Here is a 57,187-nt window from a genome sequence, read left to right as displayed (position 1 = left end):
TCGCGGTTGCCTTCCTCGTCTGATGGGCGCCATGCGGCTCGTGTTCGGTGGGGCTGCCAGCCATGTCTGTCTCCAATATTGATATTTGATCGCGGTGGGATTGCGCCCTGCTCGTCAGCGAAAACGCTTCGCTTGGATCGCGCCGGCTTCACCGCTTCAGCCGGCGCATTCGATCGGTAATATTGAATGTGCATCCCGACATCGACCGGCATGACTTGCTTCGCTTACGACGCGACACGAGCCTTAAATCGGCATTGGTCCGCAGAGCGATCAGGGATGCAAGGAAGTTACGCTGTCGATGGATGCACGACAACGGCAGCCAGCATAATATGAGCGCTATTCGCGCAACACGCGCGATTTTCGTTCTGAAATGGGGTTTCTACGGAGCGGGACCACGAGCGGCAGGGACCGGAGCGTGGGCGGCCGGCCAGCATCGTGGCGTCGCTCCACGCGTCGGTAAATGGCTGCCGGGGCGCCAAATCCGCTCCTACCGGATTCCAATCACCATGGAATCCGGGCCGGCGAGAGGCTCGACGCGTGTCTGTGAGAAGCCGACTTCCTTCATCCAGGCACAACACTGCGCGCCCGTATAGTCGAAACCGCCGGGGGTCTCGATAAGCATGTTCAGGCTCATCAGAAGACCGAATGCATTCTGCCTGCGATCATCGTCGATCACGGCGTCGTAGACGATCAGACACCCCCCGGGAGGCAGCGCCGCGTAACACTTCGCCAGCAGTTCGAGTTTCTCTTCGAGATTCCAGTCATGGAGGATGTGTCCCATCACAAGCACGTCTGCTTCCGGGCAGGGGTCCTTGAAAAAGTTGCCCGCATGGAACCGCACCCGTTCCTGCAAGCCGTGCAACGTCACGTACTCGTTGAATACCGGGCCCACTTCCGGTAGATCGAAGCCACCACCGAGCAGGTGAGCATGAGCGAGCGCGATCTGCACAGGTAGCGCGCCTTGTGCCGTGCCAATGTCGATGAAAGTGCCGTAATTCTTCCAGGGGAATTTCTGCGCAATCGCCTTGGCCGCCCCAAGACTGACTCCGGTCATTGCTCGCAGAAAGCGCCGCAGGCCTGCTTCATCGTGATAGATCGCGTCAAACAGGTTGCCGCCGTGTTTCGCCTCGTTCTGTGGCCGCCCGGTGCGAAGCGCTTCTGTCAGTGAGCCCCAGAACGGATACAGCCGGGAGTTGGCCATTTCCAGTAGTCCGCCCACGTAACCGGGCTTGGTCGTGTCCAGAAAGAGCCCGGCCTCCGGCGTATTGCGGTATATCCCGGCTTCGCGTTCCAGCAGATTCAATGCAACCAGCGCGTCGAGAAAATCGAGGGCCGATCTCGGATGCAATCCGAGCGCCTCAATGAGTTCCGCCGCATCGCTCGGACCGCTCGCGAGGCGCGTGAACACACCGAGTTCGACCGCGGACAGCAACGTCTTCGACGCCCAGAATCCCATGCCCAGTTGCAGAAGTCGCTCAGGAGTGGGTTCGGGCTGATACTCGCCGTCGGCGCCAGGTCCCTGCTGATCCACGTTTGGTGTACTTGGCATCGATGCCTCCGGCGGACACGTGTGGTGAAGCGCCGGGTGCCATGGCAGGCGGCGCGACGTTCTTAAGCGTAGTAATCGTATAAAGCTAAGTCCAGCCGCTTACGTGCTGCCCAATGTCGGACATTCGGTCAGGGAACCGCTGCAAGCGGCGTGTCTCCGGCCTACACTCGTAGTGTTTGCGACCGGCGCGAATACTCAGGCGGGAGAAAATTTAAATGACTGTTGACAACGCGGAACCAGGCGAACTGATCACTGTCGGTCGTCTGACGATTCGGTACCTGATTGATGGAGCCGGCACAGGCGGGTTGGGCGTATTCGAGTTGACGGTGCCTCCTGGCTCGAGCGTTCCTCCACCCCACAGTCATACACATAATGAGGAGTGCGTGTATGTGCTGGAGGGCGTGCTTCGGTACTCTGTTGATGGCGTAGTCCGGGATCTGGCCCAAGGACAGTGGATGCATTCCCGACGCGGATCGGTCCATCAATTCAGCAATCCACACGGTGACACGGCTCGTGCCTTGATCATACTTACGCCCGACATCGGCGCCCAGTATTTCCGCGACGTCGGCGCCATAGTCAATGCGGGTGAGCCGCCCGACCGCGCGAAGCTTATCGCTGTGATGTCCGGGTACGGACTGGTCCCAGCGTCGCCTAAATGAGTTGAAAGCGATCCACTGTGGCTGAATAACTATCGGCCGACGTGCAAACGCGCATGAACCTGGCTTCGATAACATCACTCGCTCGGGCGCCGCCACCACCGAATAGCCTCCCAGCGCCGCACCGCAACGCGTGCTTCATAGATATTTGAGCACACCGCTCGCCAGCCTGCGCAGTTCGTCGAACTGCGTAACGAGTTCGAGGCACAGAATAAAGGCCAGCATCGCTGAAGGCCCCGGGTAGCGCTCGATCCATCGCAGCGCAGGAATCGCATAGCGCACGCGGATCGCATCTCGCGTCATGACATAGGTGATTCCGATTCCCAAGGCGGCGCCCACCAGCAAATCGGTTGGGTAGTGAAAACCCAGGTAGGCGCGCGGAACGCAAATGAACAGCACGGTATAGGAAACCGCCAGCACACCGATGCCCCGCCACACGAGGAAGATACCGGTGGCGACCGCCATCCATAGCATCGCGTGATCGCTTGGGAAGGAACTCCAACTTGTCAGCAGTGCGTCCTTGATAGCGCTACCTGCAAAGTGCAGATGCAGTTCGTCGCTATAGATGGGGCGCACTCTGAACGGCAACCAGTGAGTCAGCAGTCTTCCGACGAAGAGCGCCACGACGCTACTGAGAAGCGTGGCGAGAACCATTTCCCGCCGCCATTCGCGGCGCTTGTCCTGCTGAAACCACATCCACCACAGCACGGGAATGAGCACGAGGCCTTTGAAGGTGTAAAGGTCGGCGATGACTTCTATGGATTGGGTCGCGAAATGACCGAAGTGTATGTTGGACAGATATGTTTCGATAGACGAATCGAAGCTGTTCATTTTTTTGTAGGAAACTTTGGGCTGGTCGCATCGAGGGTTAGCATAGCCCATTGGGTGCGCCGCATTTTCTGGTGCTTACTTTCACTGACAACTTTTACGGCACAATTTCATTGCTAACCTTCACTCACAGCTTACTGCGCGATTGTCCTGTTCGGGCAACGCATGCCGACGAACATCGCGTCGTCTACGTCTATCGAAAAAGCGTCGGGTGGTGATGGCGGCACCTGGTGTGTATTACCGACATCTACATTTCGTTCCCCAGTCCCGTGTTGGCGCTCGCGTTCGTCGAGCCATTGGTCCACGCGCGAGCAGGTAATGCACGGTGGTGATCGGATTTGTCCGCTCAGGCAGCGGATATCGGCGGACTGGCGGGTATGCGCAACTTATCGACCCTTCACTTTAGGCCGCCGTCCGATTGGCAAAGACCGTCATCCAAACCGGACGCAATAAACCGGCGGCAAATGCGCTGAAATCGATTGCCAGCTTTCGCCGCCGTCATCGGACGTCCATAGCGAGCCGGTGGTCGACCCCATCGCGAGGCGCTTGCCGGAGTCGTCCACCGCGAGGCCGTGCCGATACACGAGGTCATACGCGGGGGCAGGCGGCAAGCCACTCGAGAAGCGATCGAACGTGCGGCCGCCGTCGCGTGTGCGCGTGACGACGAACCGTCCGTCAACCGGAATCCGGCACTCGTCTTTCACGGCAGGCACGAACCAGGCGGTGTCCGGCTCGTGCGGATGCACGGCAACCGCAAAGCCGAAGCTCGATGGCTGCGCCTCGATTCTTTGCCAGTGTGCCGCACCGTCGGTCGAGCGGAAGATTGCGCAGTGATGCTGCGTCCACAACGTGTCTGGATTTGCCGCGCATTGGACGACCCGGTGCGGGTCCTGCACGTTGGCGTCGCCGCGCCGCTCCGGCGGCATGTAGTCAGCCTCCATGCCCTCGGCGGTGACGCGCCAGGTCGCACCGCCGTTGACCGTTTGCCAAACGCCGCCGCACGATACGCCGATCGTCACATGGCGGCTGTCGCGCGGATCCACCATCACGGAATGGATGCCCGGCGCGTCATAGCCGCCTCCGAACCATTCGCGGCGCTCCGGGCGATCCCACAGCGCACGGTTGAGCACCCATGTGTCGCCGCCATCGTCGGAACGGAACAGCCCACCGGGAATCGTGCCGGCCCACAAGACGCCTGGCTCGTCTGGGCCACCGGTTTCGAGCGACCAGATTTGCTGAAGCGTCCAGGCAGGCGGCGCGCTGGGCGCGGCGGCGTTCGCATTGTCCGCGCCGGTGTCTACATTGGCGTTTGCGCTGTCGCCTGCCCGCGTTTCGCCGGCAGGCTGCGGCGGGTAGACGGGAACCGCGCACTCGTCCCAATCCGCCATGCCCGCGCGCCGACGATGCAGCTTCACGCCGAAGTGGCCGAGATTGAGCGCCGCGTAGAGCGAACCGTCGCGCGAATCAGGCAGCACCATGCTCACCGGCTCGCCGGTGAAATGCAACTCACCGAACTCCCAGACGCCTGCTCCATTGGCTCGCAGAACGAACAGACCCTTGCGGGTCGCGACAAGCAATCGATCGCTCATGTGGAGTGTCCTCCGTCGTCCAGATGTCGATCGGCGTTGGCGTTTTAGCGCTCACTCCGATCTCATGCAAAGCTCGAATCTGCGTGGCCACTTACCCGCCCGACAGCGCCTGCACGACATAAACCCGGCTCTGCTCGCCGAGTGCATCGGACAGGCGTTGTCGATCGCGCACCCGCCGACCATCCACAAACACGGCGAGATGCCGCCTTAGTGCGCCCTGATCATCAAGGATGTAGCCGCGCAGTCGAGGTTGCACGGCGAAGACGGCCTCGAGCGCTTCGCTCAGCGTGCGTGCGTCGATCTCGCGCTCGGGCGTTGCGATATGTCGCTGAATCGAAGCAGCGAAGAAGATGTGCGCCATGGCGGAGTCACGTCGCGGGGATGGCAGTGTCCGTTGATTCTGTAGTGTAGGCGATTCGCCGCTTGCTCCGGGGTATCGCGATTCAGCAGAAGATAAGCGGCATGAATCACCGCGCGTCACGACCCGAGATGTCATTTCTCGTCGATGATGGCGTGATGCGCTTGTGCATAAAGCTTCAGCGCAAGCAGACGAGGCGCCTCTGGCGCCTCGATCAGCAACAGAACGAGCAGCCGTTTCTTACGTACTGCGGCTCTTTTCGATGCTCCGGTCAGGGCAGCACGGTGATCTGTCTGCGCCGTCCACGCAGTACGATCGCGACCAGCAGGGCACCGATCACGAGACCGCTCGCCACCACCAGCAGGGCGACATCCGTGCGGCCAGTCAACTCCTTCAGATAACCGATCATGTACGGCGCCACGAATCCCGCCAGATTGCCGATCGAGTTGATCATCGCGATGCCCGCCGCGGCGGTGACGCCGGCGAGGAACGCGGTCGGCAGGCTCCAGAACAACGCGGGAATCGACAGCACGCCCATATTCGCGAGGCACAGCGCGACGATCCCAAGCACTGGTTCGTTCTGCCACACCACGCACAGTGCAAAGCCAATTGCGGCCATCGAAAATGCCGCGATCAGATGCCACTTGCGATCGTTGTGGCGGTCGGCACTGTAGCCGAATGCGAGCATGCTGACGATCGCACAAACGCCAGGGATAGCGTTCAGCACGCCGATGGTGAACGTATCGGTTGTGCCCATTTTCTGGATCAACGTGGGCATCCAGAAGCTGATCGCATAGAGCCCCATGTTGTAGACAAAGTAGATCGCGACCAGCGTCCACACCCGCGCGTTGGAGAGCAAAGCGGAAAAGCCGTGCGAGATTTTGTGGCTGTCTTCCTTCAGCATCAGGCTGCTCAGATAATCCTTTTCAGCGGCATTGAGCCAGTCCACCCGGCGAATGTCCTCGCTCATGCGGAAGAAGATATAGATGCCGAGCAGCACTGTCGGCACCCCTTCGCACAGAATCAGCCATTGCCAGCCGCGCATGCCGCCCATACCTGACATGAACTTGAGAATCGAGCCAGACAGCACGCCGCCAATCACGCCCGAAGACGCGAGCGCGATATAGAACGTGCCCCATGCGCGTCCACGGCGAGCTGCTGGATACCACTGCGCCATGTAGTAGATCGCACCGGGAATGAACCCCGCTTCGGCCAGCCCGAGCAGAAAACGCATGATGTAAAACTGCATCGGCGTGCGGATGAAGATCGTCGCGCAGGAAAGCAAACCCCAGGTGATCATGATGCGCGAAATCCAGCGGCGTGCGCCCACCTTGTGCAGGATCACATTGCTCGGCACTTCGAGCAGAAAGTAGCCGAGAAAGAATATGCCGGCGCCAAAACCATAGACGGCATCGCTGAAGTGCAGGTCGCCGGACATCTGAAGCTTGGCAAAGCCCACATTGACACGGTCCAGATACGAGAAGAAAAAGCCCAGCATCAGCACCGGAAGGATCCGCACCGAAATCTTGCGGAAGAGAAGGTTCTCATCAATGGTTGGCACGGCGGTCTCCTTGGTGGTTATGTCATCTGCTGTGCTATTGGTGTTCAGGTCACGCGATAGAACCGTTGCGCGGTGATGGCAAAGAGTTTTCGCAAGTCGCTTTCGGTTGCGTGAGGCAATGCGCCGAGCACGTCGGCGACGATCTCGGTGAAACTGGCCGACAGGTTGCCAACCGGCAGGTTGCTCGCGAACATCGAACGGTCATAGCCGAAAAGAGCGACTGCTTCGCGGATCACGCGGCGGTTGCTCGCGCTGTCCCATGTGCCGTTCGGCAAGCCCAGTTCCGATACTTTCAGATAGACATTCGGGCAGGCGGCGAGCGCTTCCATGCCCTTGCGCCAGATCGAGATGCCTTCGTCGGAACGATCGAGTGGCAGTCCGAGATGATTGGTGACGATCGGCGTGTCGGGGAAGGCGCGCGCGACTTCTGCCGCCTCGCCTAGATGCCAGTACGGCACCCGCAAGTCCCAGGAAAACCCAAACCGGTTGAGGAGCGCAAGACCTCGCAACCACGCGTCGTCCTGCATCGTACCTGGCTGCCCGCGCACGGACTCGCCCGGGCCCGACGAGATCTCGGGCTTCGAGCGCACGCCTCGCGCAAGCGGACTCTTCGCATGACCCTCGAGCACCGCCTCGCAATCGGGCTGCACGAAGAACACATGCCCGACGATTGCGCTCGGCAGGCCGGTTGCTGCATTCAGCTTCGTGAGGAATTCGGTTTCCTGAACCTGCTCGTGACGCGAGCGCTCGGCTTCGACATGCACGGTACCGATCACATCGAAACCGGCCGTCGCGGCGCGATACTGCGGAGGCAGGAAGTTATTGCACATGCGGCGGTAGTCGCCGAGAAAGAAGCTGTCGTCGTAGTCGTCGGTGAGCCACGGGAAGTGTCCGTCGGACAGATCCCAGAAATGATGATGCGCATCGAAGATCGGCAGGTAGAAGCCGAGCGCGTTGCGGGGCGGTTGGGTCATGCTTGCTCCTGTGATGGTGTCTCGGACAGAGCAGTCGGGCGATACACGCGTACCGCCGTATCGTTGAAAAACGCCTCTTGTTCCGTTCGTGTCCAGCTGGCGACGAGCTGGCGGAATCCGCCGATCAGATCGGCTAAGGAAAGGAACAGGCCGTCGACCGGGAAGTTGCTGCCGAACATGAGGCGCTCCGCTCCGAAGGAGTCGCGGAGTGCATCGAGCACCGGCTGGTTCGCTTCGACGCTCCAGCGCTTGCCGGTTTCGCACAGCCCTGACACCTTGACGGCGACATTCGGGCAGCGCGCGAGTGTTGCAAGTGCTTCGCGCCAGCCATGCAGCGTCGCCGCCGAGCGGTCGCCCGGCACGCCGGCGTGATTGACAATGAGTAGCGTGTCGGGAAAATCTCGCGCGAGTGTCGTGGCTTCAACGAGTTGTTGCCACGGCGCCTGCAGATCGAAGTGCAGGCCGTGATGCGCGAGCAACGCGTAACCGTCGCGCCAGGCGGCGTTGGACATCAACGTGCGGCCCGCCGAGTCCGGATTGCCAGGCTTGTTTCGCACGCTGCGCACGAGCGGAAAACGTGCCTGCGCGGCGAGCACCTCGGCAACATCGCCGCGGTTGAGCCAGGCTTGAGCAACCATTGCGTTAGGGCGGCCCGTCGTTTCCGCGAGTTGCTTCACGTAGCGGGTTTCGCCGACGGGATCGTCCGGCGTCCACTCCGCTTCCACATAGACGCTGCCGGTTACGTTTTGCCCCGCGCTGTCGCGCAGATAATTGGCGGGTAGATAGTCACGCTTGATCGGCGAATAGTCGCCGTAGCGATGCGGTACGAGCGTGTCACCGGTCAGCCACGGATAGAAGTTGGCCTTCAGATCCCAGAAGTGCTGGTGTGCGTCGATGATCGGCCCGTCGTAAAGCATTTTCATACCCGCTCTCCTGCGGCGTTGCGCCCGAAATCGATCAGCAGCGAGCCGATCAGATAGGTCAGCGCACAGGCCGCGAAGAACAGGATGACCATGTGATAGCCGCCGGTTACATCGACGATCATCCCAACCGCGATTGGCACGATGATCGCGCCACCCGTGCCTGCGAAATTCATCACGCCGCCCACGAGTCCGACCTGGTCGCGCGGCGCCAGCATGGCTGGAATGATCCAGTAGAGGCCGCCCCACAGATGGAAGAACACGCCGAGCGCGAGCACGGCCACTGCGAGCCGGATATCGCCAACGAACGGCAGCGTGAGCAGGCATAGCAGCGACATGCCGCCGGACAGGCCGAACAGGATCTTGAACGCCATGCCGCGCGAGAAGCGTTTCTGCAGCCAGTCGGCGGTCATGCCCGACAGAATTTCGCCTACGGCGCCCGCAAGAAAGATGACGAAGGTCGCGAAGCCCATGCTGCGAATGTCGAGACCACGGCCCACGGACAGATAATTCGGTCCCCACGTGACGAGCCCGAAGAACACCATCGCCCAGCCGATTCGGCCGATCACCATGGCCGTGATCGTGCCGCGCGAAAGCGGTGCAGCCGTCGCGCGCGGCGTTTCGCCCGCCGCCACTTTCTGCGCGCGAATGTAGTCCTGTTCAGCGGAGTCGATGCCCGGATGCTGTTCGGGCGTGTCGCGCAACAGGCGATACACGACGAAGCCAAGCGCCACCGTCAATGCGCCGACGATGATGAACGCCGTGCGCCACGATCCCGATGCGCCGATCAGCGCGCTTATGGCGAGACCGCCGATTGCAGACCCGAGCGGTGCACCGCTGTCGATCAATGTAACGCCGCGGGCACGTTCTGTCGGCGGCAGCCACGACGCGCTCAGTTTGGTCGCAGCGGGCATGTAGGGCGCCTCGAACATGCCGAGGCCGATGCGAGTGAGGAGAAGCATGAAGCCGTTCGCAGCGAAGCCCGCGAGGCACTGGAAGCCGCCCCACAATGCGGCGGAAATGCCGATCATGCGGCGCGCCCCATAGCGGTCGGCGGCCCAGCCTGCGGGAATCTGGAACGTGCTGTAAGTCCAGAAGAAGGCCGACAGGATCAACCCCTGCATCGTCGCGCTCAGATGGAATTCATGCACGATCGACGGCATACCGACGGATAGAGACATCCGGTCGATGCAATTCACCGTGTAGAGCACGAACAGGAGGAGCACCATACGCCATCGCGTGGTCGTCAGCAGTGAGCGGATCGAGTGGCGCGGGGCTGCCGCGTGAATATCGGTTTGCATGTCTCCTCCGTTTAATAGTTTGCGTCGCACTGGCGGGTCGGATCTCACTACCCGCGCGCGCCAAACGTCTGCCGCAATTCGTCGATCCGCCCACGCTCGAGTGGTTCTTACAGCGACGGATTCTGTTGCCAGGCGTCGTAGAGCGCTGATCCGTCGAGTTCGAGCGCATCGAGCGGCACGAGGCTGCCTTTCGCGATGTCCGCCTTCAGTTTCTTGTTCGCGGCCAGGTAAAACGGCGCTGCACCGTCGGCTTTGACCTGATCGATCAACAAGGCAACGGTCCCGTCGATCACATGGTGATGCCCGCCCATGCTGAGTGTGTCGCCTGCCTTGAAATCACGGGTGACGCGCGCGACCATGCGCGCGTGCGGCAGTTGCTTGCTGCTGCCGGTCGGCCGGCGCGTCAACACGGCCGAAAAGAGGCTAGTCGCGGTTTCGAGACCCATCAGGTGATAGGGGAGATAGATGCAGGCGTACTTGCCGCTTTTGCTGACGATATGGCCCTTCTGCTTGAGCAATTGCCATGTCTCGTCGTCCTTGCAGCGAACGATCACGAACACGCCGCCGCCAAAGCTCACGTCGTCGGGCCGGCGCAGGCAGTTGAACACGTCCACGACACCCGTGCGTTCAAGAATGCCGCCGTCTTCCTTTGGCACGAAGATCTCGGCGAGTTCCGAAATCCGCGCGAGGGGATAGTTGAGGGCGTCGGCGGCGGGCAGCAGGCCCGTCGAATTCGCGACCACGTTGAGTTCGCAATAGTCGGGCGTCGCGCTTTGCGGCAACATCGAAAACGCTTCGCGACGCGCGGCAAGGGTCGCGGCGACGTCGTCGCCGAGCGTCCAGCACAACTCCAGCGACGCAGCGTGCCGCTGGTCAAGATAGTCGACCGTCTTCGCGCCCGTGTCGTAGATGAAGTCGTATTCGCTCGACTTGCCCGCCGCGACCACATCGAAGCCGAGTACGCGCGCCCACGTGACCAGACCGATCAGGTTGCTCGGCTGGTCGCCGTCCGGCGTCGTATAGACAGCGTTGTGTTCGAGTGCAAGGCGGTTCAGATACGGGCCGACTACCGAATCGGTTTCTTTCGTGGCCATCGCCACGTGCACGCCGCGCCGAAGCGCTGCCTGCGCGATGCGCACGCTGACTTCCGGCTGGCCGGTCGCCTCGACGACGATATCGAGCGCCACTTCATCGAGCAGCCGATAGTCGCCAACGAGCGCAATGCGATTTGCCTCGCGTGCGGCGCGTACGTCGTCGGCGTTATTGCAGACCATAGCGGCATCGGCGGAGAATCCGAGCGACGCGAGCGTCGCCAGCGTGCCCGCAATGTCGAGATCGCAGAGCGCCGCGATTTCGAGGGCCGGCAACGCGCGGCACTGCACGAGCAGCGACCTGCCGAAGCCGCCCTTCGGCCCGACGAGCGCCATGCGGATCGTTTTGGTGGTGAGGTCGGCAAAGAGGTGTTCGTAGTTCATCGTAAGACCCTGTTCTGTATGTAAAGCGGTGAACTGGCAGCACGCAGGGGCGGCGATCAGCCGCTCACTGCGTTGAGCAGCATGATCATGGCGAGCGCGACGAGCGACTGGAACGACACAAGCAATGTCCACGTCTTGAGCGTGTCGCCAACGCTCAGGCGGAAATATTCCTTGAATAGCCAGAAGCCCGAATCGTTCAGATGCGACAGCATCAAGCCGCCCGAGCTGACCGCAAGCACCAGCAATTCGAGGTTCACGCCCGGCGCGGTGGCGGCGATTGGCGCGACGATGCCCGCGGCCGTCGCGGTGGCGACCGTCGCGGAGCCAATCGCGATGCGGATCACGGCGGCTACGGCCCAGCCGAGCACTAGCGGCGACAATGCCCACTGGCTTGCCGCATGGGCGATGGCGTCGCTCACATGTGTGGCCATCAGCATTTCCTTCAGGCCACCGCCCGCGCCGAGAATCAGGATGACGCCGGCGCCGGGCGCAACACTTTTGCCGAGCAGCGTCTGGATCTGGCCAAGTTGCAGTCCGCTACGCAAGCCCAGCGACCAGATCGCGAACAGTACGGCGATAAGCAGCGACACGATCGGGTCACCGACGGTCTCGAGCAGTTCGCGTGAGAAAGTCCCGGAAGGCACATAGTTTCGGCCGAAAGTTCGGATCATCATCAGTAACGGCGGCAGCAGCACTGTGATCAGCACAAGTCCAAATGGCGGCACGGGACGCGCGACGGAGGCCGCATGGGCCGATGCCGGGGTGAACATGCCTTCACCTGTCTTCGCGGGCAGTAGGCGCAGCGCGAATTTCGTGAAGAGCGGCCCGGACAGGATCGCCATGGGGATCGCGATGACCAGGCCATAGAAGATCGTGCGGCCGGCGTCGGCGTGCAGCGCGGCCAACGCGAGTGTCGGAGACGGATGCGGCGGCAGGAGACCGTGTGAGACATAGAGACCCGCCGCCATTGGAATGCCGACCGCGAGCAGCGGGCTACTGGTGCGATTCGCGATTGCGTAGACGAGAGGCACCAGCATCACGAAGCTGACATCGAACAGATGAGGCAGTCCGATCAGCAGGGACGCCGCGCAGATCGCGGCCGGAATCCAGCGTTTCGAACCCAGTCCGATGAATGTGTCCGCGATTCGGTTTGCGCCGCCCGATTCGAGCAGCAGGCCGCCAAGCATCGTACCGAGACCGACCACCAGTCCCACCGAGCTCAGGATCGAGCCGAACCCTTTTTCGAAGCTCTTGATCACCGCTGTGGGTGGGAGCCCTGCCGAGAAGCCGAGGAAGGCGGACGTCAGGATCAGCGCAAGAAACGGGGGAAGCTTGACGCGGGTGATCAGGAGAACCAGCAACGCCAGCGCGATGACGGGTGCGATCAGAGGATGGAGCGTGGGCGGCATGGAAAGCTCGGTCGGCGGAAAACCGCCGGTAACGGTGACGGCCCCAAGCGTACCGGAATTCTGGTATACCAAATAAGGTGGTACTTACCCTGGCGATGACACCTTGTGTATTGGTCTCATTAAATGAGTTTTGACGACATTAATAGGTGATTAGGCGGTAAAATTAGTCAATTACTATGCGAATCGGAAGTTTTTTGCGGTTGCTATAGCAGATGCGTGCAGGCATGACTGATCCATGAATCTTGTATTTTTTATATTTGGTATACCGAAAATATCCTGGCGCACGGGGAAGGCCAGTTTCTTTTTAGGCGGCGATATGGAAGGGTTGCGCTGCTAAAATGAACGCTTGACCGTTCGTGAGCACGGGCCGCTCGCGATGGGATCACGAGACACTGCATCAGGTAGGAACATGACGCCGGACCAGGAAGACGACAACGACAACTCCACTGCAACTGATCTGGTCGACGAACTGCTGTCGCAGCAGATCGCCCAGCGTTTGCGCACGCTCATCGCTACCGACGAACTGAAACCGGGTGAGCGTCTAAGGGAGCGCACGCTCGCAGAAAAGCTGCAGGTGTCGCGTACGCCGCTGCGTGAGGCGCTGAAGGAACTGGCGGGCGATGGTCTGGTCGTGGTGCTGCCCAAGCGCGGCGCGGTCGTCGCGGATCTCAGCGCGCAACAGATCAGTGAAAAACTGGACGTGCTCGGTGTGATCGAATCGTTTGGCGGCGAAGAGGCGTGCCGTCTCGCGACGGACAGCGAACTGGCCGAAATCCGCGCTTTGCATCATGAGATGCATGCAGCGTACGAGCGGCGCGACAGGATGAGCTACTTCAATCTGAATCAGGCCATTCACACGAGCATCATCGCGGCGGCGAAAAACGAGACGCTGCGTCAGATGCACGAGCGGCTCAACCGGCAGTTGTATCGCTACCGATTTCAGGGCAGTGTCACGTCGGAGACCTGGCACACGGCCATCGACGAGCACGAAGTGATCGTCAAGCTGCTATCCGCACGGCGCGGCAAGGATCTGGGCGAGTTCTTGCGGCGTCATGTCCACAGCACCTGGGAGCAACTCATGCCCGGCGAAGGCGGTGAACGCGCGCCCAGGGCTGACAGGGTCACTGCGGCGTGAGGATGCAGGTACGGTTAGGCGCCTGATTCGCGGGCGCACTCCGTCTGTTCTTTCGCGATCGTGTGCATCGCGCGCTCAACGGCATCAACAACCACCCCGCAGTAACTCAAGCAATTCAAGCAACCACGACTGTAAACTCGACCCCTGATTCAAAGTCCAGCGTCGTCGTTGAAAAGCGTGGATTGCCGGCAAGGTACTGCTTGAAGGGCCGGACAGCGTCCTCGGCTGTGTACATGTTATCGGCGAGAACAATGGAGCCGGGGCGCAGAAGGCGTTCGGTCTGCTTGAACAGGTCAAGATACGTGTTCGCCCATACGTCGATAAACACCATGTCGAACGCACCGTCCAATGAGGAAACGGTCTGGAACACGTCACCTTCACGCAACTCGACATAGGCATCGACGCCCGCGGTTCTGACGTGAGCGCGGAGGTGGGCGCACTTCTCGGGGTCCAGTTCCGTCGCGACGACCACGCCGTCGTTCAAGGTGCGAAGCGCCTCGGCAAAATACAGCGTGGATACGCCATACGAACTGCCGAGTTCGAGAATTCGACGTGGCTTATGTGAAAGGACCATGTTGCGCAAAAATCGTCCCATTTCCGCCGACACCGCCAACGACAGGGCCGTCCCTTGCGTGGATTCGAAGTCGTCGGTGGAAAGCCCGAGCGTTTCGAGAAAACGCCCGCGCAGGTGAGGGGCGAGCGTGTCGTATTCTTCCGCGAGAGTCTGAAACTCATCACTCGATCCCGGAAATTGGGCCCGCGCGCGGAGCATCATTTCTGTCCGGCTTTGCTCGTGAAGCCGCTGCAAAAGCGTCGTGGTCGTCGATTTCATAGGTTTTCCCGGGGGCTAACCGGGCTCGGCGAAGTAATCAAAAACCGGCCGGCATCACTCTGCATCAATGTCAGCAATACGGTTTGTGGCGTCTGTTCCGGCCAGTTCGATTGCCCATGGAAGGCACACCGTCACGACTGGCCAGTCCTCGTGGCAGTCGGACGTCGGGGTTTTGCGCGTAGTCAATCTTCCGCGCGTTTGCCGGGCCGTGATCGCCAGCCGGCCTGCACGCGCTCCCGCTCTTCCGGCGTCATGGCATCCCATTTGCGCCACAGTCGCCGCTCGCGGCAGCCGCCGTGTCCGCGGAATCCGCCAAACAGAATGCGGCTCAGAACCAGTAAGCCGAGTGCGTGCGCAAAGTCGATCGTCCGGGCATCGACGAACAACGTCGGAATCACCCAGTTCCATAGCGTCATGACCGCCCACCCCAGCACGCCTATGCCGACGATCACAAGCAACGCTTTACCTGCACATCTGATTCGAAATTTCATACTTCAACTCCTCTAAATATCCAGTTCGTCGTAAATGGCCTGCAGTCGGGCGCGCAAATGCAGGACCGCATAGCGTTTGCGTGAAAGCAGCGTATTGAGCGTGACACCGCTTTCAGCCACGATGTCTTTGAAAGACCTGCCTTCGAGTTCGTGCGCGATAAACACGTCGCGCTGATTCGGCGGCAACTCGTCGAGCGCATCCTGCAGGGCGTGGAGCAATACAGCGCGCGCGTATTGGGCTTCGGGGCCCGCATCGTGGGCCGGTAAGTTCAGGTCGAGGCGATACTCACTGCCGGCTTCGTCGTCGTCGTCGAAAAGGTCAGACAGAGGCTCTTCTTTCTTCTTCCGGAAGCGGTCGATGATGCGATTGCGCGCCGCATGGAAAAGCCACGCGCTAGCCTGTTCGATCGGCGCCGGAAGGCGGTAGGCCTGCACGAATTCGTGGAAGACATCCTGCAGGATGTCTTCGGCATCGTTTGGATCGCGTATGCGGCGCCGGATGAAATTGCCGAGCCTCGTGCGCTCACGCACCACGGTCGCGGTGATGTCGCTGTCTCGTTCGGTCATCGTGGCCGGGGTGGGTGGGGGTTCCATGCGTCTGAAGACGTTTCAGGCGCGCAAATATTGTGGCTGGCTCAAAAAATTTTGCCAGTCGAATATTTGTTGCGCTGACGCCCGATCCTAAAGATCGTTGCGTTCACGCCTCTTGCGATCGACCCTGACAGCCCTGCCGATAAAAGCCGCGGCGGCGATGCGCGCGGCCTACGCGTTGCGGCTGTCGTCGAAGGCGCGCAGCAGCGCGTCACGTGCGATCAGACGTTGCGCGTTATTGCGCTCCGGATAATCGATCCAGGCTGAACCGGCATCAGGCGGATTCGCCTGCTGTGCGGCGTGCGCGTGGATGAGCGCATGCGCCGCCCGCACGTCCTCCGCGGATGGCGTCAGCGCACGGTGAATCGCCGGCACGTGTTCGGCAAACACGACGCTTTTCGATGCGAATCCGAGTTGCGTGCAGAGGTCCAGGTCCTGCCCAAGCACCTGCGCCGACCGATAGGTGCAAGGAAGATCAATCGGCACGCAACCGGCGGCAATGCTCTCGATCAGAAAGCGGTTCCGTGCGTAAAGCAGTTCGATACCGCCCGGTGTGCGGCGAGCGCCGAGATTCGCCGCCAGGTCTTCGACTGCGAGCATGCAGCATTTTATTCGTGCGCCCACCTGAAGTAGCGCGCCCAGATTGACCAGACCCTTCGCGGATTCGATAACTGGAACCACCTCCGTCGAGCCCGCCGGAATGCCCAGCTTGCGCTCGATGATGGCCAGTGCATCGTCGAGTGAGGCCAGTTGGGCCGTGCTCTCCGCGTGCGGCAGAAAAATCGCCCGTGGGGCGCCGGGCATGATGCCTTCGAGATCGGCATGGCCGTCGTGCTCCAGTTTGTTGATCCGTACCGAACCGAACGTGCCGGCCCGAGCCGCTTCGCGCAATAACGCGACAATGCGTTCGCGTGCCCGCGGCCGGTCTTGCAGCGAGGTCATTTCTTCCAGGTCGACGACAATGGCATCCGCACCGCTTTGCAGCGCGATTGCGTGGGCCTCGGAATTGTTTCCGGGTGCGAAGAGCCATGTGCGCCGCAGGCCAGGCGGGCGCGGCGTTGGGTGTGCGTTCATACGGCATGCCCCGCGCGCGCCAGCATGGCGTGAAGCAACACGTCCGTGCCACGCGTGACGTCTTCCGGCAAGGCGTCTTCGGCTTCGTTATGGCTTAGACCGTCGACGCAGGGGATAAAGATCATCGCGGTCGGACAATGCTTGGCGAGATGGATCGCGTCATGACCGGCCCCGCTGACGATGCGTTGATGCGGATAGTCCAGCGCCTCCACCGCGTTGCCCACAGCAGCAATACAGTGCGGGTCGAACGGCGTAGCCGGACTGACCCAATGCTGCCCCACCTCGACCGTGAGGCGGCGGCGCTTCGCGATGGCATCGAAGCGCTCGCGCAGAGCGGCTTCCATGTTTTCGATCATCGCGTCGTCGGGGTGGCGTAGGTCCACCGTGAACGACAGGTCCGCCGCGATCGTATTGCGCGATGCATTGCGGATGTGCAGTTCGCCGATGGTCGCAAGGCCTTGCGGGAAGAAATCTGCCGCGATGCTTTCCAGTTCCGCGGCCATTTCCGCGCTCGCAAATAGCGCATCGCGGCGGTACTGCATCGGCGTCGTGCCTGCGTGCGCGGCCTGCCCGCTTACGCGCACATCGAGCCAGCGGATGGCCTGGCCGCCCGTGACGACGCCGATCGGCACGCCACTTTCCTCGAGCACCGGCCCCTGCTCGATATGCGCTTCGAAGTAGGCGTCGAAGACAACGCCAGGCACGGCGCGCGCGCCGGCATAGCCTGTTGCCTGCAAAGCCTGCTCGACCGATGTTCCGGCTGCATCGCGCGTGCTCAATGCCTGAGCGAGCGGCATGACGCCCGTAAAGGCCGCTGAACCGAGCATGGCCGGCGTGAATCGCGCGCCTTCCTCGTTGGTCCACACGACGATTTCGATGGGCTTGTCGGTTTGAATGTTCGCGTCGTTCAGCGTGCGGACAACTTCGAGCGCGGCCAGCACGCCATACACACCGTCGAATCGGCCGCCCTCGGGCTGGGTGTCGAGGTGGCTTCCGCTTGCCACGGGTGCGGCGTCGTTCAGTTTGCCGGCGCGCCGTGCGAAGAGATTGCCGACCTGATCGACCGACAACGTGAGGCCCGCGTCGACGCACCATTGCGAGAAAAGCGCCCGACCGGCCGCGTCTTGTTCGGTCAATGCGAGGCGCCGCACACCGCCGCCCGCCGTAGCGCCGACAGCGGCCATGTTCATCAGGCTCGTCCAGAGCCGTTCACCATTGATTTTTAGCATCACACACTCCTGAAGCCGCGGCGAGATGGCCGCGTCGGGTTCGTCGTGATGCCTTTATCGGTAATCAAAAATGATAAGTCTAATTTCTAATTCTAATCCTAAGTATAATTTTGGCGGATGATGAAATCAGTGAGGCTCATCGTGAGCAAAGATCGCCCTGACACCTACCTGAACGACCGTCTTGACTGGAATTTGCTGCGGACTTTTCTTGCGATCGCGAAAGAAGGCAGCGTGAGTCGCGCGGCGGCGAAACTCCATCTGACGCAGCCCGCGGTCAGCCAGGCGCTGCGCCGATTGGAAGAGCAGTTGGGTCTGCGCCTCGTGGATCGCCACGGTCCGCGCATCGAGGTCACGCAGGCCGGCATCGAAGTGAAGCAGATTGCTGAAGACGTATACGGGACGATTTCGCGCTTGTCACTTGCCGAGGTGGATCGCGATCACGATATCTCCGGCATGGTGCGCGTGAGTACCGTCAGCGGCATCGATTTTCCGGCCTACGATACGTTTCTCGCCGAGTTTCATCGCACGTATCCGCGTATCGAACTTGAAAGCCAGGAAATGCGCAGCGCCGACGTGGTGAACAGTCTCCAGCAAAAGTCCGCAACGCTTGGACTGACGCCACGGCGCGCGTTACCCAAACGGGTCGACAGCCGTGTGTTTCTGCGTCAACGGTATGCGCTTTTCTGCGGACGTCATCATCCGCTCTTTGGGCGTAACGATCTTCGGGTCGCCGATCTCGCCGGCGAAAAGTTTGTCTCCTTCACCGGCGACAAGGTGGGCGACCACCTGTCGCCGCTCACGTTCTTTCGTGACGAGATGGGCTTCACCGGGCGCGTGGTAGGTTCGTCGTCGAGCATGACCGAGGTGAGGCGTTTCATCTTCGCGGGCTTCGGCATAGGCTGCCTGCCGGAACATGTCGTACGCGACGACATTGCTCAAGGCCGCCTTCAGCGGCTGCCGCCGGATGAAGGCGTGGCCGACCTCGATATTTACATGCTGTGGTCACAGGACCGTAAGTTGAGTGCCGCCGAAGCCGCGTTTATCGATGCCCTGAATGTGTTCATCGACGGCCAGGAGGAAGGTGTTGGCCGCTAACGCCTCGCTCAGCAACCTCGCTCAATATCCGCGCGCGATGTCGACCATGTTCTGCAGCGGTTCGCCGCGGATCAGCCTGCGTGCGTTGTGCGCCACTTGCGCGCCGATCGTCTCCGAGCTTGCCACCGAAGCCATGTGCGGTGTCACGATCAGATTGGGTGCGCGCCATAAATGATCTTCGGGGGGTAACGGTTCGGTCGGGAACACGTCGACGATCGCGCCGCCGATCTTCCCACTCTTCAGTGCCGCGATCAGGTCCGCCGGCACCAGATGTTCGCCTCGGCCGACGTGAATCAGCTTCGCTAGAGGCCGTAAGTGCTCGAACGTGTTTGCGTTGAGAATCCAGCGGGTTTCGTGCGTGAGCGGCAGGAGACACACGAGAATGTCCGTCCCCTGGAGAAATGGCTTGAATTCCTCGGCGCCGGCGAAGGTCGTCACGTTCGGCAATTCACGGGCCTTACGCGCCCAGCCGCGCACTGCGAACCCGAAGCGCTGCAAATCCGTCGCGACGCGGCTGCCAATTTCTCCCAATCCCATGATGCCGACGGCGCATTCGGAAGCATCGCGCTGATCGTGGCGGAACCAGCGATCAAGACGCTGATTGGCGAGCACGCGGTCGAGTTGGCGATGAAAATGCAGCACTCCCCACGTGACGAATTCACTCATACCGCGCGCGTGTTGCGGATCGACGACCCGGCACAGCGGCACGGCGGGCAGGGCAGGGTCTGACAGGATGTTGTCGACGCCCGCGGCGATGCTATGAACGAGCCGCAGTTTCGGCAACTCCGCCAGCGCGCCGGCCGGCGGGTTCCAGCACACGGCTATTTCAGCATCGCCGGCGGACTGCTCGCCGTGCACCACGACATCCAATTCAGGGGCGGCGCGCAGAATCGGCTGCACGAGGTGTGACATGTCGTAGTCACGGCTCATTAGAACTAATTTGGTCATGGCATTGAAGCAGAAAACGGGCTTAGCTGCGGTAGTCGGATTGCGGGTCGTCGATCAACCGTAACGCCGCGCGCCATGCCAACTCCGAAATTTCCGCGGAGTCTTCGCGAGCGAACTGGCTCGCGGTCAACTCGCACACTTCCCGCGGTGGAATGCGCAGCGCGCTGCCGCCGGCCAGCGCCTGGATTTGCGCCTGACAGGCCCGCTCGAGGAAATAGATCTCGTGGAACGCTTCGGCTGCCGTGGCGCCGGCCGCAAGCAACCCATGATTGCGCAGGATCATCGCCTTGCAGGAACCGAGGTCGCGCACCAGGCGCTCACGCTCGCCGAGTTCCAGCGCGATGCCTTCGTAATCGTGATAGGCGAGCTTGCCGTAGAACTTCAACGCATGCTGACTGATCGGCAGCAGCCCTTGCTCCTGAGCCGATACCGCTGTTCCCGCGGCGGTGTGCGTATGGATCACGAAATGCAGATCGTCGCGTGCCGCGTGGATGGCCGAATGAATCGTGAATCCCGCGGCGTTGACACGAAACAACGCCGGTTCGCTGTGAGCCCGCTCGTCGATGACGTTGCCGAGATGATCGATCTTCACGAGGTCCGACGCGCGCATTTCGTGAAACAGCACGCCATAGCGGTTGATCAGAAATGCCGGCGGCTGCCCCGGCAAGCCGGGCAGGCGCGCCGTGATGTGCGTGTCGATCATGTCGGTCATGCGGAAGTGCGCGGCCAGCCTGTAGAGCGCCGCCAGTTCCTCTCTTACCTGCTGTTCGGCAGCCGGCTGCGCCGGTTTGTCGCTCATGCGATCGGGGGTAGGGGTGGATTGCATTTCAGAAGTCTCCCGGGTTCTCACTTGCTGTAGTGCGCGTAGTGTTCGTTAGCGTGTCAGTGTCCGTCAACTTCATTGTTCTAATGCTGATCATTAGCGGCGTGAATACTTGATGAGATGAAGCATTGCAGGACCTCGTGAAGCGGCGCTTTGGCGTTGAGCCGAGCCAGAATCGAGGGTTCCGCGTGATCGGACGCCAGAGCCAGATCGATCACGGCGGCAAGCGCCGGTGCCTGGGTGAACAGCACGCCATTGTCGTCGGCCAGCACAATGTCGCCTGGGCGCACCACGACTGCGCCACACACCACCGGCTCGTTGAACTGACTCGACATCGTGTCGCGTTTTTTGGTCGTCAGCAATGACGTTCCGCGCGCGAATATTGGCAGCCGCGTGCTGCGTAGTTCGATGAGATCGGTCACCACGCCGTCGACAATGACGGCCTTCGCGCCGGCGTTAAGCGCGGCGCATGCCGTGACTGCTCCAACCGGCGCATGCGTATGATTGCCGCTCATATCGATCACCAGCACATCGCCGGGTTTGAGTTGCGACAGGGCGCGGTTCACGGGGATGGCGTCGGGAGATAGCAATTTGAGCGTCACCGCGCGCCCGATTACTTTCACGTTGGGGACCATCGCGCGCAGGCGATGGTCCGCGAAGCCATTCTCCAGGAAATGCCCGAGTGTCGGAAAGCTGACGGATTCGAGGCTGTGCAGTAACGATGAGTCTGGTGTGTCTTGCATCAGAACGGCCTTTTCCGTATGCATATCAACCCTTCACGAAATGCTTGCGGTGGCGGCATTCGCGCGCGCCGCGGACGAGATATCGCGGCGGAGCGTCTCCGCGAGCAGCACGAGCGCGAGTGCCGAAACAGCAGCCGAGCCCATCATGTACCACGCCACCGACGAACCTCTGCCCGTAGCGGACAACAATGCGGTGGTGACAATCGGCGTAGCGGCGCTGCCGAGCAGCCCCGACAACATATAACTCACCGACAGGCCGGAGTAGCGAACCTCGGTGCCGAACAACTCCGCGAGGAAGGTGGCAATGGGTCCGTAGTTCGCGGCGAAGGCGGTCATCATCAGCAGATAACCGAGCAGCGCAAACGGAAACTCGCGCGTATCCAGCAGCCAGAAAAGCGGAAAAGCGAGCAGAGCCTCGGCGACAATGCCGCCGATGATCACCGGCTTGCGGCCCACGATGTCAGAGAGCTTGCCGAAGGCCGGCAGCAACACGATGCAAAGCGCGCAGGCAATCAGTGCAATGGAGAGCATCGCGTTGCGTGAGAATCCCAGCGTCTGCGTCCCATACGTTAGCCCGAACGCGACAATCAGGTTGAACGAGGTGCCCGTCGACATCGTCGCGATACCGCCGAGCAGAACCTGCTTCCAGTATCGGGTGAGGACCTCGGCGATCGGCAACTTGACCTGCGCGTCGGCTTCCTTGATCTTGCGGAACGACGGCGTTTCGGACGTGTTCAGACGGATGTAAAGCCCGACCCCCACGAGCAATGCGCTCGCAAGGAACGGAATGCGCCAGCCCCAGGAGAGCAGTGCGTCGTTTGAAAGTGTGGCATTGCAGACCAGAAACGCCAGATTGGCGATCAGGGTGCCGGCAGGCACGCCTATCTGCACCCACGAGCCATACAGTCCACGCTTGCCTGCGGGGGCATGTTCCACTGCCATCAGCACGGCGCCGCCCCATTCGCCGCCGAGCGCGAGTCCCTGAATGACGCGCAAGGTGAGCAGCAGAATGGGCGCCCAGATGCCGATCGACGCATAGTTCGGCAGCAGGCCGATCGAGAACGTCGCGATGCCCATGATGATGAGCGACACCAGCAGCATCGCCTTGCGTCCGAGCCGGTCGCCGAAATGGCCGAAGAGGGCGGCCCCGGCAATGCGCGCGAGGTAGGCGGAGGCGAACGTGCCGAACGCCAGCAAGGTGCCGACTAACGGGACAAAGCCGGGAAAGAACACCTTGTTGAAGACGAGTGCCGAGGCGGTGGCGAAGACGAACAGGTCATACCATTCTACGGTCGTGCCGATCACACTCGCCACCGCGATCTTTTTCATGTTGGCCGGGGCGCCGTCTGATGGGGGTGGTGTGTCCGCGGGGCGATAGGACGTCATGGGTTTCTCCTTGAGGCACAGCAGTTTCAGTGGATGAACGCAGCGATTGCGTGCATGGCCTGGTGCCTTTATCGGAAACCAAAAAGAATAAGTAAAAGTCTGTTTTCTAATCCTTTGTATTAATGGAGCGAATGATCGCGGATGCAAATCAGGAGGTGGATGCGCGCGGCTGTTGGCGGGAAACGCCTGGAACAGCAGGCTTGGGCATGGCGCGCCGTGCGTGCCGCGATCACGCTTTGTGTGTCGACAGGAGAATGCTGGTTTCCGTGCTGGCAATGCCGTCGATCAAACGGATCGTGCCGAGTACGCGATCAAAATTCTCCAGCGAGTCCGCCAGCAGTTCCGCAATGAGGTCCCAACGCCCGTTGGTGCTGTGAATCGTGGCGACATTTGGATGACCACGCAACACCTTCACGACCTCTGCCGCCCGATTGCCCTGCACGGCAATCGACATCAGCCCGCGAATCCGGTGCTTTTCCACGGCCGGCTTCAACTTCACCGTATAGCCGACGATCACGCCGTTCTTTTCCAGCCGGGTCAACCGGTTCTGAACCGTTGCCCGCGCCACCCGCAACTGTTGTGCGAGTGTGACGACTGGCGTGCGCGCGTTGTCGCGCAACAGCGCGATGAGCTGATGGTCCACGTCGTCAAGGCTGATCATGTAATTCGCTTCCTTTGCATGACGCTGAAACGGGTGCTTCGCCGTTCGTTGACGGCGATGGTTGCGTCAGATAAACAAATTACCATTCGGTATGGGCAAATTGCTCAATAAGGCAGACATTTTGTCATAAGTGGACACTTTTTGTTGGCCTAGGTTGCGGAAATAATGTCTTATCAGGCGGCTCGTGGAGCCGCGCCCAACCCTGGAGACAAACCCCATGACCCGCTTCCTCGATGTGCCCGCTACCAGCAGACTGATCGCTTCATTAGGTGTCCCACGGTTCCTGAGTGAACTCGTCGACACGTTGCATGCCGACTACGTTCGATGGAACGACTTCGACAAGTCGCCGCGCGTGGCCTGCCATTCGCGGGAGGGCGTGATCGAGTTAATGCCCGTTGCGGATTCACGGTTGTTCGCGTTCAAGTACGTCAATGGCCATCCGGTCAACGCAGAGCGAGGCATCCATACCGTGATGGCGTTCGGTGCGCTGGCCGACGTCGACACGGGCTATCCGCTTCTCCTTGCGGAATTGACGCTCACCACCGCACTGCGCACGGCCGCCACGTCGGTACTTGCGGCAAAGGCACTCGCGCGGCCGGAATCCAGAACGATGGCACTCATCGGCAATGGCGCACAGAGCGAGTTTCAGGCAATCGCATTCCACACGCTAATGGGCATCGAGGAGATCAGACTGTTCGACCTCGACGAGCGTGCGACGGACAAGCTCGTACGCAACCTGTCTGCATTTCCGGCGCTGCGTACCGTGCGGGCTGCGTCCACCGCTGAAGCTGTGCGCGGCGCGGATATCGTCACGACAGTGACAGCAGACAAAGCTTACGCGACCATCCTGACGCCCGACATGATCACTCCCGGTATGCATTTGAATGCTGTCGGCGGCGATTGTCCGGGCAAGACGGAGTTGCATGCCGACGTGTTGCGCATGGGGCGTGTGTTTGTCGAATACGAACCGCAGACTCGAATCGAAGGCGACATCCAGCAACTGCCCGCCGACTTCCCCGTCACGGAACTGTGGCGCGTCCTGCGAGGCGAAGCAGCCGGGCGCGACCGTGCTACGCAAGTCACGGTGTTCGATTCAGTGGGTTTCGCGCTCGAAGACTATTCGGCGCTTCGTTACCTCGACGGGCTCGCGCGTCAGCACAATGCGGGCGTCGAAATCTCGCTGATCCCGCCTGCCACTGATCCGAAGAATCTCTTCGCGCTAATCGGCGCGTTTCAGGAAAGAGCGTCGGAGCCAGCACTCGGGGCGGCCGACGTCCTCGCATTCGCCCGCTGAATCTAACGTAGCCCGTCGTCGTTCCCACTGTCTTTCGTCCCTCGCAATCCATGACACTTCTGTCGATTCAAGCGCCGGCCTCGGTCGTGATGATCCGCCCGCATCGTTTTCTTCCGAACCCCGAGACCGCCGCCGACAACGCTTTTCAGCGCAGCGCGCCGTGTGGCGGCGAAGGCACGGCACACTCGTTGGCTGCCGCGGCACACGCGGAAGTCACCGAAGCCGCGCGTGTGCTGAGTGCTGCGGGCGTGTGCGTCCATCTGTTCGACGATCATGGAGAGCGGGGCACGCCGGACTCCGTCTTCCCCAATAACTGGTTTTCGACCCATCCCGGCGGTCATGTTGCGCTGTATCCAATGCATAACGTCAACCGCCGGCGCGAGCGCCGGGCCGACGTGATCGAGATGCTCAAGAGCGAATATCGCGTTCAGGACGTGATCGATTATTCCGGGCTGGAGCACGACGACGTCTTTCTCGAGGGCACGGGCGCGATGGTGCTCGATCACATCGCTCGTATCGCCTATACAGCGCGCTCACGCCGAGCGGATCCTGTTGCGCTGGAACGGTTCTGTACGCATTTCAACTTTGAACCGATATGCTTTGACACAGCCGATGCCGATGGTCACCCGGTCTATCACACTAACGTCATGATGAGCGTCGCCACCGAGTTCGCGCTGGTCGGCATGAATCTGATCGTCGACCCGAAGCGCCGCGACGATATTCACCGGCGTCTCACGGAGACCGGTCGCACGGTGATCGCATTGGAGAATGCACAGATCGCGAGCTTCGCCGGCAACGCACTCGAACTGTCGGGCCGGGATGGACGGGTGCTCGCGCTCTCCAGGCGCGCTTTCGAGTGCCTCACGCACCAGCAGCGCGAGCTGATCGAGCGCTCTGCGCAGTTGCTTCCGCTGGAGGTGCCGACCATCGAAATGGCAGGCGGGTCCGTGCGATGCATGCTCGCGGGCCTCCATCTCGCGAGGCGCTGAGCCTATCGGCGGATCAATCGCGTGATGAGCGTCCGCTATCGAGCCGGGATGACTCAGCGGGTTCTGCCTCATAAGCATTTGCTATTGCGCAAGAACGAAGCCGTCTTGGCGCGATTCGCTGGGGCGATATACCGTTGTAGCCGTGTATCAGCCACCCCGGAAGCCAAGATCGATCATGTACAAAGCCATCAGGAAAAACCCTTCGGCCGCTCAAGCTGCCGACACGATTCTTGCCGCACTACGCGCTATTCCCGTCTCCGCGCTTAGCGACAACATGCATCGCAACATCGGCAGTGTCGGGCTCCATCCGTATCAGCGGCCCGGCAAGCAGACCATGGCGGGCACGGCCGTCACCGTGCGCTCGCGAGGCGGCGATAACCTGACTTATCTGCGCGCGCTGGAGTTTTGCCGTCCCGGCGACGTGCTGGTCGTGGACGCTGGCGGCGATTTGAACAATGCGGTGGTCGGCGGAATTTTGTCTTTCTATGCGGCTCACGTGGGCGTTGTCGGTCTGGTGGTCGATGGTGCAATCCGCGATGTCGCCGAAATTCGTGAGCGGGATTTTCCGGTCTACGCGCGTGGGGTGACGCACCGCGGCCCGTATAAAGACGGTCCGGGTGAGATCAACGTGCCGGTGTCGGTCGGCGGCATGGTGGTGAATCCGGGCGATATCGTGGTCGGCGACCAGGATGGCTTGCTCGCCATCCCGCAAGACGATGCGGCACACGTGATCGAGAAAGCGCTAGCCGTTCTGGAAGCGGAAGCCGAAACCATGCGGGCGATGAAGGAAGGGCGCTGGAACCGCGCGTTCATCGACGCCCTCGAAGCGCGATGCAATAACTGAGCAAGGCGTAGCGCGTAGCGCAAGAGCCGACGTCAGCGTCGGCTTTTTTCATGGTTCACGGAAATGGTAAGCGGGAATGCTCTTCGACTATCCGCGCGCCTGGCGCTCGTTGTAGTCGAAGAGAGGGGCGTGCCCGTTCGCGTAATCAATCGAAAGTCACCAGCACCTTCATCGATCTGGAGCGGTCACCGGCGGTCTGGAATGCCTTGACCGAATCCTGATACGGGAAAATACCTGAAATCAGGGGCTTCACGTCGATCAAACCCTTGTTCAGCAACTCGACGGCCACAGCGAATTCTTCGTGGAAACGGAACGCGCCGCGCAGGTCGAATTCCTTGGCGACGATCACGTTGATGGGCAAAGCGATATCTCCGCCAAGTCCCACCTGGACGATCACGCCGCGCGGCTTGAGTACGTCGAATGCGCCGCGCAGTGCCGCCGCATTGCCGCTCGCCTCGAACAGAACGTCGAAGCTGCCCTTGTCGACGGCAAACGGCGCGAGCGCGTCCGGCGTTTCGGCAATGTTGATCGCGAGGTCCGCACCGACCTTTTTTGCGCTCTCGAGCGGCAGCGTGTTGACATCGGTCACCACGATCGTCGCCGCGCCGGCTCGTCGCGCAGCGGCCACGATCAACGCGCCGATCGGCCCGCAGCCCGTCACGAGCACGCGTTTGCCGAGTAAGGGACCCGCGCGCCGCACGGCATGCAGCGCGACGGAGAGCGGCTCGGCCATGGCGGCTTCCGCATCGCTCAAGGAGTCCGCGACTACATGCGCTTGTGAGCGGTCGATCACGATTTCCTGCTGGAATGCGCCCTGCACGTGCGGCGTGCGCATCGCGCTGCCGTAGTAGCGCATATCCAGACAATGATTCTGCAGCCCTTGCTGACAGTACTGGCACAGACCGCAAGGCCGGCTCGGACTGATGGAGATCCGCGTGCCAACGGGCATGTCGGTCACGCCGGGTCCGACGCGCGAGACGGCGCCGGACACCTCGTGGCCGAGCACCATGGGTTCCTTGATGCGGACCGTGCCGAAACCGCCATGATTGAAGTAGTGAAGATCGGAGCCGCAGATGCCGCCGGCTCGAACCCGCACCAGCATCTGGTTGGCTTGCGGTTCGGGCGTGGGCACCTCCTCGATGCGCAGATCGAGCGGTGCGTGAATGACGAGTGCATGCATGGTAAGAGCCTATAACGGTAAATGCGGGGTCAGCACGCAATACGTTAGCGCTGAAAGGCCCAGCCGACAAAGATCAAAGTCGTCTGGGCCGATACTTGCCGCTTATGGATGCTTATTCGAGCGCCTTGGTCATGTTCTCGATCACCTTTTTGGCGTCGGAAAACACCATCATGGTTTTGTCCATATAGAACAGATCATTGTCGAGGCCGGCGTAGCCTGAGGCCATCGACCGCTTGTTGACGATCACGGTGCGCGCCTTGTAGGCCTCCAGAATCGGCATGCCGGCAATCGGCGACGCCGGGTCGGTTTTCGCGGCCGGGTTGACCACGTCGTTTGCGCCGAGAACGAGCACGACATCGGTCTGGCCGAACTCCGCGTTGATGTCGTCCATTTCGAATACCTGGTCGTACGGCACTTCGGCCTCGGCGAGCAGCACGTTCATATGGCCGGGCATACGGCCCGCCACCGGATGGATCGCGTAACGGACGTCGATGCCCTTGTCGGTGAGCTTGTCGGTCAACTCTTTCAGTGCATGCTGTGCGCGTGCGACAGCGAGGCCGTAGCCCGGTACGATCACGACCGATTCGGCATTACCGAGCAGAAACGCGGCATCGTCGGCGGAACCTGATTTGACCGGCCGCTGCTCGCGCTTGAGGCCGCTGTCAGCGGAGGCTTGCGCACCGAAGCCGCCAAGCAGCACACTGAAGAACGAACGGTTCATCGCCCGGCACATGATGTACGACAGAATCGCACCGGACGAGCCGACCAGTGAGCCGGCAATGATCAGCATCGGGTTGTTCAGCGAGAAGCCGATGCCGGCCGCCGCCCACCCCGAGTAGGAGTTGAGCATCGAGACCACCACCGGCATGTCGGCGCCGCCGATCGGAATGATGATCAGCACGCCGAGCGCGAAAGCAATCGCGGTCATGACAATGAAGGACCACCACGACTGCGTCAGAAAAAATGCAATGCCGAAGCCCACCATGGAGATCGCGAGCGCGAGGTTGAGCGCATGCTGTGCGGGATACACGACGGGTGCGCCCTGGAACAACCGGAACTTGTACTTGCCCGACAGCTTGCCGAATGCGATCACCGAACCGGAGAACGTGATCGCGCCGATAAACGTGCCGATGAACAACTCGACGCGATTGCCGTACGGCAGTTCGCCGCCGCTTGCAGCGAGACCGAAGGCGGACGGCTCTGACACCACGGCATAAGCAATGCAGACAGCGGCCAAGCCGATCAGCGAGTGCATGGCTGCGATCAGTTCGGGCATTTTTGTCATTTCGACCCGCGCGGCGACCACCGTGCCGATCGCGCCACCGACAATCAGTGCGCCGACGAGTACCGTCAGCCCGAGTATCAGATCCGATCCGAGCGAAGACGCCTGTTTGCCGATCAGCGCGAGCGTGGTCAGCATGGCGATGGTCATGCCGGCCATGCCGAAGACATTGCCGAGTCTGGCGCTTTTCGGATTCGACAGCCCTTTGAGCGCCTGAATGAAACAGACGGAGGCGACGAGATACAACAATGTGACGACATTCATACTCATTGCGCGACTCCGTTGACCGCGTTTGCGGCCGGCTTTTTAGCTTCTTTCTTCCTGAACATTTCGAGCATGCGGCGCGTCACGAGAAAGCCGCCGAACACATTGACCGCCGCCAGCGCCACGGCGATTGCGCCAAACGCCTTGCCTGCACCGCCCACGGTGAGCCCCGCGGCCAGCATGGCGCCGACGATGACGATCGCGGAGATCGCGTTGGTGACGGCCATCAGCGGCGTATGCAAGGCCGGCGTCACGTTCCAGACGACGTGGTAGCCGACATAGATCGCCAGCACGAAGATGATGAGATTGGTCGTGGTGTGAGAGATGAGTTCCATCGCGGTCTCCTTATGCGGTTTGCAGCATCGCAGCGTCGTGACCCAGCAAGGTGGCCGCCACGATATCGTCGCTGGTGTCGATCTTCGGATTGCCGCAGGTGTCGATGATCAGCTTCAGAAAATCGAGCACGTTGCGGGCATAAAGCGCGGAGGCGTCCGTGGCGACCATGGCCGGCAGATTCGTGTAGCCGGCGATCTGTACGCCGTGACGCAGCACCACCGCGTCGGCTTCGGTCAACGGGCAATTGCCGCCGCGCCGGTCGTCCACGACGGCTCCTTTGCCTGCGGCCAGGTCGATGATCACCGAGCCCGGCTTCATTGCGCGAACCGTGTCCTCGTTCAGCAGAGTGGGCGCGGTGCGTCCCGGGATCAACGCTGTTGTGATGACGATGTCGGCCTGTTTGGCCCGCTCGTGCACCAATGCACTCTGGCGCGCGAGCCACGAAGGCGGCATGGGCCGCGCATAGCCGCCTGCGCCTTGGGCGGCCTCGTGTTCTTCGTCGGTTTCGCACGGTACGTCGAGAAACTTGGCGCCCAGCGATTCGATCTGTTCCTTGACGGCGGGACGCACGTCCGATGCTTCGATCACCGCGCCGAGACGCTTGGCCGTGGCGATCGCCTGCAGACCCGCGACGCCCGCTCCGAGGATGAGTACGCGTGCGGCCTTGACGGTGCCCGCGGCGGTCATCAGCATCGGCACGAAGCGCTGGTACAAGCCGGCTGCCAGCAGCACGGCCTTGTAACCGGCGATATTGGCTTGCGACGAGAGCACGTCCATGCTTTGCGCGCGCGTGGTGCGCGGAATCGATTCGAGTGCGAAAGCGGTCACGCCCGCAGCGCGAATGTGAGCGACATGATCGGCGTCGAACGGATTGAGCATGCCGACCAGAATCGCGCCGCGTGTCATTTGCCCAAGTTCGGTTTCTGTGAGCGCCTGCACCTTGAGTACGAGGTCGGCCGCGAAAGCTTCGGCGGCGTCCACCAGGGTAGCGCCTGCCTGCGCGTACGCGACGTCGGGAAAATGAGCGTGTTCACCCGCCGCGCTCTGGACAAGCACGGTATGCCCCTGCGCGGTGAGTTTTTTGACTGTTTCCGGCGTGCCGGCGACACGCGTTTCGCCGGCGCGGCTCTCGGCGGGAATGCCGATTCTCATGAGTGTTCCTCCAGGAATGAATGGATGAGATGTGCGGATCGAGGTCCGCCTTTTCGATGTCGGGACGTGCATTGACGATCGGGACACGACTGCGTGTCCCGATGTGGTGTGGCTTTCGAAGCGCGCTTCCGGCCTCGTGAGATGCCGGAAGAAAATGGCTGTCGCCGGTGTCAGAACTTGTGGCGCAGGCCGATCGCGGCTTCGAATAGCGAGTTGAAGCCATAGAACGGCTGGTTCGAGCCGGACGCGGCGGCGAGGGTGGTCCATGCGCCGGTGAGATGGTTGTAGTCCACGCCGACGTAGACATCGGTGCGCTTGCTCAGCAGGTAGTCGAGCGTGGGGCCGGTGGTGATGCGCGTGCCGCTCTGGCCCGCATGGTGGACGAAGTCGATGTAGAACGGCAGATCGAGTACGAGCGCGGGCGTGATGTAGTACTGCAGCGCAGTGGAGAACGAGTCGTTGCGATAATCGGCCGGATAGACGTGGCTGTAGATATACGAGCCATATACCTTCGCGGCGCCGAATTTATAGGTCGCGCCCGCCGTGAAGATCTTTTGCGAGCTGTCCGGAATCGTTACGCCGAAGTAGGTGCTGCCGTAGGCAGTCGTCGAAGGATTCAGGCCGCCGATATTGTTGACGATCTGGTAAGCCGCGCCGACGCTCAGCGGGCCGTGGTCATAAGAGAGGCTTACGGCCGGCGACGAATTCTGGTGAATGCTGCCCGCTGTCTGGCCGAACGTGTACGCACCCTTGAGGGTGAAACCGGCCAGCGTGGGCGAGGTATAGCGCACCGTGTTGTCGAGCCGGCCGCCGCCGGTCAGTCCGGCGCCCTGAAAGCCGACCGTGCCGGTGTAGTTGGCGAACGCGTAAATATCGTGCGTCCAGCCCATTTCGTGCACGAGGGTGTATTGCCGGCCCGCCGTCACCGTGCCGTAGGGGCTGCTCAGGCCGACCATCGCGGTACGGCCGAACAGGCGGGCCGCGCCGGACGGCGTGGATTGCTGCGTCACGCCGGTATTCGGGGTGAAGCCGCCCTCGAGCTGGAAGATCGCTGCCATGCCGCCGCCGAGATCTTCGGTGCCCTGCAGGCCCCAGCGGCTTCCCTGAATCTCGCCGCCGCTACCCATCGTGAAAAGCTTCCCGCCGGATTTGTTCTGGTGGGTGTCGTAGCGCACGGCTTCGTCGATGATGCCGTAGAGGGTAACGCTCGATTGCGCGTGCGCGATCCCTGAAATAGCCAGTCCAAATCCAGTTAGTATGCCTAAAGTATGATTTTTCACGAATAGATCCCCTTGCAGATTGACGAAAGATGGAAAACTCCAGACCGACTGCCGCGTCCTGTCGGCGCGGCATGTCTTTTTATTGAGCGACGAAGCGGCGTGCCGCGCCGTCGCCGTGCTCTCAGTTCAGGGCGGCGACGGCGGCAGCGATCTTCCTGCAGCCTTCGTCGATGATCTCGATGCTCGTGGCGATCGACATCCGGAAGAAAGGCGACACGCCGTAGGCCGATCCGGCAACCAGCGCGACGCCCGCCTGCTCCAGCAGATAGAGAACCACGTCGGCGTCTCCTTCGAGTCGCTTGCCTTGCGGCGTCGTGCGGCCGATCATGCCGCCGCAGTTGACATACAGATAGAAGGCGCCGCCCGGCGTCTTGCAACTGATGCCGGAAATCGCGTTGAGCGCTTCGAGCGCGTGGTCGCGGCGCTCGCGATAGGTCCGCACGGATTGCTGAACGAAGCTCTGGTCGCCGGTCAATGCGGCGAGCGCCGCGGCCTGACTGATCGAGCTGGCATTGCTGGTGGATTGCGACTGAAGCGTGTCCATGGCGCCGATCAGATCGGCGGGGCCGGCTGCGTAGCCGATGCGCCAGCCGGTCATCGCGTAAGTCTTCGAGACGCCGTTGACCACCAGCGTGCGCGAAGCGAGTTCGGGTTCGATCGACAGCAGATGCTGCGATGCCTCGCCTTCGAAGCGGATGTGCTCGTAGATATCGTCCATCATCACCAGCACTTGCGGGTGACGCAGTAGCACGTCCGCCAGCGCGCGCAGTTCGGCGGCCGTGTAGGTCGCGCCGGTGGGATTGGTCGGCGAATTGATGATCAGCCAGCGCGTGCGCGACGTAATCGCCGCTTCGAGCGCGGCGGGCGTGAGCTTGAAACCGTCGGCCTCGGTGCAGGGCACGACGACCGGCACGCCGTCGCAGGCAAGCACCATATCCGGGTACGACACCCAGTACGGCGCGGGAATCAGGACTTCGTCACCCTCTTCCACGGTGACGGCGAGCGCGTTGAAAATCGCATGTTTGGCGCCGCACGTCACGATGATGTGCTTGGAGTCGTACGAGAGACCGTTCTCTCGTTGCAGCTTCGCCGCGATCGCGGCGCGCAGCGCCGGCGTGCCCGCCGTTTGCGTATAGCGTGTTTCGCCACGTTCCATCGCTTCGAAAGCGGCCTGGCGAATATGCGCCGGCGTGTCGAAGTCGGGTTCGCCGACCACGAGGTTGACGATGGTCTTGCCCTGCCGCCGCAGTTCCGCGGCGCGGTCGGCCGCGGCGCTGCTCGGCGAAGGTTTGATTCGCTGGACGCGGGCGGCGATGCGCGATGCACTCACACTTGACTCCTCAACAGCATTTAACGAGCCTTCACATTAAGCGTGAGAAAAAGTTCAAGCCAAGACGTCTTTCCGCTGGGGCAATAACATCCGCTTATGACACGACGACACGCGCGCGAGGGCGGCGCGCACAGCCTCGGTCCATGCGGGAATACGCTGATATAGCGCTCTTTTCAGCGCGCCGGGGCGAGCGGGGAGTTTTTTAAGCACTGTGCGGCGGACGGCGCTTGCCCTATCATTGTTGCCATCCCTTAATGTTGATGGCGTGACTACCGTGAACCTGCGGCGTTTGAAGTACTTCGTGAAAATCGTCGATATCGGCAGCCTGACTCAGGCCGCCGAAGTGCTTCATATCGCGCAGCCGGCGCTCAGCCAGCAGTTGATCACGCTCGAAGACGAGTTCCAGCAACAACTGCTGGTGCGCACGAAACGCGGCGTCACCGCCACCGAGGCGGGCGCCACGCTGTATCGCCACGCACAGTTGATCCTGCGCCAGTACGAACAGGCGCAGGCCGACGTGAAGAGCGCCGGCCAGACGCTGTCGGGCCAGGTTTCGGTGGGTCTTGCGCCGGGCACCGGCGCGTCGGCGCTGTCGTTGCCTCTGTTGCGAACCGTGCGGGCCCGGCATCCGGACATCCTGCTGTATATCAATGAAAACTTCGGCACGACGCTTAGCGAACTGATCATGAACGGCCGCATGGATATGGCGGTGCTGTATGGCGACAAGCCCGTGCACGGCCTGTCGTTCCAGCTTCTGATGAACGAGGAACTGTTCCTCGTCGCGCCGCGCAGCATGGGCATCACGCAGGAGCAGATCGGCGTGACCGAATTGCGCGACGTGCCGTTGCTGCTGCCGCGTCCGTACAACTATCTGCGCAAGTATGTCGATGAAGGCTTCGCGCGCGTGCAGATGATCCCGAAGGTGGTCGCCGAAATCGAATCCGCATCGACGCTCTCGGCGGCGGTGAGCGCGGGAATCGGCGCGACGATCCTGCCCGATTCCACCGCGCGCGTGGTGGCGGCCGCGGGCGACATCGTGCAATGCCGGATCGTTTCACCCGTCATCAAGATTCCGCTTTCGGTCTGCCTGTCCGACCATCTGCCGCTTTCGGAGCCCGCCGCGGCCGTCAAGGACATCCTGCTGGAACTGGCGGGCGACCTCGCGCTCGACGTGCGCTTCGAGCCCGGCGCCGATACATAAGCGCACCTTATCGCTACAAAGCCAAACCGTCTTGGCGCAATTTTTATGTGACGGATACATTGAGTCCATCGTCGATCGCCCCGGCTCGCAGTGAGCCGGAGCGCATGCAACCGGCTACGGACTCAGAGATGGATCTCCAGAAGATTAAGGCGCTTATCGACCTGTTGGCGGAATCTCCGCTGGCCAAGCTCGAAGTCATCGAGGGCGAGGAAAGGGTCAAGCTCGTGAAGGCGAAACGGCGTGGCAAACGCCAGCATGCGCCGGCGGGCGAGCAACGTATCGCCACGAAGTCGGCATCCGCGGATACGCCAGAGGCTCAATTGCCGCTCGCCGAACCGGCTCGATCCGCCGAGCCGGCCCGCACACCCGAGGCATCCTCCACAAACGCCGAAGCCGCGAGAACACCTCGACTGGTTCATGCGCCCATGTTCGGTGTCGTTCATCTGACGCCGGCGCCGGGCGAGGCGCCGTTCGTGAATCCCGGCGACACTGTCGAGGAAGGGCAAGTGCTCTGCACGATCGAGGCGATGAAAATGTTCAACGCGATCGAATCCGAGTTCAGCGGCGCCGTTCTGGAGGTTCTCGTCACGCCGGGCAGCGAGGTCGAATCTGGCCAGCCGCTTTTCCGGATCGGTTGAACGGCCATGTTCAATAAAGTACTGATCGCCAACCGCGGCGAGATCGCGCTTCGAATCCAGCGCGCCTGCCGTGAACTGGGCCTGCAAACGGTGGCCGTGCATTCCGAGGCCGACGCCGATGCCCGCTATGTCCGGCTCGCCGACGAGGCGCTTTGTATCGGCCCCGCGTCGCCGGGGCAAAGTTACCTGAACCGCAGCGCGATCCTGTTCGCCGCGCATGTGAGCGGCGCGCAGGCGATTCATCCGGGCTACGGCTTCCTGTCGGAGAACGCGGATTTCGCCGCGCAGGTCGAGGCTGCGGGCATGGCCTTCATCGGCCCCGAACCTGCTTCGATCCGCACCATGGGCGACAAGGTCGCGGCCAAGCGGGCGATGCGTGCGGCGGGCGTGCCGTGCGTGCCCGGCCCGGACGGCGGCTTGCCCGACGACCCTGCCGAAATCCTGCACGTCGCTGAAGAAATCGGCTATCCGGTAATCGTCAAGGCGGCGGGTGGCGGCGGTGGACGCGGCATGCGTGTCGTGCCCGGCCCCGAACAGTTGCTCGAGGCGGTCTCGGTGACGCGCGAGGAAGCGCGCCGCGCCTTCGGCAAACCCGAACTGTATGTCGAGAAGTTTCTCGAGCATCCGCGTCACGTCGAAATCCAGGTCTTGTGCGATACGCACGGCAACGCCTTGTGGTTGGGCTCGCGTGACTGCTCGCTGCAGCGGCGTCATCAGAAGGTGCTGGAGGAGGCGCCCGCGCCCGGCATCGATCCGGAACTGATCCGGCAAGTGGGCGAGCGCTGCGTCGCCGCGTGCCGGCAGACGAATTACCGCGGCGCCGGTACGTTCGAATTCCTGTTCGAGAACGGCCAGTTCTATTTCATCGAAATGAACACGCGCTTGCAGGTCGAGCACCCCGTGACGGAAATGACCTCGGGCATCGACATCGTGCGGGAACAGATTCGCATTGCTCAAGGGCACGCGTTGACGATTCGTCAATCGGATATTCGCACCCAGGGCCATGCGCTGGAATGCCGGATCAATGCCGAAGACCCGTTCACCTTCGTGCCGTGCCCAGGGAAGATTTCCGTGTGGGAGTTGCCGGGCGGCAATGGCGTTCGGGTGGATTCGCATATGAGTGGCGGCGCTGTCGTGCCGCCTTATTACGACTCGCTGATCGCCAAGGTGATCACACACGGCGCAACCCGTGAGGAGGCACTGGCGCGCATGCGTCTTGCGCTCTCGGAGATGCGCGTCGAAGGCATTCGCACCAACGTGCCGTTGCATCTGGCCATGCTCGAAGACGAAGGATTCGGCGCAGGCGGGGTCGATATTCATCATCTGGAGCGCTGGCTCGCCAAGAGGAAACAGACATGACGCTGACCGTTGAGCATGCGTCGATCGCGCAAGCGGACGCAGTCGAACGGCCACGGCCGGAATCACACAGGACCGCTCTAGCCATGAAACAGGACGAATCGGAGCAGCCGCTTCGCATCAGCATGCTGGGTACGACGGCCATGCTGTTCGAAGCGCCGGGCGCACTCGATCTGCATGCGCAGCGCCGCATCTGGGCGCTTGCGCGCGAAGTCGAGACGTGGCCTGGCGTGCGTGAGGCGGTGCCCGGCGTCACCAATCTGATGTTGACGTTCATCACGCCGCCGGCGGACCTGAATTCGCTCGACGCCGCATTGCGCGACGCGTGGGCCGCGGCAGGCGAATTGCAGATCGAAGGTAGAGTCGTGGAACTGCCGGTGGAGTACGGCGGCGAATTCGGGCCGCACCTGCAGGACGTGGTGGATCACACCGGATTGTCCGTCGATGAAGTCGTGCAACTGCATTGCGCGCCGCTCTACACGGTCTATGCGCTCGGCAGCCATCCTGGCTACTGTTATCTCGGCGGCATGGACACGCGCATTGCCACGCCGCGGCGCAAGGTGCCGGTGCTGGGCTTGCCTGGCGGCGCGGTGTCGATCGGCGGCGTGCAGACCGGCGTCTCGGCCTCCGCCGGACCGAGCGGCTGGAACACCATCGGCCATACGTCGATGTCGTTCTTCGACCCCGCGCGCGCGCATCCCGCCACGCTCGCCCCCGGCGACATGATCCGTTTTCGCGTCGAGAGGATTGTTCCATGATCGAGATACTGTCTTCGTCCGCGCTCGCGACCGTCCAGGACCAGGGGCGCGAAGGCTATCTGCGCTATGGCGTGGGCACGGCCGGCGCGATGGACCGGCTCGCGCTCGCGGTCGGCAACCTGCTGCTCGGCAATCCGGACGACGCGGCCGGCATCGAGATTCCGATGTTCCCGTTCCGCATCCGCTTCCTCGAAGACCTGGCGTTCGCCATTACCGGCGCCGACTGTGCCGCGCGTTTGGGCGACCGGGCGGTGCTGCCGTGGTGGACGGTGCAGGCAAAGCAGGGTGACGTGCTGACGATCGGTGTGCCGACGAGCGGCACGCGTTGCTACCTGTCGCTTGCCGGCGGCGTGGATGTACCGGTGGTGCTCGGTTCGCGCAGCACACAGTTGCGCGGCCAGTTCGGCGGCCACAACGGCCGTCAGTTGCAGAAAGGCGATGTGCTGAAGGCCGCGGAAGCGGGCGGCCGCGCGCTTGCCCAAGATCCTGCGCCCGCCGCGGGATTCGGCACCGTGCCGCCGGAGTATTCGTTGCCGGCGCCGCTCACCGTGCCCGCCGCCGAGGCTGGCGACACGGTCGTGCGGGTGCTCCCCGCCGCCGAATACGACTGCTACCAGCCGGATTCGCTGGAAGCCTTCTGGCGCGACGGCTGGAAAGTCACGCCGCAAAGCGACCGCTACGGCTATCGCCTTGCCGGTCCGGCACTGGTCCCCACGCATACGGTCGAAAAGCGCTCGCATGGGATCGTGCCCGGCGTGATTCAGGTGCCGCATAGTGGTCAGCCGATCATTCAACTGCGGGATGCGCAGCCTTCGGGTGGCTATCCAAAGATCGGCACGGTTATCGAAGCGGATTTGTGGCGGCTCGCGCAGGCGCGCATTGGTACGAAGATCCGTTTTGTTCAGACGACGTATCCGGAAGCCGTCGCGGCGCTGGACGAACTGAACGGCTATCTCGTCAAGGTGCGCAATCTCGTCGAGCTCTTTCGTCCTTCCCGACACTGAAACATGACCCAAGAAAACGAAGTGGATATCGGCGAGTTGCGGCAGATCACGTCGTGGCTGGCAGCGGTCGATATCGAGTTCATCGAAATCAGAAGGCCCGGGGCGACGGTTCGTTTGACGCTGGAGCAGGCAACGTGCACGGACGGCGCGAGCGCGACGGAGCCGGTGTTTGCGCCTGCGGATTCTGGTGCAACGGCGGCCAGCGCATCGAACAGCGCGCAGCCGCGCACCGTCAGCGTGAACGCCAGTTCGGCCGGCGTCTTTCTGGCGACCCATCCGGCGCGCTCGACGCCGTTGGTCGACGCGGGCGCTCACGTCAAGGCGGGCGACATTGTCGGCTTGCTACAGATCGCGCAATTGTGCGTGCCGGTCGTCGCACCAGTGAATGGCGTGGTGACGCGCACGCTTGCCTCGCACGGATCGACGGCCGGGTACGGTACGCCCTTGCTCGAACTCTCGCCGGCGGCGTAGAGCAATCAAAGAACGGAGAGTGAATGGTGGAAATCGACCTGAACGCGGACCTCGGCGAAGGCTTCGGACCTTACCGGATGGGCGAAGACGAAGCGATGCTCGATATCGTGTCGTCGGCCAACGTCGCGTGCGGCTATCACGCGGGCGATCCGGTGATCATGGACAAGACCGTGCGAATGGCGCTGGCGCGTCAGATCGAGGTCGGCGCGCACGTAGGCTTTCCCGATCTGATGGGCTTCGGCAGGCGCCAGATTCAGGCCGATCCGCTGGAACTGGCCAATTACGTGGTGTATCAGATGGGCGCGCTCGCCGGGATTGCAAAGACCGCGGGACATCGCGTGACGCACATGAGCTTTCACGGTGCGCTGGGCAACATGGCCGCTGCATCGTACGAACTGGCCGAGCCGCTGGTGCGCGCGGTCGCCGAGTTCGACCGCGATCTGATCATCAGCGTCTCGACGAATACGGAAATCGAGCGGGCGGCCGATCGGATCGGCATTCGCACGGCGAACACCTTTCTCGCCGACCGCGCGTACGACGATCAGGGTGCGCTGGTGTCGCGCAAGCTCGAGGGCGCGGTCATCAAGGATCGCGCTGCCGTGCTGGCGCGTGTCAAGGAGTTGCTCGAAGCAGGCACCATCACGACGATCGCCGGTAATAAGCTCAAGGTCGCGGTCCAGTCGATCCTGCTGCACGGCGATACGCCGGGCGCGGTCGATCTCGCGCGCACGGTGCGCGGCGTGATCGAATCGGCGGGCGGCAGGGTGGTGCCGGTGTCGAAACTGGTGCGCTAGCCGCCGCGCGGGCGTCTGGTCTGGGTCAACCATAAGGCGGCCTTATCGCTACAAAGCCAATCCGTCTTTGCCCCGCGTTTTCACCGCATATACATTGGCAGCAGCATTGGTAACAGGCTTGTCGCACGCCTCGAAGGTGCGGCATTTCAGAACTACAGATAGAGGTCATTCATGCCGTTTTCAGACTATAAGACCGCGCTGGTGACGGGCGCTTCGACAGGGATGGGCGCTGCGATCGTCGAGCGCTTCCGCCGTGAAGGACTCGAAGTGCATGCGCTCGCCCGCAACGCCGATCGTCTGAATGAACTGGCGGAGCGCACCGGTTGCATCCCGCACACAATCGACGTGCGCGATCTGGCCGCGCTGACGAAGCTCACGCAGGAGGTGCCCTTCGATATCGTCGTGAACAACGCCGGCATCTCGACCAAAGGCTCGATTCTGGACGCGGGCGCCGACGACATCGATCTGCAGGTGGAAGTGAACCTGCAAGCGGTCCTGCATATCGTGCGTCTCACCATGCCGGGCATGGTCGAGCGGGATCGCGGGCATATCGTCAACATCAGCTCGATCGCGGGGATCTACAACTTCAACGGCAACTCCATTTATAGCGCCACCAAGGCGGGGATTCACGCGTTGTCGCGCCAGTTGCGCGTGGATGCGACCGGCAGGCGCGTGCGCGTGACGGAGATCTGCCCGGGCCGTGTCGCGACTGACATATTCGGTCATGTGCATGGCGATATCGAAGAGGCGCGCAAGAAATTTATCGACGGCTTCGAATTGCCGCTGCCTTCCGATATCGCCGATGCCATTGCCTTCGCGATCGCCGCGCCGCTGGCGGTCAATATCAGCAACATGGAAATCCTGCCCACGCTGCAGGTGCCGGGCGGGCTGACGACGATCAAACGCGAACCGGCCGGCCACGACGAGTAAGTGCAAGCATGCGTTCGAATCTTGCCGAGTTGGCGGACCGGCTGCTTGCGCTGGTAGCCAGTACCCGCGCCCGCACGAGCGGCGACCCGTTGAGCAATCCGGTTCTCACGATTGCGTTCGACATCACGCGGCAGATCGAGAGCGGCGAACTCGACCATGACGCGATCGTGGCGCTGATTCGTCATCTGCGCGACCAGGCGTTTTCGGATCGTGCAGTACGTCTCGCGCGTTATGTGGGTGGCGTCGATTCTCAGGCGAATGAACGCGCGCTGGCCGAGGTTGCGCGCAACGTGCTGCGACCCGCCGATGCGCACAGCCGGCCCGACTGGGAACAGTTTCGTACGCAGGTGGAACGCACGCGTTACGCCGCGGTGTTCACCGGCCATCGGACTTTTGCATTGCCGCCGGAGATCGGGCGCCATCTCGCGGAACACGCTTGCGGCGCCGCGCGTGAGTCGTTCGAATCGCATCGGCCCGCCACGGTCACGCTGGTCGATGAATTCGAACAGGCCGCGGTTGCGATCACGCATGGTCGTGACGCGTTGGACCGCTTCAACGCGGCGCTATTGGCGGCGGCACGCGATGCATGGCCCGACCGCTGGGCCGCACTCATTCCCCGGCCGATGGTGCTGTCGACCTGGGTCGGCTACGACACGGATGGCCGCGCCGACATTGGCTGGTGGGACACGCTGCGCCTGCGCTTGCGGATCAAGCGCTTACAACTGGCACGGCTGCGCATGCAGGTCGCGGAGATTGCAAGCGCACGCCAGTTATCGCACAGGCTCGACATCGCGTTAGCGGCGCTCGATCGGCAGATCGCGGCATGCCCGTCGAGTCAGGATCCGCATCACGTGTCGCGTTTTGCGCATGTTCTCATCGGGAGTCGCGATGAGGCATGCGTTTGCACGGCACCGTTGCTCTCGCTATTCGAAGACGCCATCGCTCACTCGGCCGACAGCGACCGGCTCGCACTGTGCGTCGCGCGTGCGGGTCTCGCCGCGCACGGACTGGCGCTCGCGCATACACACGTGCGTTTGAATGCAAGCCAGTTGCACAATGCGGCGCGTCATCGGCTGAACATCGTCGATCCCGTGGATGCACCCTCGCGCCGCCGCGCCATGCTTGCCGCGATCAATGTGGCGCTCGACAAGGTCGAAGCCGTTCCGGTCGACTTCGGCGCGTTGCTGGTCGAACAGGCGACAGCGGTGCGGATGATGATGACCGTCGCGCAACTGGTGAAGCATATCGACGGGTCGACGCCCGTGCGCTTTCTGATCGCCGAGACGGAGAGCGGCTACACGCTGCTGACCGCCTTGTGGCTGGCGAAGCTGTTCGGCATCGAGCGGCACATTGAAATCAGTCCGCTGTTCGAAACGGCGGAAGCGCTCGAACACGGCGCACACGTGCTCGACGAAGCGCTCAACAGTACGCACTACCGCGCTTATGTTCAGCAACAGGGGCGCATTGCGCTGCAGTTCGGTTACTCGGACTCGGGACGCTACGTCGGTCAACTCGCCGCCAGCTTTCTGATCGAACGCCTGCGGCTGAAGATTGCGCAGACGTTGGCTCGGCACGGCATGCAGGGTGTCGAAGTGGTGCTTTTCGATACGCACGGCGAGAGCATCGGGCGAGGCGCGCATCCGGGATCGCTCGCTGACCGCCTCAAATACCTGTCTCCAACGGCGTCGCGCCATGCGCTCAACGATGCGGGGCATCCGGTGCGCGAGGAAAGTGCGTTTCAGGGCGGCGACGGCTATCTGCTGTTCGGCACCCGGGAGCTGGCCCTCGCGACTGTCGCACGGTTGGCTGAGCATGCATTCCACCCGCCGGTCGGTCCGGTCGACGATCCGATCTATGCCGATCCGGATTTTGCCGCCGATTTCTTCGGCTCGATTCGCGCCACGATGACCGAGCTTGTCGACGACGCGGGTTATACGGCCATGCTCGGCGCGTTCGGCCCGGCGCTGCTCGACCGCACGGGTTCGCGACCCGCCGCGCGGCAGAGCGACGGCGCGGCGGCGCGCACACGTATCCAGCATCCGCGCGAGTTGCGGGCGATTCCGAACAACGCGATTTTGCAGCAGCTCGGCTGGTGCGCGAACACCTTGCATGGATTGGGCGTCGCCGCAGCTCGCCAGCCCGAGGCATTTGCGCAGATGCTCGCGCGCAGCAGGCGCTTTCGCCGGGCGCTCGACTTCGCCCGTTGTGCGCTCGCGCATTCGGACATTGAAGTGCTTCGCGCGATCGTTTCAACGCTGGACCCCGGCATGTGGCTCGATCGCGCGCTCCATGCGACCGACGGTGACCAGCGCAGCGCGCTGCTCGCCGTCGCCTCGACGCTCGATCGCCTCGGTGCATCCGCCGCGTTACGAGCAATGTTCCGCCGCGCGCTAGCCGACGATCTCGCGCTGCGCGCCGCCTGGCCGGATCGAGCCGGCATGAGCGATCGCGAGACTCTGCTGCATGCTTTACGCCTTGCACTGATTCATCGCGTCTGGCTGCACGCCACCCATATCCCCGAATTCGCGCCGCGCCCGAGTGTGACGGCGCACGGGCTGCACAGCGCGATCATCGGCCTCGACTTGCCGGCCGTCCTGCCGTTGCTGGCGGAGATTTTCCCCGAGCAGGCCGACCAGTCGGTCGCGATCGACTTCGCCGAGCCGGCCGGCCCGCGCGCGACGGGACCCTACGTGCGCGAACACGCCGAGATCTTTACGCCCATGTCGCGGCTATTCCATTGCATTCGCGAGATATCGACCGCGGTGACCCATGAGGTCGGCGCGTTCGGCTAACCCATTCCGACGCTTGCGCGACTAAAGCGCGAGAGACATCAGCAGAATCCAACAAGGAGGTTTTCCATGCGTGCATCGGTACTGGTTACCCGTGCTTCATTTCCGGACATTGTCGATCGGCTGCGCGCGAATTTCGATGTGACCGACAATCCGGACGATACGATCTGGACGCAGCAGGAACTGATCGCCCGGCTGCAAGGGAAGGTGGGCGCGATGACGGCCGGCAGCGACCGGATCGACGCGACCTTGCTCGACGCCTGCCCGCAACTCAAGGCGGTGTGCAATATCGGCGTCGGCTACAACAACGTCGACGTGGAGGCGTGCACCGCGCGCGGCGTGCTGGTCACGAATACACCGGACGTGCTGACCGATACCACCGCCGACTTCGGCTTCGCGCTGATGATGGCCACGGCGCGGCGCATTACCGAGTCCGAACGCTTTCTGCGCGCGGGCGAATGGACCAAGACCGGGCGCTTCGACATGTTCGTCGGCGGCGACGTGCATGGGGCGACGCTCGGCATTCTCGGCATGGGCCGCATCGGTCAGGCGATCGCGCGGCGCGGCGCGTTCGGCTTCGACATGCAGGTGATCTATCACAACCGTTCGCAACTGGCGCCGGAGGTCGAGGCGAGTTGCCGGGCCCGTTACGTCGACAAGGAGACGCTGCTGCGCGAGTCCGATCATCTGATCGTCGTGGTGCCGTATTCACCCAGCTCGCACCATGCGATCGGCGCGGCGGAACTCAAGCAGATGAAGTCGTCGGCCACGCTGACCAATATCGCCCGCGGCGGCGTGGTGGACGATGCCGCCTTGGCAGTGGCGCTCAACGAAGGTAGCATCGCGGCGGCCGGTCTGGACGTGTTCGAAGGCGAGCCGGTGGTGACTCCGGCGCTGCTCGCGCAAAAGAACGTGGTCCTGACGCCGCATATCGGCAGTGCGTCCGTCAGCACGCGGCGCGCGATGGCCTCGCTTTGCGCAGACAATTTGCTCGCCGCGCTGGGTTTCGGCGCGTCGGCCGGCCAGCCCCCGACGCCCGTCAATCCGCAGGTGCTCGCGCGCCTGAGCGCAACGGTTTAAACAAAGGCCGGCGCGGCAGGCCGCGCCGGCCTTTGTTTCACAAGCAATCGTGCGCGCCCAAAGAGGCGCGCATCCACCGACGAGGCGTCCCAAGAGGCGTCGCGAACAGGAGACAAACACCATGCTGAACCACGTCTGTCCGGCAACCGTCGGCCCTCTCGATTCATCATTCCCGAAACTTATTGCGCCAGAAGAAAGGCCTCTGCAACGGCCTTTTTTTGCGAGCTAGTATCAATTCAACACGGGAGTCGACCACGACCTCCGCAGGGATATCGATGGCGCGCCAGGTCGAGTCAGACGGCGTTCATCGCTTCGATCCGAATCATTGGGATGCGCAATATGAAACTTCATTTTGATCTGGCGACAGTGCTGCAGGGCGACTATGGGGCGCTGTTCCTGCACGGCATCGAGCTGACACTCGCGATGGCGGCACTGGCGTGGGCTCTCTCGCTGGTGGTGGGCATTCTTCTCACGCTGATTCGCCTCACCAACAATCGTCTCGCGACCGCCTTTGTCGCGACGTTCGTTGCATACCATCGCAATGTGCCGATGCTGGTCCAGATCCTGTTCTGGTACTTCGGCATCTCGAACATCTTGCCAGAGTCGCTGCAGGCGCTGCTGAACCACTACAACGGGCAGTTCATTTTCGCGGTGATCGCGATCGGACTGTGCAGCGCGGCTTATCTCTCCGAGGACATCCGCAGCGGACTGCGTGCGATTCCCTACGGTCAGTATGAAGCCTCGCGTGCGTTGGGTCTGAACTTCCTCAACGGCATGCGTTTCGTCGTGTTGCCGCAAGCGCTGCGCAATGCGATTCCGCCGATGGTCAATCACGCGGTATTGCTGTTCAAGAACACGAGTCTCGCTATGGCGATCGGCGCGGCCGAACTGACGTATGTGACCCGGCAAATCGAAAACGAAACCTTCCTGTCTTTCGAATCGTATTTCGTCGCCACGGTGATGTATCTCGGCTTGTCCCTCGTCATCATGCTGGGCGGTGCGAGGATCGCGATGCACTACCGCATTCCGGGAGTGAAGTGACATGTTCGACATCCTGCGCGACAACTGGACGCTGCTGCTGATCGGGCAGTATCCGCACGGGCCGCTAGGCGGCATCGTGCTGACGATACTGCTGTCGCTGTGCGCACTGGTCATTGCCTTCCCGTTGGGGATTCTGGTCGCTCTCGCGCGGATCAGCCCGTACCGTTTCTTGCGGGCGCCGGCCACCGGGCTCGTCTACATGGTGCGCGGCATTCCGCTGCTGATGGTGATCTTCTGGGTGTATTTTCTCGTGCCGGTGCTGACCGGATATCCGGTCACCGGCTTCGTCACGATGCTGTGCGCGCTGGTGATCTACGACTCCGCGTATCTCGGCGAGATCATCCGTGCCGGCATCGAGGGGTTGCCGAAAGGGCAGGCGGAAGCGTCGCGCGCGCTCGGCATGAGTTACATGAAGACCATGCGCGCGGTCATCCTGCCGCAGGCGCTCTACAACGTGGTGCCGAGCATGGTCACGCAGTTCGTCTCGACCATCAAGGAAACGTCGCTCGGCTACATCATCAACGTGCAGGAAATCTCCTTCGCCGCGGATCAGATCAACAACCGGTTGCTGACCAAGCCGTTTCCGGTCTATCTGATTCTCGCCTTGAGCTACTTCGCCCTCTGTTATGCGCTCACGCAGCTTGCGCAGTATCTGGAGCGGCGCGTGACCCGCAAGCGCGCCGGTGTCGCGGCGAAGACCCGGAAAGCCGACACGGTCGCGCTCGCCGATCCGCTGCCCACCGAGAACTAGGCGTTCAATCACTTCGAGGTAATTCGCATGATCAAGTTTTCCAGCGTCAACAAATGGTACGGCGAATATCACGCTCTCGTGGACGTGGACGCCGAAGTTCGCAAAGGTGAAGTCGTGGTGGTGTGCGGCCCGTCCGGATCGGGTAAGTCGACGTTGATTCGCACCGTCAACCGGCTCGAGGAAATCAATCGCGGCCAGATCTTTTTCGACGGTCAGGATATCCACGACAAGAAGCTCGGATTGAACGCTTACCGCAGCCGTGTCGGTTTCGTGTTTCAGCAGTTCAACCTGTTTCCGCATCTCTCCGTGCTGGACAACATCACGCTCTCGCCAATGCGTGTGAACGGCCTCAAGCGTGCCGAGGCGGAACGCAAGGCCGCGGATTTGCTCTCGCGTGTCGGTCTGTCGAACAAGGCCAAGGCATTTCCGCCGCAATTGTCCGGTGGCCAGCAGCAACGTGTCGCGATTGCGCGGGCACTGGCGATGGATCCGCCGGCCATGCTGTTCGACGAACCGACCAGCGCGCTCGACCCCGAGATGGTCGGCGAAGTATTGAACGTGATGAAGAGCCTCGCGCAGGAAGGCATGACCATGATGTGCGTCACGCATGAGATGGGCTTTGCACGCGAAGTCGCCGATCGTGTGTGGTTCATGGACGCCGGGAAGATTCTCGAAACAGCGGAGCCGGAAGAGTTCTTCCTGCGTCCGAAACACGCACGCGCGCAGCGGTTCCTGTCCGACCTTCGCACGCATTGAGGCAAGCGGTTTGCCACCGCGGTCCGTATTGCGTTCCTTTGATCAGCAATGAGTTGCTTTATACATACACTTCAGGAGCATCACGATGCAGGTAAAGAAAATTTTCGCGGGGATGGCGGTGGTAGGCGGTGCGGTCGCATCGGTTGCCCCGGCTCATGCTGATCAACTGGCCGACATCAAGAGTCGCGGCGAATTGAGTTGTGGCGTGTATTCGAATGTCGAGCCGTTCTCGTATCCGAATATGCAGACGCGTCAGCTCGAAGGCATGGACGTAGACCTGTGCAATGCCGTGGCGAAACAACTGGGCGTGAAGGCGAAGCTGGAGCCGCTCGCGGTGGAAGCGCGTATTCCGCAACTGAAGCTCGGGCGCGTCGACATCGTGGTGGCGAACCTGGCCTATACCAAGACCCGCGCGACGCAAATCGCCTTCAGCGACTCGTACTACTCCGCCAAGGAAGTCCTGGTCGTGAAGAAGGCCGACGCCAGCAAGAAGCTGGCCGATTTCACGGGGCAGAAGATCAGTGCCGCCGACGGCTCGACATCCGCGCAGTCGATTCCGATTTCGATCAAGGACGGCCAGGCGGTGACGTTTCACGACACCAGTTCGGCATTTCTGGCACTCGAGCAAAACAAGGTCAAGGGCTTCGTGACCAATCAGATGACCGCCATGAAGATCGCGAAGCAGGTGGACGGCACGGACGGCGCGGTGTCGATCGCGGCGGAGCCGATGCTGATCGAGCCGATCGCGGTAGGCTTGCGGCAGAACGAGCCGGCCATGCTGGGCGCGGTCAACAAGGCGCTGGCGTCGATGGAACAGAGCGGCGAGATGAGCGCGATTTTCAACAAGTGGCTCGGGCCGAAGACGCCCTACGGCCTGACCCGCACTGACAAGGTCACGCCGATCGACCAGCTCAAGTTCACCCCGGTGTCCTGACACTGAAAGGCGTGCGAGGCAGCGGTGCGCTTTCATCGGCGCACCGTTGCCTGTTGAATGACTGGCGCGATCCGATCGATCGTCTGCCGTGAGAACGTAGCTGGATTGTGCAACGTGACAGATAAGATAGTGGTGATGGGCGTGTCGGGCTCAGGCAAGTCGACGCTCGCGCGCAAGCTGGCCGTCGCGCTGGAGGGCGTCTTCATCGAGGGAGACGAGCATCATTCGGCGGAAAGCCGCGACAAGATGTGCCGCGGTGTCGCCTTGTGCGACAGCGACCGCGAGCCGTGGCTTGATCGCCTTGCTGCTCGACTGGATGAGATTCAAGGTGCGGCGGTGCTGTCCTGTTCCGCGTTGAAGCGCCGTTACCGCGAGCATCTGCGCGCGCGTGTCGCCGGACTGCGATTCGTGTTTCTCGACATTTCCCTGGCCGAGGCGATTGCGCGCGTGGCGGAGCGGTCCGATCATGAATTTCCCGCGACATTGGTCGCGGATCAGTTCGAGAACCTCGAGTCACCGGAGGGTGAAACCGGCGTGCTGCATCTCTGTGCTTTGCATGACAGCGCGAGGAGCATGGAGGCGGTGATGCAATGGCTGAACGCACCCGCTAATGTACGATGGGAATCGGACGAATTAGAGTCGAGGAGAAGTTGAGTTGAATAGCAATCTGAACATGTTTGATCTGACGGGGCGGCGTGCTCTGGTCACCGGGTCGAGTACCGGCATCGGCTACGCGCTCGCAAAAGGGTTGGCCGGCGCGGGCGCTGAACTCATTCTGAACGGCCGTAACGCGGCGAGGCTCGCGGAGGCGGTAAGCCGTTTGCGCGATGAGGGCGCCACGGTCCATGCCGCCAGTTTCGATGTGACATCGGCTGACGATGTGGAAAAGGCGATCGGCGATATCGAACGCGAGATCGGCGCAATCGACATTCTCGTCAACAACGCCGGCATGCAGCGCCGCGCGCCGCTCGAACAGTTTTCCCACGAGCAGTGGCAGGAGCTGATGAAGACCAACGTCGATAGTGTGTTCCTGGTCGGCCAGGCGGTGGCGCGGCATATGATCGAGCGCAAACGCGGCAAGATCATCAATATCTGTTCGGTGCAAAGCGAGCTGGGCCGTCCCAACATTGCCGCCTACACCGCGAGCAAGGGCGCCGTGAAGATGCTGACCAAGGGCATGGCGATCGACTGGGGGCAGCACGGCATTCAGGTGAACGGTCTCGGGCCCGGTTACTTCAAGACCGAATTGACCGAAGCGCTGGTCAACGACGAGACCTTCAGCAAATGGCTGACTGGACGCACGCCGTCGCGCCGTTGGGGCGATGTGGAAGATCTCGTCGGTGCAGCAGTCTTTCTCGCGAGCGGCGCGTCGAACTTCGTGAACGGACACATCCTCTACGTGGACGGCGGGGTGACCGCCACGCTGTAGCCGGCGGAATGGCCGCTTCAGCGCTCTGCCGCGGCGGCCTCACTCCGGCAGCGACACACCATGAATATGCCGATCGATCCGCTGCGCCTGCTCGTAGACCGCGTGCATCAACAGTGCGGTGTTGCGCGATGGGGGAGAGAACTTCGAATAGACAAACGTCGAGACGAGTTCGAGTTCCTCGACCAGCGGGCGGATGATCAAACCCTGTGCCTCCGCGGCGAACTCGTCGACAATGGCGAGCCCCAGACCGCCCTTGACGAGCGCCAGCGCCTGATCGGCACGCGTGACGTCCACCACGGATTCCAGTTCCACATTGGCTTGCTGGCACGCGCGCGCGATCATCGTGCCGAACGGAATGTCGCGCCGAAACAGAACCATCGGCTCGCCGATCAACTCGCTGAGTGCAATGGGTTCGGCTGCGGCGAGGCGGTGACCGGGCGGCACCACGCAGACCATCCTGCCACGCATGAACGGCACCACGTCGAGATGTTCATGTTCGATCGGCATTGACGTTATAGCTACGTCGACGGCCTTGCTCAGGACTTCGAGCGGCATGTCGGCCATCAGCGTGGTGTGCCAGTCCACGCTCAGCGCCGGCAACTGCCGCTTCAACTCGACGATCGCGGGCGCGACGATCGAGGTCGCCAACGACGGACTGCACGACACCCGCAACAGGCTCGCCGGCCCGAGCGCCAACGCCCGCGCGAATTCATCGACGCTCAGCGCCGCCTGATAGACCTGTTCCACTTCCCTGAAGAGCGCCTGCGCTTCCGCCGTCGGGATGAGCCGCCCCTTGGTGCGTTCGAAGAGGCGCAGTCCCAGCGTGGTTTCCGTGTGGGAAACCAGTTTGCTGATCGCGGGCTGGGACACGTAGAGCATCTTCGCCGCCGCGTTGATCGACCCGGTCAGCATGACCGCGCGAAACACTTCCATTTGCCTCAGCTTGAACCGCATGGATCCTCCAGAACACGTATCCGGAGATCTTAACCAAAAGTTATAGGGTAGCTGAAACTCGGCATACGACAAGCGCGCGTCACCTATCTAGTATCTGCTCATCGGGAGCCCGACTTCCGCATCGCGTAACGCGCACCGGTTGCACCGGCAACGCGCGCCGCGCCAGAAAGCAGACAGGATGGAGACACCATGAACCACGCAACTCAGTCAGGCGCCGCGACAATCGACGTCGCCACGACCGCGCGGCGAACCCGCGCCCGCTTCGGCATCCTCGCGCTGCTGGCGGTCGGCACGATGATCAACTATCTGGATCGCAGCGTCGCCGGCATTGCCGCGCCGAGCATGAGTCACGAACTCGGCCTCAATCCGGCCTTGATGGGCGTGATCTTTTCAGCGTTTTCGTGGACCTATACCGCGTCGCAGATCCCCGGCGGCGTGATGCTGGACCGCGTCGGCACCCGCTGGACCTATTTCTTCGCGCTCACGCTCTGGTCGCTGTTCACGGGTTTGCAGGGCCTGGCGACCGGCTTCGTGTCGCTGTTGATTATGCGTCTTCTGATCGGCATTGCCGAAGCGCCGTGTTTTCCGACCAATAGCCGCGTCGTGGCGATCTGGTTTCCGCAGAGCGAGCGCGCTAGAGCGACCGGTATCTATACGTTCGCGGAATACGTGGGGCTGGCGTTCCTGAGTCCGTTGTTGTTCTGGCTGGAACAACGCTATGGATGGCGCGCGCTGTTCGGTATCGTCGGCACGGTCGGGGTGCTATTCGGCGGCATCTGGTTGATGCGCTTTCATGAGCCGCATCAGTCGAAGAACGCGAATCGGGCCGAGCTCGACTACATCGCCCAAGGCGGCGGCGTGGTCGACGGCAGCCAGAAGGCCACGAACTTCCGCTGGTCCGATATCGGCGCGCTGCTCAGGCGGCGCAGCATGTTTGGCATCTGCATCGGCCAGTTCGCCTGCAACTCGACCAACGTGTTCTTTCTGACGTGGTTCCCGACTTACCTCGTGACCGAGCGTCATATGCCGTGGCTCAAGGTCGGGCTGATCGCGGTGCTGCCTTTCATCGCCGCATCGGTGGGAACGCTTGCGGGCGGCTGGATTTCCGACGCCATGCTGCGCCGTGGCATCTCGTTGAACTGGTCGCGCAAGCTGCCGGTGATCGCCGGCCTGCTGGCGGCGTCGAGCATTGTCCTCGCCAACTATGTCGAGTCGACCGCGATGGTCATCGCGATTCTGTGTGTCGCCTACTTCGCTCAAGGCATGTCGGCGCTCGCCTGGATGATCGTCTCGGACATCGCGCCAAAAGGATTGCTGGGCCTGAGCGGCGGCATCTTCAATCTGTTCGCCAACGCGGCGGGCATCGTCACGCCGCTCGTGATCGGCCTGATCGTCAACGCGACGGGGTCGTTCGTCTACGCGCTCGCCTTCATTTCGACCGTCACGCTGGTTGGCGCGCTGTCGTACATCTTCGTGGTCGGCGATATCAAGCGCATCGAATTCAAGAACATCATCTCTTAACGAAAGGAAGTAACCGGATATGACGCGCTCTCTCGACGGAAAAGTGGCCATCGTCACAGGCGCCGCGCGTGGCATTGGCCTCGGTATCGCGCAAAAGCTGAAAGCGGATGGCGCGCGCGTGGCGCTATGGGACCTCGATGTGAGCGACTGCAGCGCGCAACGGCTCGGCTTTACGCCCGACCATGTGCAGCAGGTGGATGTCGCTTCGATCGGCTCGGTCGAGCAGGCATTCGCGGCCACGCTCGACGCTTTGAGACAGGTCGATATTCTCGTGAATAACGCGGGAATCAACGGGCCGGTCGCGCCGTGCTGGGAATATCCCGTGGACGCGTGGGAACGTGTGATCGCCGTGGATCTGAACAGCGTGTTTTACTGTTGCCGTGCCGCCATTCCGCATATGCGCGCACGCGGCGGCGGCCGCATTGTCAACGTGGCGTCGATCGCGGGTAAGGAGGGGGTACAGTTCATCTCCGGGTACTCGGCGGCGAAAGCGGGTGTCATCGCGTTCACCAAAGCCGCGGCGAAGGAACTGGCGAAGGACAACGTGCTGATCAACTGCGTCGCGCCGGCAATGGTCGAAACCGAGCTGTTCAAAGAGATGTCCGACGCACATATCGAGGCAAGCAAAGCCAAGATTCCGATGGGCCGCTTCCTGCAGATCGAAGAGGTCGGCGCGATGGTCAGCTGGATCGCCAGTCCCGAATGCAGCTTCACGAGCGGCTTTACTTTCGATCTGACTGGCGGGAGGGCGACATATTGAACGCTTCCACATTAGCGCCAAAGCTTGCGGTGGCGCATCTCACGGCGCTGGAGCTGGCTCCGCTGGAGTGGGTCGTGCAAGCGCGGCGCGCTGGCTTCGACGCGGTGGGGCTCAGGTCCAACCCCACGTCGCCAGGTGCGATCGCCTATCCGTCCGTGGTGGGTAGCGAAGCGCATCGCGCACTCAAACGCGTTCTCGCCGACGAAGGCATGAGAGTGCAGGACGTGGAGTTCATTCCGGTGTTGCCCGAGATCGACGTGGCGTCCTATGCGCCCATGTTCGATGCAGCCGCCGATCTGGGCGCGGCCTGCGTGACGATTTCCGGCGACGACCCCGACGCAGCGCGGCTGGCCGCCAACGTTGCGGCCTTGTGCGAACTTGCCGTGCGATATGGTTTGCGCGTCGATCTTGAGTTCATGCGCTGGCGCCACGTCGGCACGCTGGGTGAGGCACGCTCGATTGTCGAGCGCGCGGGCAGTGCAAATCTCGCGATTCTCGTCGATGCGTTGCATCTCGCGCGCTCGGGCGGCAGTGCGGCGGACATCCGGGCACTGCCGCCGGGAATGCTGCAAGCGGTACAGCTTTGCGACGCGTCGCACGACGATCCCGTCGGCGACGAAGCGACGATTCTCGAGGCGCGCACCGGCCGCTTGCCGCCCGGTCAGGGGGCCTTGCCGCTTGGCGATCTGCTGGACGCGCTGCCTGCCGGCACGGCCATGAGCGTGGAAATGCCGTTGCCGTTGCTGCCTGCGAACGAACGGCTCGAACTCGCGTATAAAAGCACGCAAGGTATGTTCGAAGCGGTACGCCGCGACCGCGCAATTTTCAGAGAGTCCCGCCAATGACAATCTTCGACGAAGAGAAGATCGACTGTCACAACCATGTCTTCGAACCCGCACGCTTTCCTTATCGCGCCGACACCGCATACCGGCCGTCGATGCAGGAGATCGGCACCGCCGCGCAGTTTGCCCGCGTGATGGATGCGTGCGGCGTGCAGCATGCGTTGCTAGTCGGGCCGACGAGCGGCTACCGCACGGACAATCGCTGCATGCTCGACGCCATTGCGCAGCATGGAGATCGCTTCAAAGGCATTGCCGTGGTGGACCACGATGTGAGCCGGCAAGCGCTGCAGGAAATGAAGGCTGCGGGCGTGGTCGGCGTCGCCTTCAATCCGGCAATGGAAGGCGTCGAAGCGATGAACCATGCCGAGCCGCTTTTCGGCATGCTGGCCGACCTCGATATGTTCGCGCAGATTCAGGTGACGGGTGATCAACTGGTCGCACTCGAGCCGCTGATCGCGCGAACCGCGACGCGCTTGCTCATCGACCATTGCGGTCGACCCGAGCCGGCGGCCGGTATCAACCAGCCAGGTTTTCAGTCGCTGCTGCGTCTTGCCGATACCGATCGCACCGTCGTCAAGATTTCCGGTCTGCAGAAGTTTTCGCAGCTGGACTATCCGTACGAAGATGCGCAGTTTTTCGCGCGGCAACTTCTTCACACCTTCGGACCGGATCGTTGCGTCTGGGGTTCGGACTGGCCGTTCCTGCGCTCGCCGGTGCGGATGGATTATGCCCCGCTGCTGACGCTGCTTCAGCGCCTGATTCCCGATGCCGACGCGCGCCGCCGCGTCTTGTGGACGACGCCTCGCAGCCTGTTCGGCTTTTAGCCAGACCTGTGAAATGCGCTGAATGGCTCGCGACGCAAAAAAGCCGGCGTGACACCACGCCGGCTTTTGACATTGCAAGAACAGGCGCGTGACCTGCTAGCGGTTCTGCGCCACACCGATTGCCGATTGTGCGCCGAGACTGCTGCGGGCTTTCTTGACGTCGTCGGCGGAGACCGGCGCCGACGCGTTGCCCCAGCTATTGCGCACATACGTCGAGATGGCCGCGATATCGCCGTCCGTCAGCTTCCAGCTGAAGTTCGGCATGGCCGCGCCGGTCGGGTTGCTTTGCGTCACAGCGCCGCGGCTGCCGATCAGGATCGTGCGCAGCATATTGGTCGGATCGGGTGCCTGTACACCCGCGCTATCCGCGAGCGACGACACCATGCCCGTCACGCCTTGCCCTGACGAACGGTGGCACGCGGCGCAGTTCGCCATGAACAGCGAGTGGCCAAGCGTCATGGTGGAGTCGTTTGCCGCAAGCGCTGCCGCTGGCTTGCGATCGGATCCCGGCAAGCTCTTCAGGTACACGCCCATTGCATGGAGGTCTGAAGTGCTCAGGTGTTGCAGCGAATTCGTCACCGCTTCGGCCATCGGGCCCGACGCGACACTGCGATTGTTGCCACCTGTATGCAGGTATTCGACGATGTCATCCGTCGACCACTTGCCGAGCCCCGTGTACGCATTGCCCGTAATTTCAGGCGCGTGCCAGCCCTGCAGCGAGCCGCCTTGCAACGCGGCCTCGTCGCCGCCGAGGAAGTTCTTCGCGGTGTGACAGGACGCGCAATGACCGAGCCCTTCGACCAGATAGGCGCCACGATTCCATTCCACCGACTGCCTGTCGTCATTCCTGAACGGCGTCTTGTCGAAGAACAGCAGATTCCAGCCGAACATCAGCATGCGGATGTTGAACGGGAAGGGCAATTGATTCGCGTCGACCCTGTTGTTCACAGGCGGGACGGTATCCAGATACGCCTTGATATCGCGCAGATCCTGATCGCTGACCTTCGCATAGGCCGTATAAGGCATCGCCGGGTACAGGAATTCGCCGTGCTTGCCGCGTCCTTCCTTGACGGCGCGAATGAACTCCGCGTCGCTCCAGGTGCCGATGCCGGTGTCCTTGTCGGGCGTGATATTGCTCGCGACGATCTTGCCGAACGGCGTTTCCAGCGGTAGGCCGCCTGCGAAGGGCTTGCCGCCCTCGGCCGTGTGGCAGGCGATACAGTCGCCGGCGCGCGCCAGGTACAGGCCGCGCTTGACGGCGTCCGAATCGGCGGAAGAAAGCGGCGCGGCCTTCGGCGAAGGCGCGTTCAACGCGCTTTGGCTGCCGGCGTTGCTCTGCGCGTTGGCGTTGCTCTGCGCGTGCGCATCGCCCGCATGATCCCACGCGACGAAAGCCGCGGCGGCGAGCACCACCGCGCTGAATGAACCGATGAATGTCTTGGCGCGCACGTTCAGATCCTCACCAGCGGGCCGGGCGACTTCAGATACTGCGACTTGATCGCTTCCGCGGCCCACAGCGTGGTGGCGCCGACGGTGCCGGTCGGATTGTAGCCGCCGTTGTTGGCAAACGCGGACGCGCCCACCACGAAGGTGTTATGCACGTCCCAGCTTTGCAGGTAGCGATTGAGTGCGCTGGTCTTCGGATCGTCGCCGATGATCGCGCCGCCGGTCGTATGCGAGGACAGATTGTCCATCGGCGAGAACGGCCTGGTGGTCGGCTCGCTGCGCACAACGGTTTTCGCGCCCATTGCATGACCGAGTTCCTCGGACTTGTCGGCCATGAATTTCGCCGAGCGCTTGTCGTTTTCGATCCAGTCGAACGTCACGCGCAATAGCGGTCTGCCGAAACGGTCCTTGTACTCCGGGTCGAGATCGAGATACACGTCGCGATGCGGATAGCTGTTGCCCATTACGTAAATCGAGTTGTAGTTCTGATAAGCGTGCTGATATGCCTTCTTCCACTCGCTGCCCCAACGCGGCGTGCCGGGCGGCACACCGTTGCTCAAACCGATCGGCCGGCCATTGGTCGAGTGCACGAGCGCCACGCCACCACCGATGAAATCGTGGTTGCTGTGGTCGAAGTTGTCGCTGTTGAAGTCGTCGATCGCCTGCGCGAGTGCGCCCGCGCCGATGAACGGATTGAGCCGCTCGTTTTCGAAGAAAATCGACGCGCCCGAGATGGTCTGGTACGCGTAGTTGCGTCCGACCACGCCTTCGCCGGTTTCGCGGTTATATGGCTTGCCGATGCCCGACAGGAGCATCAGGCGCACGTTGTCCATCTGGTAGGCCGAGATCACGACGATGTCGGCGGGCTGCTCCCACTCGTTGTTGTCGTGGTCCACGAAGGTGACACCGGTCGCCGTTTTCCTGTCTTCGGCGAGGTTCACGCGCAGCACTTCGGATTCGGTGATCACGCTGAAATTCTTGCGCTGCATGAGCGCGGGCATGATGCACGCCTGCGGGCTGCTCTTGGACCAGTTGCCGCAACCGAAGAACTCGCAGTAGCCGCAATACGTGCAGGGCGCCATATGGACGCCCAGCGGATTCACATACGCGCCTGAGGTATTGCCGGCAGGAACCGGAAACGGGTGATAGCCGAGCTCGCGCGCAGCTTTATCGAAGATCGTTGCGACCCGCGTGCGTTCGAGCGGCGGCAACGGATAGTCGCGATTGCGCGGACCTTCGAACGGGTTGCCACCTTCCTGGAGCTTGCCCTGAATGTTGCCCGCACGGCCCGAGGTGCCGGCGAGGCGCTCGAACTTGTCGTAGAACGGT

At 62.1% G+C, this 57,187-nt stretch carries 56 protein-coding genes (2 of these 56 cut by a window edge); 26 read left to right on the top strand and 30 right to left on the bottom strand.

Translation table 11 applies throughout. The features are described from left to right. Together BLW71_RS26675 and BLW71_RS26670 are read right to left on the bottom strand one after the other, a co-directional pair. A protein-coding gene (locus BLW71_RS26675; protein ID WP_091803871.1) for an MFS transporter crosses the window boundary here: on the bottom strand, window positions 1–64 show its 5' end (the start). 1,328 nt of this gene lie to the left of the window's left edge; the window shows 64 of its 1,392 coding nt (coding positions 1–64); its start codon is at window positions 62–64; its stop codon lies off the left edge, out of view. A 423-nt stretch (window positions 65–487) separates the two neighbouring features. Beyond that, window positions 488–1,549, bottom strand: a complete 1,062-nt coding sequence (locus BLW71_RS26670; protein WP_091803868.1) for a methyltransferase — start codon at window positions 1,547–1,549, stop codon at window positions 488–490. 215 nt (window positions 1,550–1,764) lie between these two features. On the opposite strand from BLW71_RS26670, the gene BLW71_RS26665 reads away from it, so the two are divergent. Next, window positions 1,765–2,208, top strand: coding sequence for a cupin domain-containing protein (locus BLW71_RS26665; protein WP_091803865.1), 444 nt, complete (start codon window positions 1,765–1,767; stop codon window positions 2,206–2,208). 135 nt (window positions 2,209–2,343) lie between these two features. On the opposite strand, the gene BLW71_RS26660 is transcribed toward BLW71_RS26665, so the two are convergent. From BLW71_RS26660 to BLW71_RS26620, 9 genes are all read right to left on the bottom strand, one after another. Continuing rightward, on the bottom strand, window positions 2,344–3,036 hold the full coding sequence (locus tag BLW71_RS26660; protein WP_091803862.1) for a phosphatase PAP2 family protein: 693 nt from the start codon (window positions 3,034–3,036) through the stop codon (window positions 2,344–2,346). Window positions 3,037–3,464: 428 nt separating this feature from the next. Continuing rightward, window positions 3,465–4,622: a WD40/YVTN/BNR-like repeat-containing protein gene (locus BLW71_RS26655; protein WP_091803859.1), complete on the bottom strand. Its 1,158-nt coding sequence runs from the start codon at window positions 4,620–4,622 to the stop codon at window positions 3,465–3,467. Between the two features lie 91 nt (window positions 4,623–4,713). Next, window positions 4,714–4,983, bottom strand: a complete 270-nt coding sequence (locus tag BLW71_RS26650) for a MoaD/ThiS family protein (protein ID WP_091803855.1) — start codon at window positions 4,981–4,983, stop codon at window positions 4,714–4,716. A 268-nt stretch (window positions 4,984–5,251) separates the two neighbouring features. Then, on the bottom strand, window positions 5,252–6,541 hold the full coding sequence (locus BLW71_RS26645) for an MFS transporter (RefSeq protein WP_286162112.1): 1,290 nt from the start codon (window positions 6,539–6,541) through the stop codon (window positions 5,252–5,254). A gap of 44 nt (window positions 6,542–6,585) precedes the next feature. After that, window positions 6,586–7,515: an amidohydrolase family protein gene (locus BLW71_RS26640; RefSeq protein WP_091803852.1), complete on the bottom strand. Its 930-nt coding sequence runs from the start codon at window positions 7,513–7,515 to the stop codon at window positions 6,586–6,588. Next, window positions 7,512–8,438: an amidohydrolase family protein gene (locus BLW71_RS26635; RefSeq protein ID WP_091803849.1), complete on the bottom strand. Its 927-nt coding sequence runs from the start codon at window positions 8,436–8,438 to the stop codon at window positions 7,512–7,514. Before BLW71_RS26635 ends, BLW71_RS26640 begins: the two co-directional genes overlap by 4 nt. Then, window positions 8,435–9,736, bottom strand: a complete 1,302-nt coding sequence (locus BLW71_RS26630) for an MFS transporter (RefSeq protein WP_091803846.1) — start codon at window positions 9,734–9,736, stop codon at window positions 8,435–8,437. Before BLW71_RS26630 ends, BLW71_RS26635 begins: the two co-directional genes overlap by 4 nt. Window positions 9,737–9,843: 107 nt before the next feature. Continuing rightward, window positions 9,844–11,211, bottom strand: a complete 1,368-nt coding sequence (locus BLW71_RS26625) for an NAD(P)H-dependent oxidoreductase (RefSeq protein WP_091803843.1) — start codon at window positions 11,209–11,211, stop codon at window positions 9,844–9,846. A gap of 56 nt (window positions 11,212–11,267) precedes the next feature. Then, a complete protein-coding gene (locus BLW71_RS26620; protein ID WP_091803840.1) occupies window positions 11,268–12,620 on the bottom strand; it encodes a GntT/GntP/DsdX family permease in 1,353 nt (450 codons plus the stop codon). A 409-nt stretch (window positions 12,621–13,029) separates the two neighbouring features. Here BLW71_RS26620 and BLW71_RS26615 point away from each other — a divergent pair, with 409 nt between their 5' ends. After that, entirely contained in the window at window positions 13,030–13,755 is a 726-nt protein-coding gene (locus tag BLW71_RS26615; protein WP_218157134.1) for a GntR family transcriptional regulator, read from the top strand. A 115-nt stretch (window positions 13,756–13,870) separates the two neighbouring features. On the opposite strand, the gene BLW71_RS26610 is transcribed toward BLW71_RS26615, so the two are convergent. The 5 genes from BLW71_RS26610 to BLW71_RS26590 all read right to left on the bottom strand — a co-directional run bounded on the left by BLW71_RS26610 (window position 13,871) and on the right by BLW71_RS26590 (window position 17,972). Further along, entirely contained in the window at window positions 13,871–14,587 is a 717-nt protein-coding gene (locus BLW71_RS26610; protein ID WP_091803834.1) for an O-methyltransferase, read from the bottom strand. Between the two features lie 182 nt (window positions 14,588–14,769). Next, window positions 14,770–15,078 (bottom strand): hypothetical protein, encoded by a 309-nt coding sequence (locus BLW71_RS26605; RefSeq protein ID WP_091803831.1) that lies wholly within the window; start codon window positions 15,076–15,078, stop codon window positions 14,770–14,772. 12 nt (window positions 15,079–15,090) lie between these two features. Further along, window positions 15,091–15,672: an RNA polymerase sigma factor gene (locus tag BLW71_RS26600; RefSeq protein ID WP_177205124.1), complete on the bottom strand. Its 582-nt coding sequence runs from the start codon at window positions 15,670–15,672 to the stop codon at window positions 15,091–15,093. Between the two features lie 168 nt (window positions 15,673–15,840). After that, on the bottom strand, window positions 15,841–16,743 hold the full coding sequence (locus BLW71_RS26595) for an HpcH/HpaI aldolase/citrate lyase family protein (RefSeq protein ID WP_091803825.1): 903 nt from the start codon (window positions 16,741–16,743) through the stop codon (window positions 15,841–15,843). After that, window positions 16,740–17,972: a Zn-dependent hydrolase gene (locus tag BLW71_RS26590; protein ID WP_091803822.1), complete on the bottom strand. Its 1,233-nt coding sequence runs from the start codon at window positions 17,970–17,972 to the stop codon at window positions 16,740–16,742. Before BLW71_RS26590 ends, BLW71_RS26595 begins: the two co-directional genes overlap by 4 nt. A gap of 141 nt (window positions 17,973–18,113) precedes the next feature. Here BLW71_RS26590 and BLW71_RS26585 point away from each other — a divergent pair, with 141 nt between their 5' ends. Then, entirely contained in the window at window positions 18,114–19,067 is a 954-nt protein-coding gene (locus BLW71_RS26585; RefSeq protein WP_286162111.1) for a LysR family transcriptional regulator, read from the top strand. Window positions 19,068–19,088: 21 nt separating this feature from the next. Here BLW71_RS26585 and BLW71_RS26580 read toward each other — a convergent pair whose 3' ends face one another. From BLW71_RS26580 to BLW71_RS26560, 5 genes are all read right to left on the bottom strand, one after another. Beyond that, window positions 19,089–20,015, bottom strand: a complete 927-nt coding sequence (locus BLW71_RS26580; RefSeq protein WP_177205123.1) for a 2-hydroxyacid dehydrogenase — start codon at window positions 20,013–20,015, stop codon at window positions 19,089–19,091. Window positions 20,016–20,037: 22 nt separating this feature from the next. Next, the gene (locus BLW71_RS26575) at window positions 20,038–20,814 is read right to left on the bottom strand and encodes a class II aldolase/adducin family protein (RefSeq protein WP_091803817.1); all 777 of its coding nucleotides are present in this window, start codon (window positions 20,812–20,814) and stop codon (window positions 20,038–20,040) included. A gap of 107 nt (window positions 20,815–20,921) precedes the next feature. Continuing rightward, complete coding sequence (locus BLW71_RS26570; RefSeq protein WP_091808921.1) at window positions 20,922–21,581, bottom strand: RraA family protein; 660 nt, start codon at window positions 21,579–21,581, stop codon at window positions 20,922–20,924. A 33-nt stretch (window positions 21,582–21,614) separates the two neighbouring features. After that, entirely contained in the window at window positions 21,615–22,967 is a 1,353-nt protein-coding gene (locus tag BLW71_RS26565; protein WP_091803814.1) for an MFS transporter, read from the bottom strand. A 229-nt stretch (window positions 22,968–23,196) separates the two neighbouring features. Further along, window positions 23,197–23,628 (bottom strand): Lrp/AsnC family transcriptional regulator, encoded by a 432-nt coding sequence (locus BLW71_RS26560; RefSeq protein WP_091803811.1) that lies wholly within the window; start codon window positions 23,626–23,628, stop codon window positions 23,197–23,199. Window positions 23,629–23,845: 217 nt separating this feature from the next. Here BLW71_RS26560 and ocd point away from each other — a divergent pair, with 217 nt between their 5' ends. The 3 genes from ocd (at window position 23,846) to BLW71_RS26545 (ending at window position 26,755) form a co-directional block, all read left to right on the top strand. After that, on the top strand, window positions 23,846–24,922 hold the full coding sequence (gene ocd, locus BLW71_RS26555) for an ornithine cyclodeaminase (protein WP_091803808.1): 1,077 nt from the start codon (window positions 23,846–23,848) through the stop codon (window positions 24,920–24,922). Between the two features lie 50 nt (window positions 24,923–24,972). Continuing rightward, window positions 24,973–25,911 (top strand): citrulline utilization hydrolase CtlX, encoded by a 939-nt coding sequence (gene ctlX / locus BLW71_RS26550; protein WP_091803805.1) that lies wholly within the window; start codon window positions 24,973–24,975, stop codon window positions 25,909–25,911. Window positions 25,912–26,086: 175 nt separating this feature from the next. Continuing rightward, on the top strand, window positions 26,087–26,755 hold the full coding sequence (locus BLW71_RS26545) for an RraA family protein (RefSeq protein ID WP_177205122.1): 669 nt from the start codon (window positions 26,087–26,089) through the stop codon (window positions 26,753–26,755). A gap of 145 nt (window positions 26,756–26,900) precedes the next feature. On the opposite strand, the gene BLW71_RS26540 is transcribed toward BLW71_RS26545, so the two are convergent. From BLW71_RS26540 to BLW71_RS26515, 6 genes are all read right to left on the bottom strand, one after another. Then, a complete protein-coding gene (locus BLW71_RS26540) occupies window positions 26,901–27,935 on the bottom strand; it encodes an L-idonate 5-dehydrogenase (protein ID WP_091803802.1) in 1,035 nt (344 codons plus the stop codon). 112 nt (window positions 27,936–28,047) lie between these two features. After that, on the bottom strand, window positions 28,048–29,487 hold the full coding sequence (locus BLW71_RS26535) for an NAD(P)(+) transhydrogenase (Re/Si-specific) subunit beta (protein WP_091803799.1): 1,440 nt from the start codon (window positions 29,485–29,487) through the stop codon (window positions 28,048–28,050). Beyond that, window positions 29,484–29,816 (bottom strand): NAD(P) transhydrogenase subunit alpha part 2, encoded by a 333-nt coding sequence (locus BLW71_RS26530; RefSeq protein WP_091803796.1) that lies wholly within the window; start codon window positions 29,814–29,816, stop codon window positions 29,484–29,486. Before BLW71_RS26530 ends, BLW71_RS26535 begins: the two co-directional genes overlap by 4 nt. Before the next feature lie 10 nt (window positions 29,817–29,826). Continuing rightward, the gene (locus BLW71_RS26525; RefSeq protein ID WP_091803793.1) at window positions 29,827–30,969 is read right to left on the bottom strand and encodes a Re/Si-specific NAD(P)(+) transhydrogenase subunit alpha; all 1,143 of its coding nucleotides are present in this window, start codon (window positions 30,967–30,969) and stop codon (window positions 29,827–29,829) included. 170 nt (window positions 30,970–31,139) lie between these two features. Further along, window positions 31,140–32,249 carry a porin gene (locus BLW71_RS26520; protein ID WP_286162110.1) on the bottom strand — a complete coding sequence of 370 codons (1,110 nt, stop codon included), beginning with the start codon at window positions 32,247–32,249 and terminating at the stop codon, window positions 31,140–31,142. Between the two features lie 121 nt (window positions 32,250–32,370). Then, window positions 32,371–33,579, bottom strand: a complete 1,209-nt coding sequence (locus BLW71_RS26515) for an aspartate transaminase (RefSeq protein WP_091803790.1) — start codon at window positions 33,577–33,579, stop codon at window positions 32,371–32,373. A gap of 274 nt (window positions 33,580–33,853) precedes the next feature. On the opposite strand from BLW71_RS26515, the gene nac reads away from it, so the two are divergent. The 16 genes from nac (at window position 33,854) to BLW71_RS26435 (ending at window position 49,511) form a co-directional block, all read left to right on the top strand. After that, window positions 33,854–34,780 carry a nitrogen assimilation transcriptional regulator NAC gene (nac, locus tag BLW71_RS26510; RefSeq protein ID WP_091803787.1) on the top strand — a complete coding sequence of 309 codons (927 nt, stop codon included), beginning with the start codon at window positions 33,854–33,856 and terminating at the stop codon, window positions 34,778–34,780. Window positions 34,781–34,908: 128 nt separating this feature from the next. After that, a complete protein-coding gene (locus BLW71_RS26505) occupies window positions 34,909–35,418 on the top strand; it encodes an acetyl-CoA carboxylase biotin carboxyl carrier protein (RefSeq protein WP_091803784.1) in 510 nt (169 codons plus the stop codon). Between the two features lie 6 nt (window positions 35,419–35,424). Further along, window positions 35,425–36,777, top strand: coding sequence for an acetyl-CoA carboxylase biotin carboxylase subunit (gene accC / locus BLW71_RS26500; protein WP_091803781.1), 1,353 nt, complete (start codon window positions 35,425–35,427; stop codon window positions 36,775–36,777). 83 nt (window positions 36,778–36,860) lie between these two features. Further along, complete coding sequence (gene pxpB / locus BLW71_RS26495) at window positions 36,861–37,532, top strand: 5-oxoprolinase subunit PxpB (protein ID WP_286162214.1); 672 nt, start codon at window positions 36,861–36,863, stop codon at window positions 37,530–37,532. Continuing rightward, entirely contained in the window at window positions 37,529–38,536 is a 1,008-nt protein-coding gene (locus tag BLW71_RS26490) for a 5-oxoprolinase subunit C family protein (protein ID WP_091803775.1), read from the top strand. The genes pxpB and BLW71_RS26490 overlap by 4 nt, the downstream gene beginning before the upstream one ends. 3 nt (window positions 38,537–38,539) lie before the next feature. Next, window positions 38,540–39,007, top strand: a complete 468-nt coding sequence (locus BLW71_RS26485) for a biotin/lipoyl-containing protein (protein WP_091803772.1) — start codon at window positions 38,540–38,542, stop codon at window positions 39,005–39,007. 26 nt (window positions 39,008–39,033) lie between these two features. Beyond that, window positions 39,034–39,801 carry a LamB/YcsF family protein gene (locus BLW71_RS26480; protein WP_091808914.1) on the top strand — a complete coding sequence of 256 codons (768 nt, stop codon included), beginning with the start codon at window positions 39,034–39,036 and terminating at the stop codon, window positions 39,799–39,801. A gap of 171 nt (window positions 39,802–39,972) precedes the next feature. Further along, window positions 39,973–40,731 (top strand): SDR family oxidoreductase, encoded by a 759-nt coding sequence (locus BLW71_RS26475; RefSeq protein ID WP_091803769.1) that lies wholly within the window; start codon window positions 39,973–39,975, stop codon window positions 40,729–40,731. Window positions 40,732–40,739: 8 nt separating this feature from the next. Further along, a complete protein-coding gene (locus BLW71_RS26470; protein ID WP_091803766.1) occupies window positions 40,740–43,523 on the top strand; it encodes a phosphoenolpyruvate carboxylase in 2,784 nt (927 codons plus the stop codon). A 66-nt stretch (window positions 43,524–43,589) separates the two neighbouring features. Next, complete coding sequence (locus tag BLW71_RS26465) at window positions 43,590–44,600, top strand: 2-hydroxyacid dehydrogenase (protein WP_091803763.1); 1,011 nt, start codon at window positions 43,590–43,592, stop codon at window positions 44,598–44,600. Window positions 44,601–44,939: 339 nt separating this feature from the next. Beyond that, window positions 44,940–45,641 (top strand): amino acid ABC transporter permease, encoded by a 702-nt coding sequence (locus BLW71_RS26460; protein ID WP_091808912.1) that lies wholly within the window; start codon window positions 44,940–44,942, stop codon window positions 45,639–45,641. Between the two features lies 1 nt (window position 45,642). Then, window positions 45,643–46,392 (top strand): amino acid ABC transporter permease, encoded by a 750-nt coding sequence (locus BLW71_RS26455; RefSeq protein WP_091803760.1) that lies wholly within the window; start codon window positions 45,643–45,645, stop codon window positions 46,390–46,392. A gap of 27 nt (window positions 46,393–46,419) precedes the next feature. After that, the gene (locus BLW71_RS26450; RefSeq protein ID WP_091803756.1) at window positions 46,420–47,148 is read left to right on the top strand and encodes an amino acid ABC transporter ATP-binding protein; all 729 of its coding nucleotides are present in this window, start codon (window positions 46,420–46,422) and stop codon (window positions 47,146–47,148) included. A gap of 85 nt (window positions 47,149–47,233) precedes the next feature. After that, window positions 47,234–48,082, top strand: a complete 849-nt coding sequence (locus BLW71_RS26445; protein WP_091803753.1) for a transporter substrate-binding domain-containing protein — start codon at window positions 47,234–47,236, stop codon at window positions 48,080–48,082. A gap of 57 nt (window positions 48,083–48,139) precedes the next feature. Further along, complete coding sequence (locus BLW71_RS26440; protein WP_091803750.1) at window positions 48,140–48,736, top strand: gluconokinase; 597 nt, start codon at window positions 48,140–48,142, stop codon at window positions 48,734–48,736. A 19-nt stretch (window positions 48,737–48,755) separates the two neighbouring features. Then, complete coding sequence (locus tag BLW71_RS26435) at window positions 48,756–49,511, top strand: glucose 1-dehydrogenase (RefSeq protein WP_091808910.1); 756 nt, start codon at window positions 48,756–48,758, stop codon at window positions 49,509–49,511. A gap of 39 nt (window positions 49,512–49,550) precedes the next feature. On the opposite strand, the gene BLW71_RS26430 is transcribed toward BLW71_RS26435, so the two are convergent. Next, the gene (locus BLW71_RS26430; protein ID WP_091803748.1) at window positions 49,551–50,465 is read right to left on the bottom strand and encodes a LysR family transcriptional regulator; all 915 of its coding nucleotides are present in this window, start codon (window positions 50,463–50,465) and stop codon (window positions 49,551–49,553) included. Window positions 50,466–50,654: 189 nt separating this feature from the next. Here BLW71_RS26430 and BLW71_RS26425 point away from each other — a divergent pair, with 189 nt between their 5' ends. Genes BLW71_RS26425 through BLW71_RS26410 form a run of 4 tightly spaced genes read left to right on the top strand, consistent with a single transcriptional unit; the run spans window position 50,655 to window position 54,412 of the window. Further along, entirely contained in the window at window positions 50,655–51,986 is a 1,332-nt protein-coding gene (locus tag BLW71_RS26425) for an MFS transporter (protein WP_091803745.1), read from the top strand. A 19-nt stretch (window positions 51,987–52,005) separates the two neighbouring features. Further along, window positions 52,006–52,746: an SDR family NAD(P)-dependent oxidoreductase gene (locus BLW71_RS26420; protein ID WP_091803742.1), complete on the top strand. Its 741-nt coding sequence runs from the start codon at window positions 52,006–52,008 to the stop codon at window positions 52,744–52,746. Continuing rightward, a complete protein-coding gene (locus tag BLW71_RS26415) occupies window positions 52,743–53,591 on the top strand; it encodes a sugar phosphate isomerase/epimerase family protein (protein ID WP_091803739.1) in 849 nt (282 codons plus the stop codon). The genes BLW71_RS26420 and BLW71_RS26415 overlap by 4 nt, the downstream gene beginning before the upstream one ends. Further along, entirely contained in the window at window positions 53,588–54,412 is an 825-nt protein-coding gene (locus BLW71_RS26410; RefSeq protein ID WP_091803736.1) for an amidohydrolase family protein, read from the top strand. Before BLW71_RS26415 ends, BLW71_RS26410 begins: the two co-directional genes overlap by 4 nt. Before the next feature lie 96 nt (window positions 54,413–54,508). On the opposite strand, the gene BLW71_RS26405 is transcribed toward BLW71_RS26410, so the two are convergent. Beyond that, entirely contained in the window at window positions 54,509–55,861 is a 1,353-nt protein-coding gene (locus BLW71_RS26405) for a cytochrome c (RefSeq protein ID WP_218157133.1), read from the bottom strand. 2 nt (window positions 55,862–55,863) lie between these two features. Next, on the bottom strand, window positions 55,864–57,187 hold the 3' portion of the coding sequence (locus BLW71_RS26400; protein ID WP_091803732.1) for a GMC family oxidoreductase. 449 nt of this gene lie beyond the right edge of the window; 1,324 of the gene's 1,773 nt are visible here — the last part of the coding sequence; its start codon lies off the right edge, out of view; it ends in the stop codon at window positions 55,864–55,866.

Origin of the sequence: Burkholderia sp. WP9, from assembly GCF_900104795.1 — a bacterium.
Classification (GTDB): Bacteria; Pseudomonadota; Gammaproteobacteria; order Burkholderiales; family Burkholderiaceae; genus Paraburkholderia.
Note: the sequence above shows the minus strand (reverse complement) of the source record. Positions and strands in the feature narration are given on the sequence as shown.

Coding starts and splice junctions, on each gene's coding strand:
- BLW71_RS26670 (WP_091803868.1), bottom strand. CDS start 1,549: ATGCCAAGTACACCAAACGTGGATCAGCAGGGACCTGGCGCCGACGGC.
- BLW71_RS26665 (WP_091803865.1), top strand. CDS start 1,765: ATGACTGTTGACAACGCGGAACCAGGCGAACTGATCACTGTCGGTCGT.
- BLW71_RS26660 (WP_091803862.1), bottom strand. CDS start 3,036: ATGAACAGCTTCGATTCGTCTATCGAAACATATCTGTCCAACATACAC.
- BLW71_RS26655 (WP_091803859.1), bottom strand. CDS start 4,622: ATGAGCGATCGATTGCTTGTCGCGACCCGCAAGGGTCTGTTCGTTCTG.
- BLW71_RS26650 (WP_091803855.1), bottom strand. CDS start 4,983: ATGGCGCACATCTTCTTCGCTGCTTCGATTCAGCGACATATCGCAACG.
- BLW71_RS26640 (WP_091803852.1), bottom strand. CDS start 7,515: ATGACCCAACCGCCCCGCAACGCGCTCGGCTTCTACCTGCCGATCTTC.
- BLW71_RS26635 (WP_091803849.1), bottom strand. CDS start 8,438: ATGAAAATGCTTTACGACGGGCCGATCATCGACGCACACCAGCACTTC.
- BLW71_RS26630 (WP_091803846.1), bottom strand. CDS start 9,736: ATGCAAACCGATATTCACGCGGCAGCCCCGCGCCACTCGATCCGCTCA.
- BLW71_RS26625 (WP_091803843.1), bottom strand. CDS start 11,211: ATGAACTACGAACACCTCTTTGCCGACCTCACCACCAAAACGATCCGC.
- BLW71_RS26620 (WP_091803840.1), bottom strand. CDS start 12,620: ATGCCGCCCACGCTCCATCCTCTGATCGCACCCGTCATCGCGCTGGCG.
- BLW71_RS26615 (WP_218157134.1), top strand. CDS start 13,030: ATGACGCCGGACCAGGAAGACGACAACGACAACTCCACTGCAACTGAT.
- BLW71_RS26610 (WP_091803834.1), bottom strand. CDS start 14,587: ATGAAATCGACGACCACGACGCTTTTGCAGCGGCTTCACGAGCAAAGC.
- BLW71_RS26605 (WP_091803831.1), bottom strand. CDS start 15,078: ATGAAATTTCGAATCAGATGTGCAGGTAAAGCGTTGCTTGTGATCGTC.
- BLW71_RS26600 (WP_177205124.1), bottom strand. CDS start 15,672: ATGGAACCCCCACCCACCCCGGCCACGATGACCGAACGAGACAGCGAC.
- BLW71_RS26595 (WP_091803825.1), bottom strand. CDS start 16,743: ATGAACGCACACCCAACGCCGCGCCCGCCTGGCCTGCGGCGCACATGG.
- BLW71_RS26590 (WP_091803822.1), bottom strand. CDS start 17,972: ATGCTAAAAATCAATGGTGAACGGCTCTGGACGAGCCTGATGAACATG.
- BLW71_RS26580 (WP_177205123.1), bottom strand. CDS start 20,015: ATGACCAAATTAGTTCTAATGAGCCGTGACTACGACATGTCACACCTC.
- BLW71_RS26575 (WP_091803817.1), bottom strand. CDS start 20,814: ATGAGCGACAAACCGGCGCAGCCGGCTGCCGAACAGCAGGTAAGAGAG.
- BLW71_RS26570 (WP_091808921.1), bottom strand. CDS start 21,581: ATGCAAGACACACCAGACTCATCGTTACTGCACAGCCTCGAATCCGTC.
- BLW71_RS26565 (WP_091803814.1), bottom strand. CDS start 22,967: ATGACGTCCTATCGCCCCGCGGACACACCACCCCCATCAGACGGCGCC.
- BLW71_RS26560 (WP_091803811.1), bottom strand. CDS start 23,628: ATGATCAGCCTTGACGACGTGGACCATCAGCTCATCGCGCTGTTGCGC.
- ocd (WP_091803808.1), top strand. CDS start 23,846: ATGACCCGCTTCCTCGATGTGCCCGCTACCAGCAGACTGATCGCTTCA.
- ctlX (WP_091803805.1), top strand. CDS start 24,973: ATGACACTTCTGTCGATTCAAGCGCCGGCCTCGGTCGTGATGATCCGC.
- BLW71_RS26545 (WP_177205122.1), top strand. CDS start 26,087: ATGTACAAAGCCATCAGGAAAAACCCTTCGGCCGCTCAAGCTGCCGAC.
- BLW71_RS26540 (WP_091803802.1), bottom strand. CDS start 27,935: ATGCATGCACTCGTCATTCACGCACCGCTCGATCTGCGCATCGAGGAG.
- BLW71_RS26535 (WP_091803799.1), bottom strand. CDS start 29,487: ATGAGTATGAATGTCGTCACATTGTTGTATCTCGTCGCCTCCGTCTGT.
- BLW71_RS26530 (WP_091803796.1), bottom strand. CDS start 29,816: ATGGAACTCATCTCTCACACCACGACCAATCTCATCATCTTCGTGCTG.
- BLW71_RS26525 (WP_091803793.1), bottom strand. CDS start 30,969: ATGAGAATCGGCATTCCCGCCGAGAGCCGCGCCGGCGAAACGCGTGTC.
- BLW71_RS26505 (WP_091803784.1), top strand. CDS start 34,909: ATGGATCTCCAGAAGATTAAGGCGCTTATCGACCTGTTGGCGGAATCT.
- accC (WP_091803781.1), top strand. CDS start 35,425: ATGTTCAATAAAGTACTGATCGCCAACCGCGGCGAGATCGCGCTTCGA.
- pxpB (WP_286162214.1), top strand. CDS start 36,861: ATGAAACAGGACGAATCGGAGCAGCCGCTTCGCATCAGCATGCTGGGT.
- BLW71_RS26490 (WP_091803775.1), top strand. CDS start 37,529: ATGATCGAGATACTGTCTTCGTCCGCGCTCGCGACCGTCCAGGACCAG.
- BLW71_RS26485 (WP_091803772.1), top strand. CDS start 38,540: ATGACCCAAGAAAACGAAGTGGATATCGGCGAGTTGCGGCAGATCACG.
- BLW71_RS26475 (WP_091803769.1), top strand. CDS start 39,973: ATGCCGTTTTCAGACTATAAGACCGCGCTGGTGACGGGCGCTTCGACA.
- BLW71_RS26470 (WP_091803766.1), top strand. CDS start 40,740: ATGCGTTCGAATCTTGCCGAGTTGGCGGACCGGCTGCTTGCGCTGGTA.
- BLW71_RS26465 (WP_091803763.1), top strand. CDS start 43,590: ATGCGTGCATCGGTACTGGTTACCCGTGCTTCATTTCCGGACATTGTC.
- BLW71_RS26460 (WP_091808912.1), top strand. CDS start 44,940: ATGAAACTTCATTTTGATCTGGCGACAGTGCTGCAGGGCGACTATGGG.
- BLW71_RS26455 (WP_091803760.1), top strand. CDS start 45,643: ATGTTCGACATCCTGCGCGACAACTGGACGCTGCTGCTGATCGGGCAG.
- BLW71_RS26450 (WP_091803756.1), top strand. CDS start 46,420: ATGATCAAGTTTTCCAGCGTCAACAAATGGTACGGCGAATATCACGCT.
- BLW71_RS26445 (WP_091803753.1), top strand. CDS start 47,234: ATGCAGGTAAAGAAAATTTTCGCGGGGATGGCGGTGGTAGGCGGTGCG.
- BLW71_RS26440 (WP_091803750.1), top strand. CDS start 48,140: ATGACTGGCGCGATCCGATCGATCGTCTGCCGTGAGAACGTAGCTGGA.
- BLW71_RS26435 (WP_091808910.1), top strand. CDS start 48,756: ATGTTTGATCTGACGGGGCGGCGTGCTCTGGTCACCGGGTCGAGTACC.
- BLW71_RS26430 (WP_091803748.1), bottom strand. CDS start 50,465: ATGCGGTTCAAGCTGAGGCAAATGGAAGTGTTTCGCGCGGTCATGCTG.
- BLW71_RS26425 (WP_091803745.1), top strand. CDS start 50,655: ATGAACCACGCAACTCAGTCAGGCGCCGCGACAATCGACGTCGCCACG.
- BLW71_RS26420 (WP_091803742.1), top strand. CDS start 52,006: ATGACGCGCTCTCTCGACGGAAAAGTGGCCATCGTCACAGGCGCCGCG.
- BLW71_RS26410 (WP_091803736.1), top strand. CDS start 53,588: ATGACAATCTTCGACGAAGAGAAGATCGACTGTCACAACCATGTCTTC.